The organism is Formosa sp. S-31 (assembly GCF_051172795.1).
Classification (GTDB): Bacteria; Bacteroidota; Bacteroidia; order Flavobacteriales; family Flavobacteriaceae; genus Formosa.
In genome coordinates this window covers 749,731-807,401 of record NZ_JAENDK010000002.1, presented here as the reverse complement: position 1 = coordinate 807,401, position 57,671 = coordinate 749,731, and the positions used below count along the sequence as shown (strand labels likewise).

The 57,671-nt window shown below is 36.5% G+C and carries 55 protein-coding genes and 3 tRNA genes (2 of these 58 only partly in view); 31 read left to right on the top strand and 27 right to left on the bottom strand.

Annotated features, from left to right (window positions below; all coding sequences use genetic code 11):
* Both guaB and I3217_RS03830 read left to right on the top strand, forming a co-directional pair.
* Positions 1-876 carry the 3' portion of an IMP dehydrogenase gene (guaB, locus tag I3217_RS03835; RefSeq protein ID WP_435048407.1) on the top strand. 597 nt of this gene lie to the left of the window's left edge, so 876 of the gene's 1,473 nt are visible here — the last part of the coding sequence; the start codon falls outside the window, past its left edge; its stop codon occupies positions 874-876.
* A gap of 174 nt (positions 877-1,050) precedes the next feature.
* Positions 1,051-1,686, top strand: coding sequence for a sterol desaturase family protein (locus I3217_RS03830; protein ID WP_435048406.1), 636 nt, complete (start codon positions 1,051-1,053; stop codon positions 1,684-1,686).
* Here I3217_RS03830 and I3217_RS03825 read toward each other — a convergent pair.
* Both I3217_RS03825 and I3217_RS03820 read right to left on the bottom strand, forming a co-directional pair.
* Positions 1,683-2,717 carry an AI-2E family transporter gene (locus I3217_RS03825; RefSeq protein ID WP_435048405.1) on the bottom strand — a complete coding sequence of 345 codons (1,035 nt, stop codon included), beginning with the start codon at positions 2,715-2,717 and terminating at the stop codon, positions 1,683-1,685. The genes I3217_RS03830 and I3217_RS03825 overlap by 4 nt on opposite strands.
* Positions 2,718-2,824: 107 nt before the next feature.
* Positions 2,825-3,061 carry a hypothetical protein gene (locus I3217_RS03820; protein WP_435048404.1) on the bottom strand — a complete coding sequence of 79 codons (237 nt, stop codon included), beginning with the start codon at positions 3,059-3,061 and terminating at the stop codon, positions 2,825-2,827.
* 220 nt (positions 3,062-3,281) lie between these two features.
* On the opposite strand from I3217_RS03820, the gene I3217_RS03815 reads away from it, so the two are divergent.
* The 7 genes from I3217_RS03815 to I3217_RS03785 all read left to right on the top strand — a co-directional run bounded on the left by I3217_RS03815 (position 3,282) and on the right by I3217_RS03785 (position 14,680).
* Positions 3,282-5,243 (top strand): peptidylprolyl isomerase, encoded by a 1,962-nt coding sequence (locus I3217_RS03815; RefSeq protein WP_435048403.1) that lies wholly within the window; start codon positions 3,282-3,284, stop codon positions 5,241-5,243.
* Positions 5,244-6,095, top strand: coding sequence for a peptidyl-prolyl cis-trans isomerase (locus I3217_RS03810; RefSeq protein ID WP_435048402.1), 852 nt, complete (start codon positions 5,244-5,246; stop codon positions 6,093-6,095). It begins immediately after the preceding gene.
* Complete coding sequence (locus I3217_RS03805) at positions 6,058-7,503, top strand: peptidylprolyl isomerase (RefSeq protein ID WP_435048401.1); 1,446 nt, start codon at positions 6,058-6,060, stop codon at positions 7,501-7,503. The genes I3217_RS03810 and I3217_RS03805 overlap by 38 nt, the downstream gene beginning before the upstream one ends.
* A gap of 2 nt (positions 7,504-7,505) precedes the next feature.
* Complete coding sequence (locus I3217_RS03800) at positions 7,506-8,459, top strand: AAA family ATPase (RefSeq protein ID WP_435048400.1); 954 nt, start codon at positions 7,506-7,508, stop codon at positions 8,457-8,459.
* Positions 8,460-8,791: 332 nt separating this feature from the next.
* Complete coding sequence (locus I3217_RS03795) at positions 8,792-11,569, top strand: bifunctional aconitate hydratase 2/2-methylisocitrate dehydratase (protein ID WP_435048399.1); 2,778 nt, start codon at positions 8,792-8,794, stop codon at positions 11,567-11,569.
* Positions 11,570-11,744: 175 nt separating this feature from the next.
* Positions 11,745-14,012, top strand: a complete 2,268-nt coding sequence (locus I3217_RS03790) for an aconitate hydratase (protein ID WP_435048398.1) — start codon at positions 11,745-11,747, stop codon at positions 14,010-14,012.
* A 104-nt stretch (positions 14,013-14,116) separates the two neighbouring features.
* Positions 14,117-14,680 (top strand): TlpA family protein disulfide reductase, encoded by a 564-nt coding sequence (locus I3217_RS03785; protein WP_435048397.1) that lies wholly within the window; start codon positions 14,117-14,119, stop codon positions 14,678-14,680.
* A gap of 60 nt (positions 14,681-14,740) precedes the next feature.
* Here I3217_RS03785 and I3217_RS03780 read toward each other — a convergent pair.
* Positions 14,741-14,813 (bottom strand) — tRNA-Lys (locus tag I3217_RS03780).
* Positions 14,814-15,117: 304 nt separating this feature from the next.
* Here I3217_RS03780 and I3217_RS03775 point away from each other — a divergent pair.
* Together I3217_RS03775 and I3217_RS03770 are read left to right on the top strand one after the other, a co-directional pair.
* Entirely contained in the window at positions 15,118-16,137 is a 1,020-nt protein-coding gene (locus tag I3217_RS03775; RefSeq protein WP_435048396.1) for an anion permease, read from the top strand.
* A complete protein-coding gene (locus tag I3217_RS03770) occupies positions 16,134-16,757 on the top strand; it encodes a DUF47 domain-containing protein (protein WP_435048395.1) in 624 nt (207 codons plus the stop codon). The genes I3217_RS03775 and I3217_RS03770 overlap by 4 nt, the downstream gene beginning before the upstream one ends.
* 82 nt (positions 16,758-16,839) lie before the next feature.
* Here I3217_RS03770 and I3217_RS03765 read toward each other — a convergent pair.
* Positions 16,840-16,924 (bottom strand) — tRNA-Leu (locus tag I3217_RS03765).
* Between the two features lie 59 nt (positions 16,925-16,983).
* Positions 16,984-17,056, bottom strand: a tRNA-Lys gene (locus tag I3217_RS03760).
* A gap of 134 nt (positions 17,057-17,190) precedes the next feature.
* On the opposite strand from I3217_RS03760, the gene I3217_RS03755 reads away from it, so the two are divergent.
* On the top strand, positions 17,191-17,712 hold the full coding sequence (locus tag I3217_RS03755) for a shikimate kinase (RefSeq protein WP_435048394.1): 522 nt from the start codon (positions 17,191-17,193) through the stop codon (positions 17,710-17,712).
* On the opposite strand, the gene I3217_RS03750 is transcribed toward I3217_RS03755, so the two are convergent.
* On the bottom strand, positions 17,704-18,207 hold the full coding sequence (locus I3217_RS03750; protein WP_435048393.1) for a phosphoribosyltransferase family protein: 504 nt from the start codon (positions 18,205-18,207) through the stop codon (positions 17,704-17,706). The genes I3217_RS03755 and I3217_RS03750 overlap by 9 nt on opposite strands.
* 87 nt (positions 18,208-18,294) lie before the next feature.
* Positions 18,295-18,678 (bottom strand): RNA-binding S4 domain-containing protein, encoded by a 384-nt coding sequence (locus I3217_RS03745; RefSeq protein ID WP_435048392.1) that lies wholly within the window; start codon positions 18,676-18,678, stop codon positions 18,295-18,297.
* Between the two features lie 83 nt (positions 18,679-18,761).
* Between I3217_RS03745 and I3217_RS03740 the strand changes: the two genes are divergently transcribed.
* Complete coding sequence (locus I3217_RS03740) at positions 18,762-19,706, top strand: FKBP-type peptidyl-prolyl cis-trans isomerase (RefSeq protein WP_435048391.1); 945 nt, start codon at positions 18,762-18,764, stop codon at positions 19,704-19,706.
* Positions 19,707-19,782: 76 nt separating this feature from the next.
* Here the strand turns inward: I3217_RS03740 and I3217_RS03735 are convergent, their stop codons facing one another.
* Genes I3217_RS03735 through I3217_RS03725 form a run of 3 tightly spaced genes read right to left on the bottom strand, consistent with a single transcriptional unit; the run spans position 19,783 to position 22,237 of the window.
* Positions 19,783-20,370, bottom strand: a complete 588-nt coding sequence (locus I3217_RS03735; protein WP_435048390.1) for an outer membrane beta-barrel protein — start codon at positions 20,368-20,370, stop codon at positions 19,783-19,785.
* A 51-nt stretch (positions 20,371-20,421) separates the two neighbouring features.
* Positions 20,422-21,375, bottom strand: coding sequence for a transketolase family protein (locus tag I3217_RS03730; protein ID WP_435048389.1), 954 nt, complete (start codon positions 21,373-21,375; stop codon positions 20,422-20,424).
* A 16-nt stretch (positions 21,376-21,391) separates the two neighbouring features.
* On the bottom strand, positions 21,392-22,237 hold the full coding sequence (locus I3217_RS03725; protein ID WP_435048388.1) for a transketolase: 846 nt from the start codon (positions 22,235-22,237) through the stop codon (positions 21,392-21,394).
* A gap of 175 nt (positions 22,238-22,412) precedes the next feature.
* Between I3217_RS03725 and tgt the strand changes: the two genes are divergently transcribed.
* The 7 genes from tgt to I3217_RS03690 all read left to right on the top strand — a co-directional run bounded on the left by tgt (position 22,413) and on the right by I3217_RS03690 (position 30,354).
* Positions 22,413-23,543 carry a tRNA guanosine(34) transglycosylase Tgt gene (gene tgt, locus I3217_RS03720; protein ID WP_435048387.1) on the top strand — a complete coding sequence of 377 codons (1,131 nt, stop codon included), beginning with the start codon at positions 22,413-22,415 and terminating at the stop codon, positions 23,541-23,543.
* Positions 23,544-23,545: 2 nt separating this feature from the next.
* A complete protein-coding gene (locus tag I3217_RS03715) occupies positions 23,546-24,622 on the top strand; it encodes an LptF/LptG family permease (RefSeq protein WP_435048386.1) in 1,077 nt (358 codons plus the stop codon).
* Complete coding sequence (locus tag I3217_RS03710) at positions 24,609-25,505, top strand: DMT family transporter (RefSeq protein WP_435048385.1); 897 nt, start codon at positions 24,609-24,611, stop codon at positions 25,503-25,505. Before I3217_RS03715 ends, I3217_RS03710 begins: the two co-directional genes overlap by 14 nt.
* A 62-nt stretch (positions 25,506-25,567) precedes the next feature.
* The gene (locus tag I3217_RS03705) at positions 25,568-26,521 is read left to right on the top strand and encodes an acetyl-CoA carboxylase carboxyltransferase subunit alpha (protein WP_435048384.1); all 954 of its coding nucleotides are present in this window, start codon (positions 25,568-25,570) and stop codon (positions 26,519-26,521) included.
* A 168-nt stretch (positions 26,522-26,689) separates the two neighbouring features.
* A complete protein-coding gene (gene dnaB, locus I3217_RS03700; protein WP_435048383.1) occupies positions 26,690-28,237 on the top strand; it encodes a replicative DNA helicase in 1,548 nt (515 codons plus the stop codon).
* Between the two features lie 215 nt (positions 28,238-28,452).
* The gene (locus I3217_RS03695; protein WP_435048559.1) at positions 28,453-29,637 is read left to right on the top strand and encodes an asparagine synthetase B; all 1,185 of its coding nucleotides are present in this window, start codon (positions 28,453-28,455) and stop codon (positions 29,635-29,637) included.
* Between the two features lie 294 nt (positions 29,638-29,931).
* Complete coding sequence (locus I3217_RS03690) at positions 29,932-30,354, top strand: secondary thiamine-phosphate synthase enzyme YjbQ (RefSeq protein ID WP_435048382.1); 423 nt, start codon at positions 29,932-29,934, stop codon at positions 30,352-30,354.
* Positions 30,355-30,683: 329 nt separating this feature from the next.
* Here the strand turns inward: I3217_RS03690 and lptB are convergent, their stop codons facing one another.
* From lptB to I3217_RS03670, 4 genes are all read right to left on the bottom strand, one after another.
* On the bottom strand, positions 30,684-31,424 hold the full coding sequence (lptB, locus tag I3217_RS03685; protein WP_435048381.1) for an LPS export ABC transporter ATP-binding protein: 741 nt from the start codon (positions 31,422-31,424) through the stop codon (positions 30,684-30,686).
* 84 nt (positions 31,425-31,508) lie between these two features.
* Positions 31,509-31,859, bottom strand: a complete 351-nt coding sequence (locus tag I3217_RS03680) for a carboxymuconolactone decarboxylase family protein (RefSeq protein ID WP_435048380.1) — start codon at positions 31,857-31,859, stop codon at positions 31,509-31,511.
* The gene (gene tatC / locus I3217_RS03675) at positions 31,852-32,682 is read right to left on the bottom strand and encodes a twin-arginine translocase subunit TatC (protein WP_435048379.1); all 831 of its coding nucleotides are present in this window, start codon (positions 32,680-32,682) and stop codon (positions 31,852-31,854) included. The genes I3217_RS03680 and tatC overlap by 8 nt, the downstream gene beginning before the upstream one ends.
* Entirely contained in the window at positions 32,682-33,602 is a 921-nt protein-coding gene (locus I3217_RS03670; protein WP_435048558.1) for a KpsF/GutQ family sugar-phosphate isomerase, read from the bottom strand. Before I3217_RS03670 ends, tatC begins: the two co-directional genes overlap by 1 nt.
* Before the next feature lie 252 nt (positions 33,603-33,854).
* Here I3217_RS03670 and recQ point away from each other — a divergent pair, with 252 nt between their 5' ends.
* A complete protein-coding gene (gene recQ, locus I3217_RS03665) occupies positions 33,855-36,056 on the top strand; it encodes a DNA helicase RecQ (RefSeq protein WP_435048378.1) in 2,202 nt (733 codons plus the stop codon).
* 82 nt (positions 36,057-36,138) lie between these two features.
* Here recQ and I3217_RS03660 read toward each other — a convergent pair whose 3' ends face one another.
* Together I3217_RS03660 and pta are read right to left on the bottom strand one after the other, a co-directional pair.
* A complete protein-coding gene (locus I3217_RS03660; protein ID WP_435048377.1) occupies positions 36,139-37,326 on the bottom strand; it encodes an acetate/propionate family kinase in 1,188 nt (395 codons plus the stop codon).
* Between the two features lie 29 nt (positions 37,327-37,355).
* The gene (gene pta / locus I3217_RS03655; protein WP_435048376.1) at positions 37,356-39,449 is read right to left on the bottom strand and encodes a phosphate acetyltransferase; all 2,094 of its coding nucleotides are present in this window, start codon (positions 39,447-39,449) and stop codon (positions 37,356-37,358) included.
* Between the two features lie 295 nt (positions 39,450-39,744).
* Between pta and I3217_RS03650 the strand changes: the two genes are divergently transcribed.
* Positions 39,745-40,680, top strand: coding sequence for a peptidylprolyl isomerase (locus I3217_RS03650; protein WP_435048375.1), 936 nt, complete (start codon positions 39,745-39,747; stop codon positions 40,678-40,680).
* A 93-nt stretch (positions 40,681-40,773) separates the two neighbouring features.
* Here the strand turns inward: I3217_RS03650 and I3217_RS03645 are convergent, their stop codons facing one another.
* Entirely contained in the window at positions 40,774-41,685 is a 912-nt protein-coding gene (locus I3217_RS03645; RefSeq protein ID WP_435048374.1) for a hypothetical protein, read from the bottom strand.
* Positions 41,686-41,847: 162 nt separating this feature from the next.
* The gene (locus I3217_RS03640) at positions 41,848-42,795 is read right to left on the bottom strand and encodes a LysR substrate-binding domain-containing protein (RefSeq protein ID WP_435048373.1); all 948 of its coding nucleotides are present in this window, start codon (positions 42,793-42,795) and stop codon (positions 41,848-41,850) included.
* Between the two features lie 108 nt (positions 42,796-42,903).
* Here I3217_RS03640 and I3217_RS03635 point away from each other — a divergent pair, with 108 nt between their 5' ends.
* Entirely contained in the window at positions 42,904-43,383 is a 480-nt protein-coding gene (locus I3217_RS03635; protein WP_435048372.1) for a Dps family protein, read from the top strand.
* A 100-nt stretch (positions 43,384-43,483) separates the two neighbouring features.
* Here the strand turns inward: I3217_RS03635 and I3217_RS03630 are convergent, their stop codons facing one another.
* A complete protein-coding gene (locus I3217_RS03630; RefSeq protein WP_435048371.1) occupies positions 43,484-43,918 on the bottom strand; it encodes a DUF2141 domain-containing protein in 435 nt (144 codons plus the stop codon).
* A 184-nt stretch (positions 43,919-44,102) separates the two neighbouring features.
* On the opposite strand from I3217_RS03630, the gene I3217_RS03625 reads away from it, so the two are divergent.
* Entirely contained in the window at positions 44,103-44,705 is a 603-nt protein-coding gene (locus I3217_RS03625; protein ID WP_435048370.1) for a trimeric intracellular cation channel family protein, read from the top strand.
* On the opposite strand, the gene I3217_RS03620 is transcribed toward I3217_RS03625, so the two are convergent.
* Positions 44,702-45,418, bottom strand: coding sequence for a peptidylprolyl isomerase (locus tag I3217_RS03620; protein ID WP_435048369.1), 717 nt, complete (start codon positions 45,416-45,418; stop codon positions 44,702-44,704). The genes I3217_RS03625 and I3217_RS03620 overlap by 4 nt on opposite strands.
* 2 nt (positions 45,419-45,420) lie before the next feature.
* Here I3217_RS03620 and I3217_RS03615 point away from each other — a divergent pair, with 2 nt between their 5' ends.
* Positions 45,421-46,068: an NUDIX hydrolase gene (locus tag I3217_RS03615; RefSeq protein ID WP_435048368.1), complete on the top strand. Its 648-nt coding sequence runs from the start codon at positions 45,421-45,423 to the stop codon at positions 46,066-46,068.
* Positions 46,069-46,110: 42 nt separating this feature from the next.
* Positions 46,111-46,908: a lysophospholipid acyltransferase family protein gene (locus tag I3217_RS03610; RefSeq protein ID WP_435048367.1), complete on the top strand. Its 798-nt coding sequence runs from the start codon at positions 46,111-46,113 to the stop codon at positions 46,906-46,908.
* 5 nt (positions 46,909-46,913) lie between these two features.
* Here I3217_RS03610 and I3217_RS03605 read toward each other — a convergent pair whose 3' ends face one another.
* Together I3217_RS03605 and I3217_RS03600 are read right to left on the bottom strand one after the other, a co-directional pair.
* The gene (locus I3217_RS03605; RefSeq protein ID WP_435048366.1) at positions 46,914-47,558 is read right to left on the bottom strand and encodes a hypothetical protein; all 645 of its coding nucleotides are present in this window, start codon (positions 47,556-47,558) and stop codon (positions 46,914-46,916) included.
* Between the two features lie 4 nt (positions 47,559-47,562).
* Positions 47,563-48,057: an RNA polymerase sigma factor gene (locus I3217_RS03600; RefSeq protein ID WP_435048365.1), complete on the bottom strand. Its 495-nt coding sequence runs from the start codon at positions 48,055-48,057 to the stop codon at positions 47,563-47,565.
* A 758-nt stretch (positions 48,058-48,815) separates the two neighbouring features.
* On the opposite strand from I3217_RS03600, the gene I3217_RS03595 reads away from it, so the two are divergent.
* The 5 genes from I3217_RS03595 to I3217_RS03575 all read left to right on the top strand — a co-directional run bounded on the left by I3217_RS03595 (position 48,816) and on the right by I3217_RS03575 (position 53,353).
* Entirely contained in the window at positions 48,816-49,091 is a 276-nt protein-coding gene (locus I3217_RS03595) for a hypothetical protein (RefSeq protein WP_435048364.1), read from the top strand.
* A 94-nt stretch (positions 49,092-49,185) separates the two neighbouring features.
* Positions 49,186-50,520: a 2TM domain-containing protein gene (locus I3217_RS03590; protein ID WP_435048363.1), complete on the top strand. Its 1,335-nt coding sequence runs from the start codon at positions 49,186-49,188 to the stop codon at positions 50,518-50,520.
* On the top strand, positions 50,520-50,834 hold the full coding sequence (locus tag I3217_RS03585) for a 2TM domain-containing protein (RefSeq protein WP_435048362.1): 315 nt from the start codon (positions 50,520-50,522) through the stop codon (positions 50,832-50,834). The genes I3217_RS03590 and I3217_RS03585 overlap by 1 nt, the downstream gene beginning before the upstream one ends.
* 44 nt (positions 50,835-50,878) lie before the next feature.
* On the top strand, positions 50,879-51,634 hold the full coding sequence (locus tag I3217_RS03580; RefSeq protein ID WP_435048361.1) for a LytR/AlgR family response regulator transcription factor: 756 nt from the start codon (positions 50,879-50,881) through the stop codon (positions 51,632-51,634).
* A 108-nt stretch (positions 51,635-51,742) separates the two neighbouring features.
* Positions 51,743-53,353 carry a lipocalin-like domain-containing protein gene (locus I3217_RS03575; protein ID WP_435048360.1) on the top strand — a complete coding sequence of 537 codons (1,611 nt, stop codon included), beginning with the start codon at positions 51,743-51,745 and terminating at the stop codon, positions 53,351-53,353.
* 12 nt (positions 53,354-53,365) lie between these two features.
* Here I3217_RS03575 and I3217_RS03570 read toward each other — a convergent pair whose 3' ends face one another.
* From I3217_RS03570 to ccoG, 5 genes are all read right to left on the bottom strand, one after another.
* Complete coding sequence (locus I3217_RS03570) at positions 53,366-54,538, bottom strand: LETM1-related biofilm-associated protein (protein ID WP_435048359.1); 1,173 nt, start codon at positions 54,536-54,538, stop codon at positions 53,366-53,368.
* A gap of 132 nt (positions 54,539-54,670) precedes the next feature.
* Positions 54,671-55,255: a superoxide dismutase family protein gene (locus I3217_RS03565; RefSeq protein ID WP_435048358.1), complete on the bottom strand. Its 585-nt coding sequence runs from the start codon at positions 55,253-55,255 to the stop codon at positions 54,671-54,673.
* Between the two features lie 366 nt (positions 55,256-55,621).
* Complete coding sequence (locus I3217_RS03560) at positions 55,622-56,326, bottom strand: sulfite exporter TauE/SafE family protein (protein ID WP_435048357.1); 705 nt, start codon at positions 56,324-56,326, stop codon at positions 55,622-55,624.
* Between the two features lies 1 nt (position 56,327).
* Entirely contained in the window at positions 56,328-56,774 is a 447-nt protein-coding gene (locus I3217_RS03555; RefSeq protein WP_435048356.1) for a FixH family protein, read from the bottom strand.
* A 13-nt stretch (positions 56,775-56,787) separates the two neighbouring features.
* Positions 56,788-57,671, bottom strand: partial view of a cytochrome c oxidase accessory protein CcoG gene (gene ccoG, locus I3217_RS03550; protein WP_435048355.1) — the 3' portion only. The gene runs 541 nt beyond the window's last position; only the last 884 of its 1,425 coding nucleotides appear in the window; its start codon lies off the right edge, out of view; the stop codon is at positions 56,788-56,790.

Here is a 57,671-nt window from a genome sequence, read left to right as displayed (position 1 = left end):
ACTTTTAGAGACATTACTAAGCTTACCCAAAAGCCAATTGCAAATAAAGATTCTTACGGACGTTTACGTGTTGCTGCCGCTATTGGTGTAACAGGAGATGCTGTAGATCGTGCGGAAGCTTTATACAATGCAGGAATTGATGCGATTATCATCGATACAGCTCACGGACATACCAAAGGAGTGGTTAATGTACTTAAAGAAGTTAAAAAGAAATTCCCGGATTTAGATGTTGTGGTAGGAAATATTGCAACTGCCGAAGCAGCGAAGTACTTAGTAGAAGCTGGTGCTGATGCTGTAAAAGTGGGTATTGGTCCTGGGTCTATTTGTACTACACGTGTTGTTGCCGGAGTTGGATTTCCTCAGTTCTCAGCAGTATTAGAAGTGGCAGCAGCTATAAAAGGGACAGGTGTTCCTGTAATAGCTGATGGAGGTATACGTTATACCGGAGATATTCCTAAAGCAATTGCTGCAGGAGCCGATACGGTGATGCTGGGGTCGCTTTTAGCCGGAACTAAAGAATCACCAGGAGAAACAATTATTTACGAAGGAAGAAAATATAAGTCTTATCGTGGAATGGGTTCTGTAGAGGCGATGAAACAAGGAAGTAAAGACCGTTATTTCCAGGATGTGGAAGATGATATTAAGAAATTGGTTCCAGAAGGGATTGTAGGTCGTGTAGACTATAAAGGTGATTTATTTGAAAGTATTCATCAGTTTATAGGAGGCTTGCGTGCAGGTATGGGCTATTGTGGAGCTAAGGATATAGAGACTTTAAAAGAAAACGGCCGTTTTGTTAAAATTACAGCCAGTGGTATTAACGAAAGTCACCCTCACGATGTTACGATTACTAAAGAATCGCCTAATTACTCAAGATAAGAAGTAATTATAGGTTTTTTAGTCTATATATTTTAAAACACTTTAAACGGATTTCTTCTGAATCGGTTTAAAGTGTTTTTTTTGTTTCAAACACTGTATATTGAGTTTTTTGAGGAATACCGGGTTTTGGTTGTTTGGGTAATTTTTGTATTTTTAAGTACCTAAATAAGACTTATGGCAGCTAAAGTAACTACTAAGTATTCACACGGTCAAGCTCAAATTTTTAAAAATCCTTTTTTAGAAAGTCTTACAAAAACAAATCCGGTTTCTAATATTATAGTGTATGGTTTAACCATCGCAGGGTTACTATACTGGGCAATTGCTGTACGAGGATTGAATCCTTTGGTGTGTTTGGGTTTATTTGTGTTTGGTGTTTTGTTCTGGACCTTTGCCGAATATATACTACATCGTTATGTGTTTCACTGGGTTACCGATGCCGAATGGTCTAAGCGGTTTCATTTTATAATGCATGGTTCTCATCATGAATATCCCAGGGATAAAGACCGTTTGTTAATGCCGCCGGTACCAGGTTTATTAATGGCCTCTGTTTTGTTTGGAGTGTTCTATTTAATCTTTTGGATACTTGGAATTAGTAATTTAGTGTATGGCTTTTTTCCTGGCTTTTTTAGTGGTTATCTCATGTATTCTTTTGTCCATCGCGCCACACATATTATGCGTCCGCCAAAGCGTTTTAAAAAGTTATGGCTGCATCATAGCTTACATCATTACAAATATCCGGATAAAGCGTTTGGTGTATCTAACCGATTCTGGGATCGGGTTTTTGGAACGATGCCGCCTTCAGAACACTAATTTTTAGACAGTAGGCTGGCTAATAATCGGGTGCTTTTAAATTGTTCCAGAATAATTTTAATAAATACTGTAATAGGAATAGCCATAATAAGACCGGGTACGCCCCAAATAAATCCCCAAAGCATAAGCATAACCAGAACGGTAATGATGTTTATAGAAAATGATTTCCCCATAAATACAGGCTCTAAAATGGCACCAAACAAGACCTGAACTCCGGTAATACTCAAAATAAAAAATATTAAGGTACTTGTGGCTTCAATTTCTACAAAAGCGAAAATAGAGAGTAGAATTACTGTAATAAAAGAGCCTACCATTTGTATGAAATTTATAATAAAAGCAAATAAGCCCCAGAATATCGGGAAACTTACATTAAAAGCATAACAGGCGAGTCCTGTGCCTATACCAGTTAAGAGGCTTACCAGAAACTTGACCTTTATAAAAGTGATAAGGTCTTTCTCTATCTTCATAAAGGTTTTAATAGAGGTATGCTTTTGTTTTAAAATGGTTTTATTTATCAGGTTGTGTACGTTTATAGATTCAGCGAGCCATAACACGACAAAAAACGCTGTCATTAACACGGTGGTTAATGACTTTTGAATATAATTAAGAGTGGGACCGAAGTTTTTTAATAAGGTTTCTTTATTGAAAATCTGAGTAGAAAGGCTGGTATTTTCCTGTAATATATCAGTACCGAAGAAAGCTTCAATATTCCCTATTAAAAGATTAATTTTAGAATGGGCTTTACTTAAAAAAGCATCGCTTGTCGATAAAATTTCTCTACTGGATAATTTAATTAATTCTCCTCCAATTTTAAAAAAACATACAATTAATAATACAATTAAGATAATACTAATCGTTCTTGGAATATTGCGTTTAGTTAACCATCGCATAATGGGTAAAAACAGGAGCGCAATAAACATGGAGAAAATAAGCGGAATAAAAATAAACGATAAGGTTTTTAATAAGTAAAACACTAATGGGATTACTATTATTAAGAGTAATAGGTTGGTCGTGCGTCTGTCGTTTAGCATGGATAAGTCAATTAAATAGCGAGATCAAAAATAAGCCGCAAAGGTAGTTTAAATTCCTATTTACACTTTAGGAATTCATTGTGTATTTTTAATTTTTAACACAATACTCAAGGGGTGTATACCTGTCCGCGATGTGGTTTTAGAGCATCCCGTAAGGGTTTCATTTCATCTTCTTTTACAACTAAAAAGGCAATAGCATGCATGTCGGTAACAGCTGTGCATCCCGTAATCGTTATGTGCAGATGATTCAGGGCGATATATTCCTTTAAATGGATTTCGTGGTGCTCTGCAGTTTTTAAGGCGTTTGGTCCTCTAAAGTCCCAGATGAGTTTTAAGTCGCGCATACTAAATGTTTTTGCAAAAATAAGAAACCCTTGCCCAGCATACTATTAAAACAGGTGATATATGCTGGAAAATGTGTGTTTAAAATCTTAAAATTTTAACAATTTAATCCCGTAATATCTCTCGAAAATGGACATACTAAAGTTATAATTAGGTCGTTTGTTAAAGCAGCTTGTATTATAGCTTTATATTGTTATTTTTGCTCATGTTAAATATTAAATAATGAAATTAAAATCTGTTTTCTTAGCGCTTTTTATGGTGTGTTCGGTAGCCGTTAAAGCGCAGATTTCTTCAGAAGATGTTCTTTTTACAGTAGACCAGACACCGGTTTACGCTTCAGAGTTTTTAAGAGTTTATAATAAGAATTTAGATTTGGTAAAAGACGAATCTCAAAAGAACGTCGATAACTACCTGGAGTTGTTTATTAATTACAAATTAAAAATTCAGGAAGCCAGGGCTTTAGGGCTGGATAATAAACAATCGTATAAGCGCGAGTTAAGCGCCTATAGAAAACAACTGGCTAAAAATTATTTAACAGATACCAAGGTAACCGATGAGCTTATTCAAGAAGCTTATAACAGATTAAAATACGATGTTAAAGCGCGACATATTTTAGTACGTGTTGACGAAAATGCAAGCCCGAAAGATACTTTGGCTGCTTATATTAAAATTGTAAAACTAAGAAAACAATTAATCGACGACGGTTTTGAGTCGGTACAAAAGAATCGTCATGATGGTAAAACCGTTTATGCTGAAAATCTGGGGTGGTTCTCGGCTTTCAGAATGGTATACCCGTTCGAAACCGCTGCATACAATACGACTGTTGGAGATGTGTCCCAGCCTTTTAGAACACAGTTCGGGTATCATGTGGTTCAGACACAGGATAAAAGAGCTTCCCGTGGTGAAGTAACGGTGGCACACATTATGGTGGCAAATGTTAAACCTGGTGATTCTTTATATAATCCGGAATCGCGAATTAATGATATTTATAAAAAACTGAATCAGGGAGAAGATTTCGAAATGCTGGCAAAACAGTTTTCTGATGATAAAAATACAGCCATTCGTGGTGGGCGCCTGGATCCGTTTAGCGGCGGACAGATTTCATCCGAGGAATTCGAAAACCAGGCTTTTGGGATATCAGAAATAGGAAGCTATTCCAAACCTTTTCAAACTAATTTTGGCTGGCATGTTGTTAAACTTTTAGATAAAAAACCGTTGCCTTTATTTTACGATTATAAACCAGAACTGGAAGATCGTGTTAAACAGGATAGTCGCTCTAAACTCATAGACGAGTCCAGATATCAAAATCTGGTTAAAAGGTATCATGTAGATGAAACTTTTGATGCTTTACCTTACTTTGCAGGACTTTTAAATAAATCGTATTACGAAAATACCTGGGAATTGCCGGCTTCATTTAAAGGAGATGCGACCTTGGTAAAGATTGATAGCAAGGTGTTAACTTATGGTGATTTTGGTGCATACCTGAAATTACATCAACAGCGTTTTAATTCCGATAAAGTAAAATACAAAGCTATAGTAGCTAAACAGTACAAGACGTTTTTAGAAACGGAGGTCTTAAACTATCAGGAAGAGAATTTAGAGCACGAGAGCGTGGATTTTGCAAATATTATGAGTGAATACCGAGACGGCCTTTTACTGTTTGATTTGATGGAAACACAAATCTGGAATGTAGCAAATACAGATACGACTGCGATTAAAAAGTATTACGAAGCTAACAAAAACAAATACGTGTGGAAAAAGCGTATAGATGCCATAGTAGCGTCATCGGCAGATAAAAAGGATATTAAAACTGTTTCCAAACTTTTAAAAAAGAACGTACCTTTAGAAGAGATAAAAAATCTGGTAAATGTTAATGACGAAGTGCATGTTATTTTTACCAGTGGTATTATGGAAGTAAATCATCCGGGGCTGCCAGAGCATTTTGAATTTAAAAAAGGACGCTCCAAGATTTACGATTATAACGAAGGCTATATTGTAGCCGAAGTAAAACAAGTGCTTCCGGAATCTCCCAAATCTTTCGAAGAAGCCAAAGGTAATGTCATTAGCGATTTTCAAACTGAAAAAGAAGATCAGTGGATTCAGGATTTACATGCTAAATACACTGTAAGCGTCAATCAGAGTGTATTAACGCAGGTGAGAAACGAAATTAATAACAATCAGTAATTGAAAGGGAGATTTTTAGTAGTACTTGTAGGCTTATGTTGTGTGTCCTGTACTTTCTTTAAAAGTGAAGACACCAGAATTCCGGTGGCCCGGGTAGGAGAGGTCTATTTATATCAGGAAGATTTAAAAGATATTATCACAGCCGGAACCAGCGAGGAAGATAGTGCCTTACTGGTCGATAACTATATTAACAGCTGGGCAACACAGCAATTATTAATTGCCGGAGCCAAACGTAATCTTAACGAATCAAAACTGGCAGATTTTCAAAAACTGGTAGATCAGTATAAAGGCGATTTGTATGCTAAGGCCTATCTCGAAGCCCTGGTAACCCGAAGTATCGATACCGCAGTAAGTAAAGAAGAAGCCGAATCGTATTATAATGCCAATATTGAAGCGTTTAAATTAAATGAAGATTTAATCAAATTCAGATATATTAATCTGGATGATAAACGTATGGACTACAAAGACATTCAGAAGCAATTTGAACGTTTTAATACAGAAGACAAACGGGAATTGGATTCTATTTCCATTCAGTTTAAATCCTATGCCTTAAACGATTCCATATGGATTAAAGTAAGTCAGGTTATTAGTAAGATTTCTGTGGTCTCTGCCGAAAATAAAGATCAATTGTTAAAAAAATCTAATTTTATACAACTCAAAGATTCATTAGGAGTATATTTGATGCATATTAATGATGTTTTGTTGCGTGGTAGTACTGCTCCGCTGGAATATGTTAAACCAACCATAGATCAAATCGTAATTAATAAAAGAAAATTAGAACTCATCCGAGATTTAGAAAAAGATATTACAAAAGATGCAATTAAGAACAAAGAATTTGAAATCTATAATTAACCTTAAACACGCGCTGGTATTAGGCCTTTTATTTAGTTTAACTTCAGTAATGGCCCAGGAAGTTATTCCCGATGAAATTAAAGAAGAAGTTGTAAAGGATTCCGTAACTCCGGGTGAATTAAAAAAAGTAGATGGTGTAGCTGCGGTAGTTGGAGAGTACATAATTTTAGATTCAGATGTAGATAAAACCTTTTTGCAGTTACAGGCTCAGGGAATCAACATTGCCGATTTTACACGTTGTGAGTTGTTTGGAAAATTGCTGGAAGATAAATTATATGCACATCACGCCGTTCAGGACAGTATCGTTGTGTCTGAAATAGAAATCCGTTCGTATGTCGATCAGCAGATTCAGGCCTTTTTAGAACAAACTAATGGTTCTATGGACGAATTATTAAAGATTTACAATAAAGACGACGAAAAGAGTTTCAGAGACGAAATGTACGAAATTAACAAGAGTCAGAAACTTGCAACTGAAATGCAGAATAAGATTATTGAAGAGGTTGAGGTGACTCCTGAAGAGGTTCGCGAATACTTTAACGCTATTCCAGAAAATGAAAGGCCAACTTTTGGAACCGAACTTAAAGTGGCTCAGATTGTAGTGGAACCAAAAATTACAGAAGAAGAAAAAACGAAAGTAATAAACCGATTAAAGGAAATTAAGGCAGACGTTCTGGAGCACGGTGCCAGTTTCCGTTCTAAAGTCGTTTTATATACAGACGATAAAGCATCGGTTAGAAATGGTGGTTTATATACCTTAAACCGCAAGCAACCAAGAATGGTTAAAGAGTTTAGAGAAGTGGCGTTTTCGTTACAGGAAGGTGAAATTTCAGAACCTTTCGAAACTGAATACGGTTATCACATTATCTATCTTGAAAAAATCAGAGGACAGGAGTACGACGTGCGTCATATTTTATTAATTCCGCAGGTGACTAATGAAGAGATTAAAATAGCCAAAGAAAAACTGGAGGGCGTAAGACAACATATTGTAGATGGCGATATTACTTTTGCCGAAGCAGCGAAGGAATCGAGTGATGAAAAAGAAACCAAATATGACGGTGGTCAGCTTATTAATCCGGCGACTCAGGATTATAACTTTGAACTAACTAAAATGGATCCTGAATTATATGGTCAAATTCAAAACCTTAAAGATAACGAGGTAAGTTTAGTATTGACAGATCAGGAGCGTAACGGTAAAATTAAGTTTAAGATTTTAACAGTTACCGGCCGTGTTGATGAACACGAAGCTAATTATGCTCAGGATTATTTAAAAATTAAAGAACTGGCGTTACACGAAAAGCAGTTAAAGGCGATAGAAAAATGGCAAGAGGAAAAAATAATGGATACTTATATAAAAATAAGTAAAGATTATAAAGATTGTGAGTTTTCTAGTAACTGGTTAAAAAAATAAGTATGTCAGACGTTGCCGCAGTAGAACAGTTTGTAAAAAAATATAAGACCCTAAAATCTGAAGTAGCCAAAGTTATTATTGGTCAGGATGAGGTTGTCGAGCAAATTTTAATTTCAATCTTTTCCGGCGGTCACGCCTTATTAATCGGGGTGCCGGGTTTGGCAAAAACCTTAATGGTAAATACCATTTCTAAAGCACTGGGACTTGAGTTTAAACGTATTCAGTTCACACCCGATTTAATGCCTAGTGATATTTTAGGAAGTGAAATATTAGATGAAACTAGGCATTTTAAATTTATAAAAGGTCCTGTTTTTTCCAATATCATTCTGGCGGATGAAATAAACAGAACGCCGCCTAAAACTCAGGCAGCTCTGTTGGAAGCTATGCAGGAACGCGCAGTAACGGTAGCCGGACAACATTATAAATTACAACAGCCTTATTTTGTTCTGGCAACTCAAAACCCGATAGAGCAGGAGGGAACTTATCCTTTACCGGAAGCTCAGCTGGACCGTTTTATGTTTGCTATTCATTTGGATTATCCGACATTCCAGGAAGAAGTAGATGTAGTAAAAGCTACAACTTCCGACCGTCAGGCTGAAGTAAATGCGCTTTTTACGGCAGAAGAAATTATTGGCTTCCAACACCTTATTCGTAGAATACCGGTTGCCGATAATGTCGTGGAATACGCTGTGAGATTAGTGGGTAAAACAAGACCAAATGCATCCGAAGCTGCTACTTTAGTGAAGCAATACATCGATTGGGGGGCAGGACCTCGCGCTTCACAAAATTTAATTCTGGCCGCTAAAACCCATGCTGTGCTTAAAGGTAAATTCTCTCCAGATATGGAAGATGTTCAGGCCGTGGCTACGGGAATTTTGAGACACAGAATCATTAAAAATTACAAAGCTGAAGCTGAAGGTATTTCTATAGAAGAAATTATTAAAAGCTTATTTTAGAATCATTCTAATTAATTTTTATTGAGAATCTTTCAATCTACGTGTCTCTATCTGTTAATTTATTGATGGTTTAGTAAAATCAGGAATTTTAATTTATTAAATTCTTTAAAAACTTAAATTTTCTTAAATATAAGTTATTAATACCTGCGTATCATTGAACATTTTTTAATTACTTTTTTAATTCGTATTTTGCGTCGCTTTTAAAATAACTTTAATTTAAAAAAACGTATTACAGAAGTTTAAAAATGACAAAGAAAGTCCGTTTTCAGTGCGCTGAATATACAGATACTATGTTTGTGTGATAAACGTGTAATAGCGATAAGACTTCAATTATGAAAATTTACAACGATTACATTAAGGAAATCGAAGAAAGAAAAGCTCAGGGACTTCATCCTAAACCTATCGATGGTGCTGAGCTGTTAAGTGAAATTATTGAGCTTATTAAAGCTACAGATAACGAAAACAGAGCAGATGCTCTAAACTTTTTTATTTATAATACATTACCTGGTACTACGAGTGCAGCAGGGGTAAAGGCAGAATTTTTAAAAGATATTATTCTGGGAGAAGCTATAGTAGCAGAAATTTCTCCGGCTTTTGCTTTTGAGCAATTGTCTCACATGAAAGGTGGACCATCTATTAAAGTGTTATTAGATTTAGCGCTTGGAGATGATGAAGCTATAGCGCAAGAAGCTGCTAAAGTATTAAAAACACAAGTATTCCTATATGAAGCCGATACAGAGCGTTTAGAAAATGCTTTTAAAGCAGGGAATGCTATTGCTAAGGAAATTATAGAGAGCTATGCCCAAGCAGAATTCTTTACAAAGCTTCCTGAAGTACAGGAAGAAATTCAGGTAGTTACTTTTATTGCTGGGGTAGGTGATATTTCAACTGACTTATTATCTCCTGGAGCCGATGCGCATTCACGTTCAGACCGTGAATTACATGGCCAGTCTATTTTTGAGCATAATAAAGATATGCAACAGGAATTAGCTGAGCTAAAAGCGCAACACCCAGATAAGCGTGTTATGCTTATTGCTGAAAAAGGAACTATGGGAGTTGGATCTTCAAGAATGTCAGGAGTAAATAATGTTGCTTTATGGACAGGGATTGAATCAAGTCCATATGTACCATTTATCAATATTGCTCCGGTAATTGCCGGGACTAACGGAATTTCCCCTATTTTCTTAACTACAGTTGGTGTAACCGGTGGTATCGGTATCGATCTTAAAAACTGGGTAAAGCAAAAAGATGCTGAAGGAAATACAGTGGTAGATGCAAATGGTGATGCTGTTTTAGAACAAGCTTATTCAGTAGAAACCGGAACTGTATTAACAATCAATACAAAAACTAAGAAATTATATAATGGTGATCAGGAGTTAATTGATATCAGTGCTTCTTTAACACCACAAAAAATGGAGTTTATCAAAGCCGGTGGTTCTTATGCTGTTGTATTTGGTAAAAAATTACAAACGTTTGCTGCGAAGGTTTTAGATATCGAAATCCCTCAGGTGTACGCAACTTCAAAAGAAATCTCTATTGAAGGACAAGGTTTAACAGCAGTTGAGAAAATCTTTAACAAAAATGCCGTTGGAACTACACCAGGCAAAACATTACACGCTGGTTCTGATGTTCGTGTTGAAGTAAACATTGTAGGATCTCAGGATACTACTGGATTAATGACGTCTCAGGAATTGGAAGCTATGGCGGCAACTACCATTTCTCCAATTGTTGATGGAGCTTACCAATCTGGATGTCACACGGCTTCTGTATGGGATGATAAGTCTAAAGCGAACATTCCTAAGTTGATGAAGTTTATGAATGACTTCGGATTAATTACCGGGCGTGATCCTAAAGGTGAATACCACGCGATGACCGATGTAATTCACAAAGTATTAAACGATATTACAGTAAGTGACTGGGACATTATTATTGGTGGAGATTCGCACACACGTATGTCTAAAGGAGTTGCTTTTGGTGCCGATTCTGGTACTGTTGCATTGGCTTTGGCAACAGGTGAGGCGACTATGCCAATACCACAATCTGTAAAAGTAACCTTCAAAGGAAACATGAGAAGCTTCATGGATTTCCGTGATGTAGTACACGCTACGCAACAACAAATGTTGAAGCAATTCGATGGTGAAAATGTATTCCAGGGTCGTGTAATTGAAGTACACATTGGAACACTGACATCAGATCAGGCCTTTACATTTACTGACTGGACAGCAGAAATGAAAGCGAAAGCTTCTATCTGTATTTCAGAAGATGAGACTTTAATTGAATCTTTAGAAATTGCCAGAGATCGTATCCAAATCATGATTGAAAAAGGTATGGATAACGAAGGAAAAGTGCTTCAAGGTTTAGTTGATAAGGCAAATGAAAGAATTCAGGAGGTTAAAACAGGTATCAAACCAGCATTAAGACCTGATGCCAATGCAAAATATTATGCTGAAGTAGTTATCGATTTAGATGAAATTGCTGAGCCAATGATTGCAGATCCTGATGTAAATAACGATGACGTTTCTAAACGTTATACACACGATACCATCCGTCCGTTGTCATACTACGGAGGAACTAAAAAAGTTGACTTAGGATTTGTAGGATCTTGTATGGTTCATAAAGGAGATATGAAGATTTTAGCACAAATGCTAAAGAATATCGAAGCGCAACAAGGTAAAGTAGAATTCCAGGCACCTTTAGTAGTAGCGCCTCCCACATACAATATTGTTGATGAGTTAAAAGCTGAAGGAGATTGGGAAGTCTTACAAAAATACTCAGGATTTGAGTTTGATGATAGTGCACCAAAAGGTTTAGCACGTACCAAGTACGAAAACATGTTGTATCTAGAGCGTCCTGGTTGTAACCTGTGTATGGGGAACCAGGAGAAAGCAGAACCGGGAGATACGGTTATGGCTACATCTACACGTTTATTCCAGGGAAGAGTGGTAAAAGATTCAGGAGAGAAGAAAGGGGAATCTTTATTGTCTTCAACTCCGGTAGTAGTATTATCTACTATTTTGGGTAGAACGCCAACCATGGAAGAATACGAAACTGCTGTAGACGGTATTGTATTAACTAAGTTTAAACCATCGCAAAAGCAATTGGTGCTTTAATTGGAACATTCTTATTGTAATTTATATAGAAGTCCGGGTTTTATACCCGGACTTTTTTTATGTCAATATTTTAGGTTTTCTTTAGGAAAAGCAGGTATGCTAATGTTTTTCAGTCGGATACTTATTTTGTATCTTGTAGACACTAAAAAAAAATAAATAAACAATACGAGAATTTATGGCATTTGATATTGATATGATACAGAAGGTTTACAGTCAAATCGCAGACCGTGTGGATAAGGCACGTGAGATTGAAGGTAAACCATTAACATTATCCGAAAAGATTTTATATTCCCATCTTTGGGATGGTACACCCACCAAACCTTTTGTTAGAGGCAAGGATTATGTAGACTTTGCACCCGATAGAATTGCGTGTCAGGATGCAACGGCGCAAATGGCTTTATTGCAGTTTATGCAGGCCGGGAAAGATAAGGTTGCTGTACCTACTACGGTACATTGCGATCACTTAATTCAGGCTAAAGACGGCGCGTCTAAAGATTTAAAACACGCAAACGATGTAAGTAGCGAAGTGTTTAATTTTTTAGAGTCGGTATCTAATAAATATGGAATCGGATTCTGGAAACCGGGAGCTGGTATTATTCATCAGGTTGTTCTTGAAAATTATGCATTTCCAGGTGGAATGATGATTGGTACCGATTCGCATACGGTTAATGCCGGAGGATTGGGGATGGTAGCCATTGGAGTAGGAGGTGCCGATGCTGTAGATGTTATGGCTGGTATGGCCTGGGAATTAAAATTCCCAAAACTTATAGGGGTGAAGTTAACCGGGAAATTATCGGGATGGACAGCGCCTAAAGATGTTATTTTAAAAGTAGCGGAGATTCTGACTGTAAAAGGAGGAACCGGTGCTATAGTTGAATATTTCGGACCTGGAGCAACGTCTATGTCCTGCACGGGAAAAGGAACCATTTGTAATATGGGAGCTGAAATTGGTGCGACCACGTCTACGTTTGGTTACGATGAATCGATGGAACGTTACCTGCGAGCAACCGAAAGAGCTGATGTGGCAGATGCCGCCAACGCAGTAAAATCATATTTAACCGCCGATCCGGAAGTGTATGTAAATCCTGAGAATTATTTTGATCAGGTGATCGAGATTAATTTATCCGAGTTGTCTCCGCTATTAAACGGACCATTTACGCCTGATTTATCAACACCGGCAGGTTCTGAGATGACAGAAAAAGCCAAGGCAAACGACTGGCCAATAAAAGTGGAATGGGGATTAATAGGTTCGTGTACAAACTCGTCTTACGAAGATTTATCCCGCGCCTCTTCCATAGCGCAACAGGCTTTGGATAAAGGTTTGGTTACGAAAGCTGATTTTGGTATAAATCCGGGATCTGAACAAGTACGATATACGGCAGAGCGTGACGGTATCCTTTCTATTTTCGAAAAACTGGACGCTAAAATATTTACTAATGCCTGTGGGCCGTGTATCGGGCAATGGGCGAGATATAGCGACCCTAAAAATGCTCCAAAAAACAGTATTATTCATTCGTTCAACAGAAACTTTGCGAAGCGTGCTGACGGAAACCCGAATACCCATGCCTTTGTGGCGTCTCCGGAAATGGTGGCAGCTATCGCTATAGCAGGTCGTCTTGATTTTAACCCGATGACAGATAAGCTAATTAACGAAAATGGAGATGAAGTGATGTTCGACGAACCAACAGGATGGGAATTGCCTCCTAAAGGATTCGAAGTGAAGGAAAACGGGTATCTGGCTCCAAAAGCTGATGGTAGTGATGTAGAAGTTGTGGTGTCTCCGGATTCCGAACGTTTGCAGTTACTAACGCCATTTGAACCTATTGGAGATAACGTTACAGGAGCAAAACTTTTAATTAAAGCTTTTGGTAAATGTACTACAGACCATATTTCTATGGCTGGTCCGTGGTTGCGTTTTCGTGGGCACTTAGATAATATTTCCAATAACTGTTTAATTGGTGCCGTAAATGCCTATAATCAGAAAACGAATTTCGTTAAAAATCAATTGACAGGGGATTATGGTGGAGTACCGGATACAGCTCGCGCTTATAAGGCTGCGGGAGTAAAATCTATAGTCGTTGGCGATCATAATTACGGAGAAGGGTCGTCTCGTGAACATGCTGCCATGGAGCCGCGTCATTTGGGAGTAGCAGCAGTTATTGTTAAGTCATTTGCACGGATTCATGAAACAAACCTTAAAAAACAAGGGATGCTGGGACTAACTTTCGCGAATGAAAATGATTATGATTTAATTCAGGAGGATGATACCTTTAACTTTTTAGATTTGGATGGGTTTGCTCCGGATAAGCAATTAACTTTAGAAGCTGTTCATGCTGATGGAAGTAAAGACCTTATTAAACTAAACCACTCTTATAACGATGCCCAAATTGAATGGTATAAAGAAGGCTCTGCCTTAAATTTAATTAAAAAACAAAATGCCTAAATAAATATCAGGTATTATACTATTAAAGCTCTTAAGTGACCTGAGTTACGTTAAGAGCTTTTTTTTGTGTTTATCTTGCTATCCAAAATAAAGGGAATACACAGATGAAATTAACAAAATCGCAACGCAGCAACTTATGGTTTTTGGCTGTTTTAATTATTTTAATCGTACCTCAGACGCGTAAACCTATTCAGGTGTTTTTACAGAAGGGACTGGCTAAGTTTAGTCCGTCGGTTATAGCCGAAGCCAAACAGGAACAGCTCAGAGACTACAATTGGAAACTGGTTGATTTAAGTGGTCAGGCTTATGATTTTAGCCAGTCGAAGGGTCATGTGGTACTTGTAAATTTTTGGGCCACCTGGTGTCCGCCCTGTATTGCAGAAATGGATGGTTTGGTCGCTTTGCATGACGCCTATAAGGAGCAAGTAGACTTTTTATTTATTTCAAACGAACCACCGGAGACTGTGCAATCATTTTTAAAACAAAAAGGCTATAAACTACAAGTGTATCGGTCTGCAACAGCGGTACCAGAGCTACTAGAGACTTCGAGTATCCCCAGAACACTAGTGATAGATAAAACAGGTCGTGTGGTAATAGATAAAACGGGAGCATCTAACTGGAACAGTAATCTTGTGCATGCTACACTGGAAGACTTACTGAAAAATTGATTAATATTTAGATTTAGGGTATAAAAAAAGTTAAGCAAAATGCTTAACTTTTTTTTCTTGTGACCGGGCTGGGGCTCGAACCCAGGACCCTCTCCTTAAAAGGGAGATGCTCTACCAACTGAGCTACCAGGTCATTGCAATTGTTTCCGTATTGCGGGTGCAAATATATGACCTTTATTTAGAAAAACAATGCTTTTTTTAATAAAAAAAATAAACGATTTAATTTCAGGTATTTACAGGTGAAATAAATTATTTGATAAGGCCTGCGTAGACTAAATAAAAGCAAAATGGGTGTATGTTAGCCCTGTTTTTTACCTGGAAAGATTAATATCTATGGGCTTTGCGTCTCGGGATTTAAAACTTCTGAATTTTCAGTTCGGAAAGTCTTTTTAAAATTGTTACCTTCAGTAAGACTTTAAATTATGTGAGGCCACATTATGCTCTTTTTAGGAATAGGATTGGTTATTTTTTATGATTTCACAAACGGTTTTCACGATGCCGCAGATATGGTTGCAACTGCCATAGCCTCCAGAACCATGTCTCCTGCAAGAGCTATTTTTATTGTTTGTGTATTTACGTTTATGGGCCCTTTATTAGGCGGATTAGCAGTAGCAAATACTATAGGTGAATTTATTTCCATTGAAGGAGTATCTCGTGAACTGGCTCAAAGTGTAATTTTGGCCGCTATGCTTGCAGCAATTTGTTACAATCTCATCACCTGGAAATTTGGCTTACCCAGTTCGTCTTCTAATTCATTAACCAGTGGTTTAATTGGAGCTGCTATTTTTGCTTTAGGCAGTCATGCTGTTAACTGGGGATTTTCAGCCCTATTACAGGGACAGCTGGAGGGATTTACTAAAATACTTATAGGACTGGCTTTTTCCCCTCTTGCTGGTTTTTTTATAGGTTTCCTTATCATGAAAGGACTATTACATGGACTAAGACGTTTTTCGGAAAAAGTAAAACCTGCATTAGTCTTAACTCAATATCTTACGGTGAGCTGGCTGGCATTCAGTCATGGTACCAATGATAGTCAAAAAGGGATGGGGATTATAGGCATGCTTCTGTTGGCTAATAATATGTACTCCGAGTTTACTGTGCCTTTCTGGGTAATTGTATTATGCGCCAGTTCCATTACACTGGGGACTTTATTTGGTGGTTGGAGTATTATTAAAACGGTTGGTTTTGGAATTTACAGGGTAAAATTAATTCATTCCATAGCAGATCAGGTAGGGGCTGCCATTGTAATATTAGGATCCTCTTTAATAGGAGCTCCTACATCTACCACACAGGTAGTAACTACTTCTTTAATGGGAGTTGGAGCGGCAGAACGACCAAAACATGTGCGGTGGACTGTTGCGGCTTCTATACTAAAAGGTTGGTTGTTTAATATCCCTGTGTCATTTCTTCTGGGATTCATCTATTGTTTTATAATTATGAAAATTCTTAAATTATGATTCGTAAATTAAAGTCCTGGATTCTGCCAAAGGAAATAGATTTTTTTAAATCTTTAAGAGAGCAAAGTCTTCAGACACTGTTTATAGTGGAAGCGCTTTCAGATTTTTATTCTGATGATTCTAATCAGGATGCGACACATATTCTCGATTTAATAACAGACTTAAAGCATAATCACGCAAAGGGCTTAAAAGATTTGTACGGAACATTTATAACGCCTGTAGATCGGGAATCCATAAGTAGGGGGTATTCTCATTTGTATTGGGTAGCCTTAAGTATTAAACATTTAATTACAGAACTGGAAGCTTATAAAATGTATCAGCTAAGCGAATATCAGGAAGTGTTTGGTATATTGAGACAGGAAATGTCTGGACTCACCGAAGGATTTAATTTACTAAGCAAAAAGGATTATGATACAGCACTAAAAACGGTGGGCGATATTATTCATCTGGATAATGAATTAATTCAAAGCTATGCTGTTCATTTGTCTGAACTTTTTAGCAAAAGTGAAATGAAGCACATATTAATGCATAGGGAAATTCTATCTCAAATTAAGGAGATTAGCAAACGTATTCACATTTGTGCCAATCTTATCGAAGATATGGTGTTTAAAATTAATTAAAATTATATTTTATCACGATGCAAAACACAAAATTCTCATGGAGTTCACCGGTGGTAAAGTAGACTTAGTAGCTGTTTTAAAGTGCGCACGAGAAGACTCGAACTTCCACGATCTAAGCGATCATTAGGCCCTCAACCTAACGCGTCTACCAATTCCGCCACGTGCGCTTTTTTAAGAAGGCTAAAAAATAAAAAAAAGTTAAGCGAAATGCTTAACTTTTTTCTTGTGACCGGGCTGGGGCTCGAACCCAGGACCCTCTCCTTAAAAGGGAGATGCTCTACCAACTGAGCTACCAGGTCATTGCAATTGTTTCCGTATTGCGGGTGCAAATATAGTACCTTTCTTTAGAATTACAAGCGTGTTTTTGAATTTTTTTTTGTTTTTTTGCTCTGCTCTTTTGTAGGGGTTTCATTATCAATTTAAAACAGTTTTTATGACGATTATTTTATTAGGTTATATGGGGTCGGGGAAGTCCACTTTAGGTCGGAAATTAGCAGAAAGCCTTAATATTCCCTTTATCGATTTGGACGATTATATTGAAGAGAAGGAAGGACTATCCATATCGGAACTGTTTGCCCAAAAAGGAGAAATTTATTTTAGAAAAAAGGAACACGAGCATTTAAAGGCGATTCTGGAAAACCAGTCGGATGTGGTTTTGGCTCTTGGTGGCGGCACCCCGTGTTATGCCAATAATATGGAACTTATTAAAACCTATCCTAAAACAAAGTCGGTTTATTTTAAAGCTTCTATTGGAGAACTGGTAAAGCGATTAAAACATGAACGAGCCAAACGCCCTATATTAAGCCGATTTGAATCTGAAGATGATTTAACCGAGTTTATAGGAAAACATTTGTTTGAACGTGTACCGTTTTACAGTCAGGCAGACGTCACGCTGGAAGTAAGTAATACCACAGAGCTGGCAATTTTAGATGCCCTTATGCAGGCTTTAGCCTAGATAAGCTTCAAAGGTCTCGCCATCCAGATTTACATTAACATGTTCATTTAACGACGTGGATAAAGAAATGCCTTTAAAATCGGCTTTTACCGGGTATTTTTTATGGTTTCTATTGACTAATACAGCCGTTTTAAATTGTTTTAGTGGTACATCTAAAAAGAATTTTACACCGTAAATTAAAGTTGTTCCCGAGCTTAGTACATCGTCTATTAACACTATGGATTTGTCTTTGTAATCTTCTACTTTTAAAGACGTATTTATAGGCGTTCTTGGATTTTTTTTATCTATGGTAACTTTGCATAATACCGGAGTAATCGGAGAAATTTCACTTAACGCGTCTTTTAGTTTCTCGGCAAGAATATATCCGTTGTTCGCTATTCCGGCCAAAATGACTTCTTTTTCGTAGACATTGGTTTCATAAATCTGATAGGCGATTCGCTTAATCTTATGATTGATTTCCTCGTGATTTAAAATAATATGTTTTGACGTTGTCATAGATGTTTTCAATATTTAATCAAAGATAAAAAACAGTTGCTTTATCTTGTTACTCTTTTTTAATTTATCTGTAAGAGGTCTGTGGTTTTAAGATTCGGTATCGTCGTGTTCCTCTCTATAGTCTTCAATATCACGACGATCTTTTTTCGTTGGGCGTCCGGTACCTTTTTTACGGTAGTGGTCTTTAGCAAATTTAAGGAGTTCCTGAGCTTCGAAGGCCGATTTTGGGGTGGTATCTACCCGGTAAATGTCTACCAGTTTTGCGCCTACACGATTGGGTGGCAGGTCGTTAATTTTTAAACTGTAATTTATCTGGTCTTTTCGTACTTCTATAGTATCCTGAGGATAAACTTCGCGACTCGGTTTTACCGTGGCGCCATTAACTTTTATATGTCCTTTTTTACATGCTGTGGTTGCTAAACTTCGGGTTTTAAAATACCTTACACACCATAAATACTTGTCTATTCGCATTGTTTTCTTATGAAAATCATCCGTTCAGTTTATGTGCAAAATTCTTTTTTATATCGTATCTTGCGCCCCAAAAATAAGCAATAATGAAATTAAGAACCGTTACTTTAACTATTTTATTACTGGGTGCTGTACTTTCTTGTAAAAAGGACGACGATAAAGATGTGGTAGAAGTAGAAGTGAGAGACAGAGCCGAAGTTTACGAAGAAAACATCGCAGAACTTGAGGCCTATCTGGATACCCATTTTTACAATTACGAGGAATTCGACTTCGAGAATCCGTATAGTGAAGCTAACGATAATTTTCAGATTGTTATTGATACCATTGCTGGAGAAAACAGCGATAAAATTCCGTTAATTGACCGTAGTGAGTTGAAATTAAAGTTGGTTAATAGCGATTCAGATACAGATGAAATCGAATATAAATTATACTATTTAGAGTTGAGAAAAGGTCTGGGCGATTCTATACACCCAACCGACAGAGCACATATACAATATAAAGGGATGCTGATAGATAATACCGTGTTCGATAGTGCAATTACTCCTGTAGGGCTAAGTATGTCTACTATTGGTAGCGATTATGGTGTGGTAAAAGGGTTTAAAGAAGGGACTATAGAATTCAGAACTTCTGTAGGGAATTCTGAGAATGGAGATGGTACAGTGACTTACCATAATCACGGTATCGGAGCCTTATTTATTCCGTCAGGTTTAGGGTATTTCTCTACAACGCAAACCAAGATTCCTGCCTATTCTAATTTAATTTTCTTAATTCACACTCCGGGAGTTACATTTTTAGATCACGATGGCGATTTAGTGCCGAGTTATATGGAAGATTTAAATGGTAACGGCGATATTTATGATGATGATACCGATGGTGATGAAATTCCGGATGCGCTTGATATAGACGATGATGGAGACGGGGTATTAACACCGTACGAAGATATAGATGGCGATGGCGATCCGACTAACGATATTGGTAAAAATGGAATACCAAAATATCTTGATGCCGAAGAAACAGAATCGAATGAGTAGTGCAATTGAAACGTATTAAAAAAGGCCGATAGCTATTAAACTATCGGCCTTTTTTTTGTTTTATATTTATATTTAACTACAGAATTATAGACGCACTTAAAATAAGCTGGCTTGGTCGGGCGTCTATGGTAGCGCCTAAATCCAGATTGTTTTTATCGATAAAGTCGGCTTCGTTTTTGCTGAATCCGCGTTCGTACCTTAAATCGATACCAAATTTATTCAGACTGAATCCAATACCGAAATTGAATCCTAAAGAAATGTCTTTATCAAAATCATCGACTTTAGTACCGTCGTAGTCCGAAGTTAGAATATATTGAAAGGACGGTCCGGCAAAGACATTGATCGGGCCAATAACGCGAATACCAACAAGGGCAGGCAGGTCTAATTTCTGAAGTTTAAATGTGTCACCGTCGTAATCACTATTGGTGTTCGTGTAAACCAGCTCGGGTTTAAAAAACAGACGGTCACCAAACTTAGCAAAAACACCCAGATGGAATCCAATATGTCCGTCCGGGTGTTTTACTGTATTTGAGATGGATTCAAAATAATCTCCGTTGGAGTTATAGTTTAATCCGCCTTTAATTCCAAAACCTGAATGTGATTGGGCCGAAACCACGCTTATGGTGGCTACCCAGAAACAGGCCATAAAAAATAATTTTTTCATACGTTTCGTTCTTATGATTGTTGTTTTCATAAGAACGAAAGTAGTCTAATATTATTTTCTTTTTATTACTTTTTCACTTGCTTTTACAATAGCTTCAGCGTTTAATCCGTACTTGTCCATTAACTGGGCAGGCGTTCCAGATTCACCAAAAGTGTCTTGTGTAGCTACAAATTCCTGAGGAGTAGGACGGTGCGTTGCTAATTCTCTGGCAACACTTTCTCCTAAACCACCAAGGTAGTTGTGCTCTTCAGCAGTTACGATACATCCTGTTTTTGCAACAGAATCTAAAATCGCTTTAGTATCTAAAGGTTTAATGGTGTGAATATTGATTACTTCTGCAGTAATTCCTTTTTCGTATAAGGCTTTAGAGGCTTCTAAAGCTTCCCAAACTAAATGTCCGGTAGCTACAATAGTTACATCTGTTCCTTCAGTTAACTGAATAGCTTTACCGATTTCGAATTTCTGATCTGCAGGTGTAAAGATTGGCACAGATGGACGACCGAAACGTAAGTAAACAGGACCGTGGTGCTCTGCAATAGCAATAGTAGCGGCTTTAGTCTGGTTGTAGTCACAAGGGTTAATTACTGTCATCCCTGGTAACATTTTCATCATCCCGATATCTTCAAGAATCTGGTGAGTCGCACCATCTTCACCTAAAGTTAAACCAGCGTGAGAAGCACAGATTTTTACGTTTTTATCAGAATATGCAATAGACTGACGAATCTGATCGTAAACACGACCTGTAGAAAAGTTTGCGAAAGTTCCTGTGAATGGAATTTTACCACCAATTGTTAATCCGGCAGCGATACCCATCATGTTAGCTTCTGCAATACCAATCTGGAAAAAACGCTCTGGGTTTTCTTTAATAAAATCACCCATTTTTAACGATGGTGTTAAGTCGGCACATAAGGCAACCACATTAGGATTAGTACGTCCTAACTCTGTTAAACCATCTCCAAATCCGCTTCGTGTATCTTTTTTCTCTGTATATGTGTATGTTTTCATCTTTGTGTTGTTGCTATTAATAATCTCCTAAAGTTTCTGGGTTTTGTGCTAAACCGTTTGCTAATTGCTCGTCGTTAGGAGCTTTTCCATGCCATTCGTGAGTGTGCATCATAAAATCTACACCATGACCCATAATGGTTTTTAAAAGGACACAAACAGGTTTTCCTTTACCAGTTTTACTTTTAGCTTCTGTCATACCTGCAATAATAGCTTCAAGATCGTTTCCTTTTTCAATTTCAACAACATCCCAGCCAAACGCTTCAAATTTAGCTCTTATACTACCCATTGGTAATACTTCGTCTGTAGCACCGTCAATTTGTTGTCCGTTTAAATCTACTGTAGAAATTAAGTTATCTACTTTTTTAGCCGATGCATACATAATAGCCTCCCAGTTCTGACCTTCCTGTAATTCACCGTCTCCGTGTAAGGTATATACTAATTTATCGTCTCCGTTTAATTTTTTAGCCTGAGCAGCACCTAAAGCCACAGACATCCCTTGTCCTAAAGATCCAGAGGCAATACGTACGCCTGGCAAACCTTCGTGAGTGGTTGGATGTCCTTGTAATCTTGAATCGATTAATCGGAAAGTTCCTAATTCTTCAACCGGAAAATATCCTGCGTGTGCCAATACACTGTAAAATACAGGAGAAATGTGCCCGTTTGATAAGAAGAATAAGTCTTCGTTAAGACCATCCATATCAAAACCTTCTTTTCTGTCCATGATTTCATTGTAAAGTGCTACCAGAAATTCTGCGCAGCCTAAAGAACCTCCTGGGTGTCCAGAATTTACTTTGTGTACCATACGTAGAATATCTCTACGAACCTGAGTCGTTAAATCTTGTAATTCTTGTGTGTTAGCCATGTTTATTATAACTTGATTTTTAAAGGTATAAAATTAAGGCTTTATAGCCGGTTCTCAAATTAATATTTGCCTAAATTAAGCAAACGTTATAGTAGTAGCGTTTACATATTTTTCAGAATAAGCAATCGTTATAAATAGGAGTTATTTATCTTTGCCACCTGATGATTTTTAGCGTATGAAATTTGAATTAAAAGCCCAAGACCCGCAAAGTAATGCCCGAGCTGGTAAAATTACTACCGATCACGGTGTTATAGAAACCCCGATATTTATGCCTGTAGGAACTGTAGGTTCTGTTAAAGGTGTGCACCAGCGCGAATTAAAAAATGATATTAATCCTGATATTATTCTGGGGAACACCTACCATTTATATTTACGTCCGCAAACCAAAATACTGGAGCAGGCCGGAGGCTTACATAAGTTTATAAACTGGGATAGAAATATCCTGACCGATTCCGGAGGATATCAGGTGTATTCACTGTCTTCCAATCGAAAAATTAAGGAAGAAGGCGTAAAGTTTAAATCGCATATCGACGGAAGTTATCACGTGTTTACGCCAGAGAATGTAATGGAAATTCAACGTAGTATCGGTGCCGATATTATTATGGCGTTTGATGAGTGTACACCGTATCCTTGCGATTATAATTATGCCAAGCGTTCCATGCATATGACGCATCGCTGGCTGGAGCGTTGTTTAACGCATTTAAAGAAAACACCATTTACTTACGATTACAGTCAGGCCTTTTTTCCAATTGTTCAGGGAAGTACTTATAAAGACTTGCGTCAGCAATCAGCCGAGTATATCGCCGGTGTAGGTGCCGAAGGGAATGCCATTGGTGGCTTGTCGGTAGGAGAGCCTGCAGAAGAAATGTACGCCATGACTGAAATTGTTACTGATATTTTACCGGAAGATAAACCACGCTATTTAATGGGAGTGGGTACACCTATTAATATTCTGGAAAATATTGCCTTAGGAGTCGATATGTTCGACTGTGTTATGCCAACTCGAAATGCCAGAAACGGGATGTTGTTTACGGCTCATGGTACTATAAACATTAAAAACAAAAAGTGGGAAGCCGATTTCTCTCCAATAGACGAGATGGGGATTACCTATGTTGATACCGAATATTCTAAAGCTTATTTAAGACACTTGTTTACTGTAAACGAACTGCTTGGAAAACAAATTGCCACTATACATAATCTTGGATTCTATTTGTGGTTGGTTCGTGAAGCAAGAAAACATATTTTAGCAGGAGATTTCAGAACCTGGAAAGATATGATGGTTAAACAAATGGATAAGCGTTTATAGTCTTGAAGATATTAGACTGGTACATATTAAAACGGTATTTGCTAACATTTTTAATGATGTTACTGCTGTTTATACCCATAGGTATTACCGTTAATTTAGCAGAAAAAATTGGTAAAATTCTGGAAAAGGAAGTGCCGTTTCCAGAGGTGGCCATGTTCTATCTGGACTTTACCATTTATTTTGCACACTTATTATTTCCGTTATTTTTATTTCTCTCAGTCATCTGGTTTACGTCCAAATTGGCCAATAATACAGAGGTAATCGCCTTTTTAAGTTCGGGAGTGTCATTCTCCAGATTTTTAAGACCTTATATGATAGGTGCAACCATCGTTGCCGGAGTGGCCTTACTCTTAGGGATGTATTTGGCTCCCGAAGCCAGTAAAGGGTTTAACGATTTCGACTATAAATACTTTAAAAACAACAAAAAAGCACAGGAAACCGGAACGGTATATCGCCAGATTAACGATCACGATTTTATATATGTAAGCAGTTTTGATGCCAAGAATAAAATGGGGCAGAACTTTACACTGGAACATATTGTTGATAACAAGCTGGAATATAAAATGAGTGCGCGTAATATCAGGTATGTAGAGCAGGATTCAACCTACAGGATGATTGATTACGTGAAGCGCAGTGTAGGGAAAGACGATGATATTATAGAATCCAGCAGGAGAAAAGACACGATTTTTAGTTTTGATCTGGAAGATTTAACGCCGCTGGAATATATCGCAGAGACCTTAACCTATGGAGATCTTAATAAATTTATAGAGAAGGAAAAGCTACGCGGATCGTCTAATATCGGGCGTTACGAACTGGTAAAATACCGCAAATGGAGTTTGCCGGTGTCGGTGTATATTTTAACCATTATCGCCGTGGCGGTTTCGTCTATGAAACGTCGTGGTGGTATGGGGGTGAATCTGGCATTTGGAATTTGTATTGTAATGGTATTTGTGTTTTTCGATAAAATATTCGGAGTAATGGCCGAGCAATCAGATTTTTCACCTTTGGTAGCCGTATGGTTTCCAAATGTTATTTTCGGAATTTTAGCTGCTTATATGTTGCACAATGCCAAACGCTAAACTCAATAATTATTTACACCTGCATCTGCTGGTGTTTATAGCAGGTTTTACAGCAATTTTAGGAGAATTAATTACCATAGAAGCCATTCCGCTGGTGTGGTATCGCATGCTTATGGCTATGGTTATTATGTATGGTTATATGCGCATTAAGCGCATACAAACTAAAATCCCTGCAAAAACTATTGCTGGTTTGTCTCTGGCAGGAATTATTATAGCATTGCACTGGATCACCTTTTTCGGAGCTATTAAAGTGTCTAATATTTCCATCACGCTGGCTATGTTTTCTTCAGGTGCTTTTTTTGCATCGCTTATAGAACCTTTAATTTATAAACGCCCCATAATCTGGTACGAAATTGGTTTTGGCATACTGGTAATATTCGGTGTGTTTTTAATTACGCGAAGTGGATTACATTATTTAGAAGGCATCGTGTTGGGTATTATTTCTGCATTCTTATCTGCTTTATTTGCTGTGCTTAACGGCAGGTTTGTAAAACAGTACCGTCCTTCTGTAATTTCGTTATATGAGTTTATTAGTGGAGTCTTTTTTATCACTTTGTATATTGCTGTTTTCGGGAAAGGTTTTAATGCAGATTTCTTTTCGGTTACAGCGTCCGATTTGTGGTATCTGTTCCTTTTGGCTTCAGTGTGTACGGCCTATGCTTTTATAGGCTCTGTAAAAGTAATGCAGTATATCAGTCCGTATACTGTTGTGCTTACCTATAATCTGGAGCCGGTATATGGCATAGTTTTAGCCCTGATTTTATTTCCGGAAACCGAAAAAATGTCTTCCAGTTTTTATCTGGGAGCAGCCATAATTTTAGCAGCCGTTTTATTAAATGGTGTACTAAAAAACTGGAAAGCTTTAAAAAGTAAAGCCTCTTAGCGGGATTACACGGTTAAAGTTTTTATATTTGTAGGCTAACAAAAAAACAATCCGTAATTGGTATGGAGTATTTAGATTTTGAACTTCCTATTAAAGAGCTTGAAGAGCAATTAGATAAATGCCAGATTATAGGCAAAGAGAGTGATGTTGATGTTTCTGAAACCTGTAAGCAGATCGAGAAAAAGCTTATGGAAACTAAATTAGACATTTATAAAAACTTAACGCCATGGCAGCGTGTACAAATGTCTCGTCATCCAAACAGACCGTATACTTTAGATTATATAAAAGCACTTTGTGGTGATTCTTTTTTAGAATTACACGGCGATCGTAATGTAAAAGACGATAAAGCCATGATTGGTGGTTTAGGTAAAATAGGCGACCAGAGTTTTATGTTTATCGGACAGCAAAAAGGATATAATACTAAAACCAGACAGCTTAGAAATTTCGGGATGTCTAATCCTGAAGGGTATCGTAAAGCGCTGCGCTTAATGAAATCTGCAGAGAAGTTCGGTATTCCTGTAGTAACCCTTGTCGATACTCCTGGTGCTTATCCGGGGCTTGAAGCGGAAGAACGCGGGCAAGGAGAGGCTATTGCAAGAAATATTCTGGAAATGACACGTTTAAAAGTGCCGATTATTACTGTTATTATTGGTGAAGGTGCTTCCGGTGGTGCTTTAGGTATTGGCGTTGGTGACCGCGTATTAATGTTGGAAAACACCTGGTATTCGGTGATTTCTCCAGAGTCTTGTTCATCAATCTTATGGCGTAGCTGGGAATATAAAGAACAGGCGGCTGAAGCGTTAAAATTAACAGCAGCCGATATGAAAAAACAAAAACTGGTAGATGAAATCGTGAAGGAACCTGTAGGGGGCGCACACAGCGATCGTACAGCTACTTTTGAAACGGTTAAAGATGCCATTTTAAAAGCTTTTGGTGAACTGAATAAGTTATCAGCAAAAGATCTTGTTAATAAACGTATGGATAAATACGCTCAAATGGGGGTGTTTAAAGACTAAGCCTTTTAAAAACAGGCGTTTTGTAAAATCTGAAGGGGTGTCCTTCAGATTTTTTTTTGGTTATTAACAAAAATTGTAAGTTATTAACAGTTAGAATGTTGAAGAAAGGTTAATAGGAACTAATAAAAATCATATAATTATAAAGTCAATTTAGTTACTTTCGCAGTTATGAAACAACCAAATCAGCTACAGGGCTTCAAAGTAGATAAAAGTACTTTAATACACTTAGAACGTGGTAAAATACCGCCTCAGGCACTTGATTTAGAGGAAGTTGTGCTTGGTGCAATGATGATTGATAAGAAGGGAGTCGATGAAGTTATCGATATCCTGAGTGCCGATGCTTTCTATAAAGAAGGGCATAAATTTATTTTTGAGGCGATTTTTCAGCTGTTTGAGAACAGTGAACCTATCGACTTATTAACTGTTTCCAGCCAATTAAAGAAAAGCGGAAAGCTGGAACTGGCAGGTGGCGATTTTTATTTGATTTCTTTGACTCAAAAGGTGTCATCTTCGGCACATATCGAGTTCCATGCCCGTATTATATTACAAAAATTCATTCAACGTAGTTTAATAAAAATTTCAAGTGAAATTATAGAAGAGGCTTACGATGAAACGCAGGATGTTTTTGATTTATTAGATAAAGCTGAATCAAAGTTATACGAGGTTACTCAGGGAAATATTAAGAAGTCGAGTGAAACGGCTCAGGAACTGGTAATTCAGGCGAAGAAGCAGATTGAAGAAATTTCGAAGAAAGAGGGACTTAGTGGTATACCAACCGGTTTCGACAAACTGGATAAATTAACTTCCGGGTGGCAACCTTCCGATTTAATTATCGTTGCGGCACGTCCGGGTATGGGTAAAACAGCCTTAACGCTGTCCATGGCACGAAATATTGCTGTAGATCAGAATATTCCGGTGGCCTTTTTCTCTCTGGAGATGGCTTCGGTACAGTTAATTACGCGTTTAATCTCGTCTGAAACGGGATTGTCTTCAGAAAAATTAAGAACGGGTAAATTGGAAAAGCACGAGTGGGAGCAGTTGAATGTGAAGGTGAAAGACCTTGAAAAAGCACCACTTTTTATTGATGATACACCCTCACTTTCCATATTCGATTTACGGGCGAAAGCCAGACGTCTGGCCTCGCAGCACGGTATAAAACTGATTATGATTGACTACCTGCAGTTAATGACAGGTGGACCGAGTCATGGTGGTAACCGTGAACAGGAAATCTCGATGATTTCGCGTAACCTTAAAGCCCTGGCAAAAGAATTGATGGTGCCGGTAATTGCCCTGTCACAGCTATCGCGTGCGGTTGAAACCCGTGGAGGAAGTAAGCGTCCTTTACTGTCTGACCTTCGTGAATCTGGTGCGATTGAGCAGGATGCCGATATTGTATCGTTCATCTATCGTCCGGAATATTATAAGATTGAAGAATGGGATGATGATGAACGCTCGCCGACAGAAGGACAGGCCGAATTTATCATTGCGAAACACAGGAATGGTGGATTGGAAAATATCCGTCTGAAATTCTTAGGACACTTAGGTAAATTCGATAATCTGGACGAATTCGATTCGCCGTTTGAGTTCCACAGTAAGATGAATGCCAATCAGACTGAAGAATCACCGTTTAGTTCCGGTGCCGGACATTTTCCATCACCAACAGATGCCTTTGGCAGTGCCATGAATGATGACGATGATAACGATGTACCATTTTAATATATAACATTAGTGTAGTTCTTAAATGCCCGGAATTTAAATATAAAGTTTCGGGCATTTTTTATGGGGAATATTTAAGGAACCGCTTTATCAGCCATTAAAAAATAAGTATCTTCAACCTTAGATTATTTCGTATGATGTTTAGAAGAATTTTAGTTACTGTCTTTTTTGTATTGTGTTCTTTACAGGCTATGGCGTCTTATATCCTGATTCCTATGGATGCAGACGGTCAGAAAAATCACTTGAAAGCCTATGGTTTAACGTATTGGACCTTATCTAAACAACTTAAAGTAAAGTGGTTGCTAAACTATCGAGGGGGGGCTTTTTTATTGCCGGACACCCCTGAAATTCAGAAGGAATGTCAGATTCGCGGTGTATCGTTTGAGATCTTGTCTAATGCCAAAACCGAAAGCATTTTAAAAGAGATTGAAAGTCCGAGTCAGAACATGGAAGCCGTTGTGTTGGAGAAGGCTCCAAAAATTGCCGTGTATACCCCTAAAGGAAAGTTACCCTGGGACGATGCTGTAACCATGGTGCTAACCTATGCCGAAATTCCTTACGATACGGTTTACGATGAAGAAGTGCTAAATGATAATTTGTTGCTTTACGATTGGTTGCATTTGCATCATGAAGATTTTACAGGGCAGTTTGGAAAATTTTATAACAGCTTCCGTATGGCGGCCTGGTATATTGAAGATAAGAAAGAGGCCGAAGCTCTGGCGGCAAAGCTGGGCTATGCAAAAGTGTCGGAAGAAAAGCTGGCAGTCGCTTTAAAAATCAGGGACTATGTAATAGGAGGAGGTTTTATGTTTGCCATGTGCAGTGCCACGGATTCGTTTGATATTGCACTGGCTGCTGAAGGTGTCGATATTTGTGAACCGATGTTCGATGGGGATGCCAGTACGCCAAATTATCAAAGTCTGATAGATTATACTAAAACTTTTGCTTTTACCAACTTTACTTTGGAACGCAGTCCGAAAATCTATGAATTCTCATCTATAGATATGACGCCCAAACGCCGTATTTTTATGGAGGCGGATTATTTTTCCTTAATGGATTTTTCTGCCAAATGGGATCCGGTGCCAACTATGTTATGTCAGAATCATACCGCTTTAATCAAAGGCTTTATGGGGCAAACCACGGCGTTTACCAGAGACGAAATTAAATCGAATGTTCTGGTAATGGGGGAAAATAAAAGCAATGGTGAGGCTAAATACATTCACGGTATTAAAGGGAAAGGTTTTTTTACTTTTTACGGGGGCCACGATCCGGAAGATTATACCCATAAAGTGGGCGATCCTAAAACCGAACTGGAACTACACCCTACTTCTCCGGGTTATCGCCTAATTTTAAATAATGTATTATTTCCGGCGGCTAAAAAGAAGAAACAGAAAACGTGATGGTTAGTTGTAAGTCTGTAGTTCGTAGTCTTTAGTCGATAGACGTGAAGCGTGAAGTGTGAATAATCTTGAGTCGTTAGTCATTAGTGGTTAGCGAGGAATAGTGTAGTGGCATAGTCGAGTAATAGTTGAGTATTTAGTATAGTGTATTGCGTAATGGATTGATTTAACAACCAGCAACCAGCAACCAGCAACCAGCAACCAGCAACCAGCAACCAACAACCAACAACCAACAACTAAAATGTTCCTTCCAAAAACCTTAATTTAGCCATTAGAATATCAGGAAAATCAATTATGACCTTTTACCAAAAAGAAATTACCTTAAAACCTTATAAACGCGGATTTCATATTATTACAGATACCATTGTTTATGAATTTCCGGAATTGAAAACCATTAAAACGGGGATGTTGCAGGTGTTTATTAAACATACCTCCGCCAGTTTAACTATAAATGAAAATGCAGATCCTTCTGTGCGTGTCGATTTTGAAAGTCATATCAATGTCATGGTTCCCGAAAATCAGCCGTATTATATCCATACCTATGAAGGGGCTGATGATATGCCGGCACATATTAAAGCGTCTTTAATGGGACCTTCGGTACAAATCCCGATTACCAATGGGCGACTTAATTTAGGTACCTGGCAAGGAATTTACCTGTGTGAACACCGTGATTATGGCGGCTCCAGACGTTTGGTGCTTACAGGGTTTGGGAGTTAGTTTTTCTAGTTGTTAGTCGGTAGTCTCTAGTCTTTAGTTTTTTGGTCGTTAGATGTGAGGCATGAAACGTGAAGCGTCAAGCGTGAAACGAGGAATAATGTAATCGTATAGTTGTGTAATGGTTAAATGAATGCTAAAAGTCTACGTTTAACAATTCACGCTTAACGATTCACGAAAATACAATTATTTTATTATATAAAATCAGAGTTGAATTTTATGTCTCAATACTAAAATCTTAAGCACTGAAGTTAAAGCTTTGTTATTTGGAAAATGAGATTTTAATATTGAAATTTGACTACCGACTACCGACTACCGACTACCGACTAAATCTAAAAATCCAGTTTCTTTTTACGCAGTTCGAAGTTTTGTCCTAAGTAGACTTTTCTAACCATTTCGTCACTGGCAAGGGCTTCAGGTTCTCCTGCTTTAAGAATACTTCCTTCAAACATTAAGTAGGTACGATCTGTAATGGCCAGAGTTTCCTGTACGTTGTGGTCGGTGATTAAAATACCGATATTCTTTTTAGTCAGCTGCGCTACAATACGCTGAATGTCTTCTACTGCCACCGGGTCTACACCGGCAAAGGGTTCGTCCAGTAGAATAAAACTAGGGTCGGTTGCCAGAGCGCGGGCAATTTCGGTACGACGGCGTTCACCACCTGATAACAGGTCGCCACGGTTTTTACGAATATGGCCTAAACTGAATTCTTCAATTAAAGACTCCATTTTCATGTGTTGTTCCTTCTTACTCATTTTGGTAAGCTGTAACACGCTTAAAATATTGTCTTCAATGCTTAATTTTCTAAACACCGATGCTTCCTGAGCCAGATAGCCAATACCATTCTGAGCGCGCTTATACATTGGGAATTTGGTGATTTCAGTACTGTCTAAATGTATGGTTCCGCCATTAGGCTTTACCAGTCCAACTATCATATAAAAGGAGGTGGTTTTTCCAGCACCATTTGGCCCTAAAAGTCCTACTATTTCACCCTGATTCACTTCCAGAGAAACATCTTTTACTACTTTACGTCCGTTGTAGGACTTCATTAAATGTTCTGCTTTTAACTTCACCTTTTATAGCTGTTAATTGAATTTATAATTGCTCCGCTAAAGTACTAAAAATAGTCTTGCTTTTTCTGTTTAAACATGGTATGATTAATTGTCCTGAGCTTCTAAAGCATCCCAGAATTCGTAAGCACGACGTAAATGCGGAATAACGATAGTACCGCCTACAAGAGTTGCAATGCTTAAAGCTTCCACCACTTCGGCCCGGTTTAAACCTGCTTTGTAAGCCGTTTCCAGATGGTATTTAATACAGTCGTCACATCGCAGTACAGCAGAAGCTACAAGCCCCAGTAACTCCTTGGTTTTTACATCGAGTGCACCGGCCTGATACGCATTGGTATCCAGATTAAAAATACGTTTAATTACTTTATTGTCATCACCAAGGATGCGCTCATTCATTTTTTCGCGATACGCGTTAAATTCGTTTACTAAATCAGACATTTTTTAAGGCTTTAGAGTTTTGACGTTTGGTAACGAAGCGGGCAATAAAAATACTTACTTCGTATAAAATTAATACCGGAATGGCAACAATAACCTGACTGGCAATATCCGGAGGTGTAATAATCGCTGAGACCACAAGAACGATGATAAGCGCAAATTTTCTGTATTTACGAAGAAATTCCGGTGTTATAACACCTACTTTAGCTAAAAAGTAGATGATTATTGGTAATTCGAAAATAAGACCGCAGGCAAGAACCGATGAGCGAATCAAACTGATATAACTGCTTAAGTCGAAATCGTTATGCACCTTGTCGCTGACCTGATACGTTCCAAGGAAGTTGATGGACAACGGACAGATAACATAATACCCGAATAATACACCTAGGAAAAACAAAATAGAGGAAATAATAATGAATCCTCTGGAGTGTTTGCGTTCGTTAGGGTGTAAGCCTGGACTTATAAACTTCCATAATTCGTATAACACATATGGAAAGGCGATAATAAAACCGGCTGTTATGGCAGTCCACATATGTGCCGAAAACTGACCGGCCATGGTTCTACTCTGAATTTCGAATGCCGCTTCGTTAAAACAAAAGCTATCGTCAAGGCCGAGTGACTGTGAAATGGAGCATAAAATGTCGTACGTAAAAAAAGTAGGTTTTGTAGGTCCAAATATTAAGGTGTCGAAAATAAAACCTTTAGCAATAAAAGCTGCTATGGCAGCAATAAATACAGCAATTACCGCACGAATAAGATGCCATCTTAACTCTTCGAGATGATCTAAAAACGACATCTCGTTTACATTCTTTTTTGTTTTAGCCATTATATAATGCCTTCTTTTATTAGATCGTGAATATGAACCACACCCACGTAGTTATTAGTCGTGTTGCTTACAAGAAGCTGCGAAATGTCGTGGGCTTCCATAAGTTCCAGAGCATCGACAGCCATAGCGTCTTCGTTTATGGTTTTTGGGTTAGCCCCCATAATATCTCTGGCACTTAGGGCCATAAAATTTTCGGTTTTGGTAAGCATACGCCTTAAATCTCCATCGGTAATAATTCCAACAATTTTATGATCTTCAATCACAGCTGTTACCCCCAGCATGTTTTTGGAAATTTCCATAATTACATCTTTAATATGAGTGTCAGGAGCTACGGCAGGTTTATGGTTGACAGACGAAATATCGGAAACTCTAAGATATAGTTTTTTACCTAAGGCGCCTCCCGGATGATACTTTGCAAAATCACGACTTGAAAAACCGCGTTGTTCCAGTAAACATACCGCTAAAGCATCTCCCATAACCAATTGAGCAGTTGTACTTGTGGTAGGTGCCAGGTTATTCGGGCAGGCTTCTTTTTCCACGTAGGTGTTTAAAACAAAATCGGCTTGCTGCCCTAAAAAAGATTCTGCATTTCCCGTTAAAGCAATAAGCGGATTTTTAGCACTTTTAATTAAAGGAATAAGGACTTTAATTTCGGGAGTATTTCCACTTTTGGAAATACAAATTACAACATCGTCCTCAAGAATAAGACCTAAATCGCCATGAATGGCATCGGCAGCATGCATAAAGACTGAGGGTGTTCCGGTAGAATTTAAAGTCGCCACGATTTTATTAGCAATAATGGCACTTTTGCCTATTCCGGTAATAATAACACGCCCCTTGGAATTATAAATTAATTCAACAACATTGACAAAGTCGTCATTTATAAAAGATTTTAAGTTTAAAATGGCCTGGCCTTCCATCTCAATAGCTTGAGTAGCAGTGCTTATGATGGCATGATTCTTGCTCAAAATTTAATGTTTTTTTGGGTTGATGCTTTTAAAGATTTTACTATCTTTAATCTAATACGAATGCTTAAATTTGTAATTCGTTTAGAATTGGCTACAAAACTAACGAAAAAATTTATGAGGGTTCTCTAAATACACTAGGAATTAACTAATAGCTCATGTAAATTTTGGTGTATGAATATGTGTAATTTAAAATAAAAACAATTCATGTCTAAAGTTGAAATAGACTTGCATTCGGCACTTAAAAAACATTTTGGTTTTAATGCCTTTAAAGGCTTGCAGGAAAATGTTATAGAAAGTATCCTTTCAGGAAAAAATACTTTCGTTATTATGCCGACTGGAGGAGGGAAGTCTTTATGCTACCAGCTTCCGGCGTTAATGCAAGACGGAACAGCGATTATTGTATCCCCATTAATCGCGCTAATGAAAAATCAGGTCGATGCCATTAGAGGGATCTCCAACGAAGAGGGTATTGCCCATGTATTAAATTCCTCTTTAAATAAAACTGAAATAAAACGCGTTAAAAAAGATATTACCGATGGTGTAACCAAGCTGTTATATGTGGCTCCGGAATCGTTAACCAAAGACGAAAATGTGGAGTTTTTAAGATCGGTAAAAATTTCTTTTATGGCGGTAGATGAAGCCCATTGTATTAGTGAGTGGGGACATGATTTCAGACCGGAATACAGAAATTTAAGACAAATTATAAAACGTATAGGCGACGATATTCCCATTATCGGGTTAACGGCTACAGCCACGCCTAAAGTGCAGGAAGATATATTAAAGAATCTGGGGATTAGCGATGCCGTTACATTTAAGGCGTCGTTTAATCGACCTAATTTATACTACGAAGTACGCCCGAAAACCAAGCAGGTGGATAGTGATATTATCCGCTTTATTAAGCAAAACGAAGGGAAGTCCGGAATTATTTACTGTTTAAGCCGTAAGCGAGTAGAGGAACTCGCGCAGGTGCTTCAGGTAAATGGTATTAAGGCGATACCTTATCATGCCGGTTTAGATGCTAAAACCAGAGTGAAACATCAGGACATGTTTTTAATGGAAGATGTGGATGTGGTTGTGGCGACTATAGCCTTTGGTATGGGGATTGATAAACCCGATGTGCGTTTTGTTATTCATCATGATATACCAAAAAGTATAGAAAGTTATTATCAGGAAACTGGTCGTGCAGGACGTGATGGAGGCGAAGGACACTGTTTAGCGTATTATGCTTATAAGGACATTGAAAAGTTAGAAAAATTCATGTCTGGAAAACCGGTTGCTGAACAGGAAATAGGGCATGCTTTATTACAGGAAGTTGTGGCTTTTGCCGAAACATCTATTTCCAGACGTAAATTCATATTACATTACTTTGGTGAAGAATTTGATAATGAAACCGGAGAAGGGGGAGATATGGATGATAATGTGCGTCACCCTAAAAAGCAGCACGAAGCCAAAGATGATGTGGTGATGTTACTACAAACCATAAAAAACACCAAAGAAAAATATAAGTCGAAAGATTTAGTGAATGTATTAATAGGTAAAGCCAATGCATTAATTAAATCGCATAAAACCGATGAGCAGCCGTTTTTTGGTCAGGGTAAAGGTCAGAGCGATAAATACTGGATGGCTTTAGTGCGTCAGGTATTGGTGGCAGGTTTTCTTAAAAAAGATATTGAAACCTACGGCGTATTAAAATTAAACGAGAACGGAAAAAAATATTTAAAAGCTCCGGAATCGTTTATGATGACAGAAGATCATGAATTTAGTGAATACGAAGATGACAATGTAATTACCATGTCTAAGGGTGGTGGCGCAAGTGCCGATACGGTATTAATGAACCTGCTTAAAGACCTTAGGAAAAAGAATGCAAAGAAACTTGGGGTTCCGCCATTTGTGATATTTCAGGATCCCTCTTTGGAAGACATGGCCTTAAAGTATCCCATAAGTGTAGAGGAATTATCTAATGTGCACGGTGTAGGTGAAGGTAAGGCTAAAAAATACGGTAAAGATTTTGTGGCGCTTATTGCGAAATATGTAGAGGATAATGATATAATAAGACCTGATGATATGGTAGTGAAGACTACCGGATCTAATTCGGCGTTAAAACTGTATATAATTCAGAGTATCGACCGGAAGTTACCGTTAGACGATATTGCCGCAGCTAAAGGTATGGAGATGGCTGATTTTATTAAGGAAATGGAAGCTATTGTGTATTCAGGAACCAAATTAAATATAGATTACTGGATTCACGATATACTGGATGAAGATCAGCAAGAAGAAATTCACGATTACTTTATGGAGTCGGAATCGGATAAAATTGATCTGGCTATAGAAGAGTTTGACGGTGATTATGACGATGAAGAGTTACGTTTATATCGCATAAAATTCATTAGTGAAGTGGCCAATTAAAACCTGATAGGTTTTTAGACTGGATATAAAAAAACGCACGATATTACATCGTGCGTTTTTTGTTTGTTAATTATGTATACTCTTAATTTTGGGCTAAATCAAAACACTGTTTTGCAATTTCCAGTTCTTCGTTGGTTGGAATGACTAAAATTTTAGTTTTAGCTTCCGGCTTGTTTATTGTTCTGATTTCTGAGCTTCTTACCGCATTCACTTCTTCATCCAATTCAATTCCGAAGCAATCCATGTCTTTACACACCAATTGTCTAATAGTAGAACTGTTTTCTCCGATACCTGCAGTAAATACTATAGCATCAACACCATTTAAGGCAGCGATATAACTACCAATGTATTTTTTAATACGGTAGGCATTCATCTCAAGAGCCAGGATACATTCTTTATTACCTGCTTCAGCTTTGGCTTCTATATCGCGCAAATCGCTGTGTCCGGTAAGACCTAACATACCACTTTTTTTCTGCAATACGTTGTTTACTTCTTCAAGGGTATATCCTAGGTTATCTACCATATGGAAAATTAAACTGTGGTCAATATCACCACTTCGGGTACCCATAATAAGGCCATTCATTGGTCCGAAACCTAAGGAGTGGTCTATACTTTTTCCGTTGTGAACAGCAGTCATACTACAGCCATTGCCAAGGTGAATGTTAATAATTTTAGAGGTTTCCAATCCTAAATATTCAATGGCTTTTTCAGAAACGTATTTGTGACTGGTACCATGGAATCCATACAAACGAATTTTGTGCTCGTTTAACAGTAAGTTAGGAATGGCATATTTATACGCTTTTTCCGGAATACTCTGGTGAAAAGCGGTATCGAAAACTGCGACCTGAGTCGCTTTTGGAAACATTTTTTCGGCTACAACGATACCTTCATAATTAGAAGGGTTGTGTAACGGTGCTAAGGAGAATAAACTTTTAATTTTATCTTTCACCTTATCGTCTATAACTGTCGTGTCACTGAAGGTACTTCCACCATGTACAACGCGATGACCGATAACTGATATTTCATCGGTAGACTTAATAACTCCTAATTTACCGTCCAGTAATAAATCTACTATTTTTTCTAAACCAGCGGTGTGGTTTTGAATTTCGGTTAAGGAGTCAATTTTATTATCGTTTGTTTTATAGTGTAATTCGGCGTTGTATAATCCTATTTTTTCGGCTAAACCCGAAGCGATTACAGTCTCGGAAGGCATATCGATAAGCTGAAATTTTATAGATGAGCTTCCTGAGTTGATAACAAGTATTTTCATGATATTTTTATGTGTTCGTAATGTTTTATTTAGATGCCCTGCGCCTGAATAGCGGTTAATACTACGGTGTTAAATACATCGTCTACGGTACAGCCACGACTTAAATCGTTAACTGGTTTGTTCAGTCCTTGTAACATAGGACCAATAGCCAGGGCACCGGTTTCGCGTTGCACTGCTTTGTAGGTGTTGTTACCCGTATTTAAATCCGGGAAAATCAGCACTGTGGCTTTCCCTGCAACTTCAGATCCAGGTAATTTGCTCTGACCTACATTTAGGTCGACAGCAGCATCGTATTGAATAGGACCTTCAATTTTTAGATCCGGACATTTTTGTTTTACAATTTCTGTGGCTTCACGTACTTTGTCCACATCGGCTCCCTGACCAGAAGTTCCAGAGGAGTACGATAACATGGCTACACGAGGTTCTATACCAAAGGCAGCCGCGCTATGCGCCGATGAGATGGCAATTTCTGCCAGTTGTGCTGCATTCGGGTTTGGATTAATGGCACAATCTCCGAATACCGATACACGGTCGTCCAGACACATAAAGAATACCGAGGATACAATAGAGCAACCTGGTTTGGTTTTTATAAACTGAAGTGCTGGTCTTATGGTATGTTGTGTGGTATGGATCGCTCCGGATACCATACCGTCCGCATCATTTTTGTAAATCATCATGGTTCCGAAATACGATACATCATTCATCATGTCTCGGGCCATATCCATATTTACATTTTTGTGTTTACGCAGTTCGTAAAACGTTTCTACATAATCTTCGAATTTTTCGTATTCCGAAGGGAAAATAATCTGGGTTTTGGTGAAATCGATCTGTAAGCCCAGTTCGTTTGCTTTTTCCTTTATAACCTTAGGATCTCCCAATAGAATAATATCTACTAAATCTAATACGGCTAAACGAGCGGCAGCAGTTAAAATTCTAGGATCTGAGGCTTCCGGTAGTACGATGCGTTTTTTTTCTGTTCTCGCTTTCTGAATCAGGTTATACTGAAACATTCTTGGTGTAGTTACTTTATTTTCGAAAGAAGTAAGGCGTTCTACAATGCCTTCTCCCGGAATGTGTTTTTGAAAGGTTTCTATAGAGGTTAAAATTTTATCTTCACTATCGGCATAAATATTAGTTTTTATGTTGCCAATACGGTGGGTGGTATTAAACGTTCCGTCGTTAACCGAAATTAGAGGTACTACAGTTGAAAGTCCGTCTATAAGTTTTAAAATGGTAGGTTCAGGTACCAATCCTCCGGTTAAAATAATCCCGGAAATACTAGGATAGTTACTTGAGATATGAGCTTGAAGCGAGCCTAAGATAATATCGGCACGATCGCCAGGAGTTATTACAACCGAACCTTCCTCAAGGTGCGTAAGGAAATTACGCAGATTCATCGCACCAACAGCAAATTTTCCTGAAAGATTACCGAGATATTCATGGCCGAAAAGCACTTCGCCATTCAGGTTTTCCTTAATCTCCTTCATTGTTGGAGACGCCAGAGATTTTACCATTGGAATAGTAAAGAATTCAACCGATTCCGGTAAGAATTCTGTAATAGTTTCATTTAAAATTGAAATGTTTTCAGACTGAATTTTATTGGCAACAAGCGCGATAACTTCTACATCTTCATTTTTAAAAGTTTTGTAAGCCATTTCCAGACCATTAGAGAATTGCTTTAAACTTTTTCCTTCTCCGGTGCTAATAATTAAAGTCGGTAAGCCTAAGTTTTTAGCGATATTGACGTTCCAGTCGAATTCGAAGGCGCTGCCTTCTCCAGTAAAATCGGAGCCTTCAACCAATACAAAATCGTAAACTTCTTCGAGAGCCTTATACTTTTTAATGATAAGGTCCAGCGATTCTCCTATTTTACCGGCATTGCGGTTTTGAATAATTTCGTCGCGTGTTAAAGCATAGGTTTCACTATAAGGAATATCTAAATTAAAAAAGGAAAGTACACTTTCTATATGGTTGTCGTTTTTACCTGCTTTGTCTAGGTTAATTACAGGTTTAAAATAAGCCACTTTAGCAGCCTTACCGAGTATGTTATGCATCAGGCCTAAAGAGAGGATGGATTTTCCGCTATTAGGCTCTAATGTAGCAATATAAAGTCCTTTGTTCATTACAGTGAATTTTAAAATTCTTATAAATTTAATTATTTTTCAGGGTTTTACAGGAATAGTAACCTATAAAATTTAACATTTTAAATATGATAATTGAATCGACAAAGTTCCGTTATTTCTCACAAATAAGAACTGACAAAAGTCATTTCTCAAGGCTTTAAAATGGAATTACAAAGGAAAACGTTTGAAATCATACCTTTGTAAACTTCACTTTTTATTAACTTAACTATAAGTTGGAGGCGTTTTAATTAGCCAATCATTTTCGTATCTTTGCGCCTCATAAAAAACGAAACTCATGCAAGACGGTTTATACGCAAAATTTAATACTACAAAAGGCGACATTTTAGTGGCTTTAGAATTTGAAAAAACACCGGGAACGGTTGGAAATTTTGTTGCTTTAGCAGAAGGAAACTTAGAAAATTCGGCTAAAAAACAAGGAAATCCATATTATGATGGATTGAAATTTCACCGTGTAATCTCAGATTTTATGATTCAGGGTGGGTGTCCATTAGGAACAGGGACAGGAAATCCGGGATACCAATTTGACGATGAATTTCACCCGGAATTAAAACATGACCGTCCGGGAATCTTATCTATGGCCAATGCAGGTCCAGGAACTAACGGAAGTCAGTTTTTTATAACGCATGTAGCGACGCCTTGGTTAGATAATAATCATACTGTATTCGGACATGTTATAGAAGGACAGGATGTTGTAGATGCTATTGCTCAAGGTGATGCTATTGACAGTTTAGAAATTGTAAGAGTAGGTGAGGCTGCAGAAGCTTTTAATGCAATTGAGGCTTTCAGAACTTTCGAAGGATCCCGTGAAAAACGTATTGCAGAAGCTAAAGCTGCTCAGGAAGCCGAATTAGATAAAATTGCAGCAGGATTTAATAAAACTGAAAGCGGATTACGTTATCAGATTTTACAGGCGGCTAAAAGCGGTAAAAAAGCAAGTCAGGGGCAAACTGTTTCTGTGCATTATAAAGGTCAGTTAACAGACGGAACCGTTTTTGATTCGTCTTATAAGCGCAAAGAACCAATTGAATTCCCTATAGGAGTTGGTCAGGTAATTCCGGGATGGGATGAAGGGATCCAGTTACTGGAAATAGGAGACAAGGCTCGTTTGGTTATTCCAAGTACTTTGGGTTATGGTTCTCGTGGTGCTGGAGGTGTAATTCCTCCGGATGCTACTTTAATTTTCGATGTAGAATTAATGGATATTAAATAGTAGATTTCCATAAGGAATACAACAAAAAGGTCACCATTTATGGTGACCTTTTTGTTGTTTAGCATATTTAATACCCTAATTATTTAGTTTTAGTTAATTGGTTACAAGTAATTTTGTTGATTTTTGACCTTCTGCAGATTTCACCGTTGCGAACCAAAGCCCTGGTTTAAACTCGAAAGACATATCTTTAGATGTGGTTAAGGTTTGTATTAGTGCTCCTGTTACAGCATAAATATTTACTTCGGTTTCTGATTTTACATTGGATAAAACAACACGGTTTCCTACAGCTTTTATGTCAGACCCTCCTTGAATAGAGAGATCTTCAAGACCTAATGTGGTATTTAAAGGGTTGCTAATATTGCCTCTGTACACACGGTAGTATCTAATTTTACTGGTGTCGTCGTAAAGCCTATATTCTCCAGCATCGGTCGCCTTAAACTGGAGGTAAAAACCCACTGTTTTATCGTCTTCATTACTTCTAGGGATTCCAAATTCCCAGGATGCCATTACATTTGGTTCATCGGCATTTGCATCTGTTATTTTGTAAGTAGCGTAGTCTGAACCGGAAGTGGAGTTTGAAGATACTATAAATGTAAATACTTCACCGGCTGCCGCTTGGAAAGCCAGATAACGTGTTTTTGAATCGCCTAAACCGTTAGCGTATAAACACCCTTGATAAGTTGGGGCTATAGAGTAAGCAGGTGCTGGCGATAAATTGTCGTCGAAACGGGTTAAATCCGGATTATCTGTCCGAATACGATCGTTTCCTTTTGTAACATAACTAATGGTTTCGTCGATAGTAAAATTGCCAACGGATAAATTTTCTGAAGCAGCAGGTGTGCCTTCAGGATAAAATTTTGTGTTCACAATGTCCACCGTAATTTTGTTGGTATAACCAAGTCTTGAAAGATCATTGGCTCCAAAATCCCAAACATCGGATTGGGCATGAATTGATGCAGAGCATAATAAAATGGGTAACCCCAGTTTAAGTAGTTGTTTTTTCATATGTAAAATGTTTAGTTTGTTAATATCGAATACAAAATTGTAATCGATTACACAAATTTAAACATTTAATTTGTAAATACCATAAAATACAATAGTTAATATTGTGTATTTATGTTTTTTGGTGTTAAAAACATAGGTTTTTCATAAAAATATAAGATTCTTTTAATCTTTTTTAGAAGGTATTGGACTTACTATTTTGACATTCTGAAACGCAATAGCTCCTCTTACGACACCAGAAATGACCTTGTGTAGAGCATCGATTATCTGCATTTTTAATTCACTTTTATGATAAATTAAACTGACTTCTCTGGCCGGACTCGGTGTGTTGAAAAATTTTAAATTAGTTTGCAGTTTGTCGTTAAGGTCTAGTGTATGTAAGTAAGGTAATAGCGTCATACCTAAACCTTCGTTAGATAATTTAATTAAGGTTTCTATACTGCCACTTTCTAATTGAAACGTGTCTTCTTCATGTTTTTTTAACGATTTACAAATATTTAAAATACCGTCTCTAAAACAATGCCCATCTTCAAGTAAAAGCATATCGTCAACATCAAGATCTTCAGCATCTATTTTATCCTGCTTGTGTAATCGATGGTTGTTAGGAATATATCCAACGAAGGGCTCGTAATATAAAGGACGTTCTTTAATGTTGTCAAACTCCAGAGGTGTAGCTGCGATTCCTGCATCTAAATGGCCTTCGTTTAAATTTTTAATAATATCTTCGGTAGTAAGTTCTTCAATTTTAAGTTTAACCTTCGGGTGTTTTTTTATAAAGGTGTTTAAAAACATAGGTAAAAGCGTTGGCATTACTGTAGAAATTATACCTAATTTAAATTCGCCACCTATAAATCCCTTTTGCTGGTCTACAATATCCTGAATTCTATAAGATTCATTAACGATGTTCTTAGCCTGATTTACAATTTTACGACCTACATCGGTAAGTTCAATAGGTTTTTTGCTCCGGTCAAAAATAAGTACGTCCAGTTCATCTTCCAGTTTTTGAATTTGCATACTTAAAGTAGGTTGGGTAACAAAACATTTTTCGGCTGCCTTTGTAAAATTCTGGTTTTCGGCAACAGCAAGAACATAGTATAATTGTGTAATTGTCATAGTATAATTTTAGACTATAAAATTATAAAATCAATCAATAAAACCTATTGTTATAAGAGTTAATTATAGGCTAAATTTGTATAAACTATTAAAAAATAAAATAACATTATGGGAATTAATATATTAGGATTAGACTCCAAAAAGACCAAAGAATTAGCGAAAGATCTGAATAGCTTATTAGCGAATTTTCAAACCTATTATCAGAACCTAAGAGGTATTCACTGGAATATTAAAGGGAAACGCTTTTTTGAACTTCATGTTAAGTTTGAAGAATTATACACAGATGCAAATGTGAAAGTAGATGAGATAGCTGAACGTGTGTTGACTTTAGGTGAAACACCATTGCATACATTCGAAGATTATACTGCTTTAGCAGAAGTGCCAGTTGGAAAGAATATTTCTGATGATGAGAAAGCGGTGCAGCTTATCGTAGATTCTTTGTCAGTTTTACTGAAAATTGAGCGTGAAATTCTAGAGAAATCTGATGACGCCGAAGACGAAGGTACTAACTCTATGATGAGTGATTTTATTACCGAACAGGAGAAAACCATCTGGATGATGAAAGCCTGGTTAGGAGAAAGTGTTTAATTGAAATACTTCGTCTATAACTTTGACTAGTTATTTATTATTATTGCGTAAAAATTAAAGCGATTATTAGAACAGAAGGTTCTGGTAATCGCTTTTTGCTTTAAAATGCTATTTTTAGTACAATATCCTGGTTACTTAATTCGAATGCAGCATTGTTAAATATTGGAGGACCAAAACTCATTTCGTTATTCGACGCTCCATAAGATTCTTTCGGAATTCCACTGGAATCGAAATCCATAGCATTGTTGTCATTAAGGTCGTGTAAAGCAAGTACAGCATAAGTTCCCGGTTTAATATTGTTGAAAGTAACATTTATTTTTCCGTTTACAATGCTGCTTTTTTTGCGTTGTATTCCCGGCCCTTTCATAAATGTGCCCCTGGTATGTAAACTAATTAAAACATGCCCTTCGTTACTTTTAATATTTTCTATGCTAACAGAAATACTATGTGTTTCTTGAGCTGATTGAGCGTTTAGTATTGTACTACTACCTATAAGAAGGATTAGAATTGCGATTTTTGTTAAAAGTGTTTTCATGGTGTTACGTGTTATTGTTTACTTTGCTAAGATCTATGGTTTTATTTGTGAATAAATATTTATTTGTCTCAATTGTAGTATTTAATAGCTGAACTGTAATTCCTGTTATTGAGTAGTCTGAAAAAACAACATGTTTTTCCAATGAAGAAATGTTATCTTAGCAGCCTAAATAAAACCTAACACAATGCTGTATTTTATAGATATTTTTGGTGTTGTAGCTTTTGCAATTTCTGGTGTTTTAGTAGCCCAGAGTAAACGTATGGATCCTTTTGGAATTTTAATAATTGCTTTTGTTACGGCAACAGGTGGTGGTATGTTACGAGATGTTTTAATTGGAGATACACCGGTAATCTGGATGAAAAACCCGGTTTATGTTTATTTAATTTTTGGAGCGACCGTTTTTGGTATACTATTTAGAAGTAAGATTGATTATTTGCGGACTTCGTTGTTTTTGTTTGATACTATTGGTATAGGTCTTTATACTGTGATTGGAGTGGAGAAGGGGTTAACAGCTGGTTTAGCGCCTCCCATTTGTATTTCACTCGGTATTATGTCTGCCTGTTTTGGTGGGGTAATACGAGATATTTTATGTAATGAAATTCCTGTTATTTTTAGCAGAGAGATTTATGCAACAGCTTGTTTTGTTGGGGCTTCCTGTTATTTGATTTTACTAAAACTTCACGTGCCTACTAATATTAATTTCGTAATATCGGTATTGGTAGTTATTATAATTCGTCTGGTTGCAGTGCGGTTTAAAATAGCCTTGCCAAGTGTGTATAAAGATTAATTAATAATTTCAACTTTTTTAATGTAGATATTGCTTAGTGGCCATTCAGCGCGATCGGTTTCTACGTTAGAAATTTTGTCTACAACATCCATGCCTCTGGTTACTTTTCCAAAGATTGTATAGCTTCCATCCAAATGATGGGCGCCTCTTTCGGGTACGACAATAAAAAATTCGTAAGGCGAAGCCAGTTTATGAGGGTTTTCTATTTCGCTGCTTGGCATGGAAACTACACCTCGTTCGTGTTTAAATCCGCGTTTGGCATCTGTAGGGAGTAAATATTCTCCAATGTAATTCCGCTTTTTAGCAATTTCAATATTATCGCTGTTTCCGGCCTGAATAATGAAATCTTTAACCACTCTGTAAAACTGTGTATCATCAAAATAGTGTTGTTTGGTTAAGTAGATAAAGTTTGCCCGATGAAATTTAGTTTCATTAAATAACTGGATTTCTATAATGCCAAAATCTGTAGTTAATCTTACCTTATTTTCTTTATGTTCTTTTTCGTATTGAAGGAAGAATTCCATAGCATTTGCATCTGTTAATTTTGGGAATTCCCGGGTTTCAGCAGGGGTGACTTCAGTTGTGTCTTTTTCTTTTTTTTCCGGTTCTTCTATTGTTACTGGCTTAATTGCTGCATTATTTTTTTTAGAATGCGTATCTTCACAGTTGGAAAAAAGCAAAAGGAATAAAACACTAAAAATTAGAAATCTCATAAATGAATTTTGATGATTTTTTAAAGTTAGGTTCAAAAATAAAAAATATACCGCTTCCAGCCGAAGCTTCTCAACTTAAAATGTCGCCACCATTTCGGAAGGAGTTGCAAGCATTACATCAGGCTAAGATGGAATTCGCAAGACAGGCAGGTGTAATGGCTTTGTTTTATCCAGATTTAAGTGGCCAGACACATTTGGTTTTAATTTTAAGAAAAACCTATAAAGGCGTGCATTCGGCACAGATTGGTTTTCCGGGAGGAAAACTGGAACCAGACGATGATTCTCTGCAAGCGGCTGCTGTAAGAGAAACTAACGAAGAAGTTGGTGTACCGGAACATATAATTCAGGTGTGGCGAGAATTAACACAGGTATATATTCCGCCAAGTAACTTTTTTGTAACACCATTTTTAGGCATAGTTAATGAAACGCCCCGTTTGAGCAAGCAGGATGAAGAAGTTGAAGCTATTATAGAAGTTCCGTTTTCAGAATTTATTAACGAAAGAAACGTAGTGAGTAAGGTGGTAACTACTTCGTATTCAGTTAAAACTGAGGTTCCTGCCTTTAGTTTACAAGGACATGTGGTTTGGGGAGCTACAGCTATGATGCTAAGTGAGGTAAAAGACCTTTTAAAAGCGGCGAGTTATCCTTGAGTTTTCCTACATTTGTACCCGTTAAAAAAATAATACAAAATCATGGGATTGTTTAAGCGAAATCCTTTCGGACATATTCTGTTTTTAAAAAAATGGCTCATTAGAATTCTTGGCGTGTTCTCACACCGTCGTTTCAGAGGTTTTAATGAATTGCAGATTGAAGGTTCTGAAATTATAAAAGATCTTCCGGATAGCAATGTTTTATTCATTTCTAATCACCAAACATATTTTGCAGATGTTGTAGCAATGTTTCATGTGTTTAACGCGAGTTTAAGTGGAAGACAGGATTCTATCAAGAACGTGGGGTATATCTGGAATCCGAAACTTAATATGTATTATGTTGCCGCTAAAGAAACTATGAAAGCAGGTTTGTTACCGAAGCTTTTTGCTTATGCAGGTTCTATTAGTATAGAACGTACTTGGCGATCTGAGGGAAAGGATGTTAACAGGCAGGTTAAAATGAGTGATATTTCCAGTATAGCCAGAGCTTTAGACGATGGTTGGGTGATTACTTTTCCACAAGGAACTACAACGCCTTTTAAGCCCATTAGAAAGGGAACGGCGCATATTATAAAACGCTATAAACCTATAGTTGTTCCGGTTGTAATTGATGGATTCAGACGTTCTTTTGATAAAAAAGGCTTGCGTATAAAAAAGAAAAATATACTGCAGAGCATGGAGATTAAGGCGCCCTTAGATATTGATTACGAGAATGAATCTATTGCCGATATCGTAGAGAAAATAGAATACGCCATAGAACAACACCCTTCATTTTTAAAAGTGTTAACTAAGCAGCAAATTCAGGAAATGGAAGAGCTGAATAAGCAGCGGGAGTTTTAGTGTTGCTATAATTCCATGCGTTTAAGTTCTTTGTAATTTCTGTCCAGTTTCTTAATTAGTAGACCATAAATAAGCCAGTAGAACCCTAGTAAAAGACCAATTACTATGGCTAATCCCAGTCCTGTAATTAAAATAACCTTAGCGTATAATAAAAGTGCATTTCCATTGGCTGCGGCATGATCTACTTTAGCAATTAACGCTTTATCCTGCTGGAATTCTATAAATAACAGTGAAACTGTTGAAAGCGCCAGGAAAATCAGGTTAAAGGCAACATAGTGTTTTACGGTTTGTCTGGTCCTAAGAATGTTTTCCATTAGCCTTTTAGCGTTATCTGTAACCGAAATCGTTTTGTAGTTTTTGTAAAAACGGTAAAAGAAATAAAACAGAACAATATAGCCTATTACAGACAATCCTATAAGAAGGTATTTAGCGTCTGTGGTTTTAAACTGGTCAAAAGCATCGTAGTCTTTGAAGCTAAACGAAATTAAAGTCCAGAACAGGAATTCCAGAATACTGATAATAAAAATCCACTTTACGATAGAAGATGACTTTTTTAAGAGCATCTTGTAAATATCGTTATAGGAAAGCTTTGGAAAATCGTTGTTTCCCTGCTTTTTCCAGTCTTTTTTTAATAATTCTAACTCATCCATAAGTTTACGGATTTAAAATAGTTTTAAGCTTGGTTTTAACGCGATTCATTTTCACCCGTGCATTAACTTCGCTAATCCCTAAAGTTTCACTTATTTCTTTATAGTTTTTGTCTTCCAGATACAAAAAAACCAATGCTTTTTCTATATCGTTTAATTGGTGAACAGCCCGATATAATAGTTTTAATTGTTCTTCCTCCGTACTATCATAATCTACAGCTTTAATTTTAAATTGAACCGAATCATAATCCTGAGTTTGAATACTGCGCTTTGATTTTCTGTACAAGGTAATTGCAGTATTTAATCCAACACGATACATCCAGGTACTGAATTTGGAATCACCTCGAAACTTTGGATAGGCTTTCCAGAGTTGAATGGTGATTTCCTGAAAGAGGTCGTTATGTGCATCGTAATTATTGGTGTATAACCTGCAAACTTTATGCACCATATTCTGATGTTCTTCCAGCAGCTGAATGAAATTATGTTCTAGTTCTTTATTCAAATTAAATGGTTAGATATTTCATTAGTAGACGTAAAGTTAATATTGTTACAATTCTAACAAAACAGATTGGCATATGAGAAGCTTAAAAAAACTGTGTTACTAAGATAATTGTCAAAACCCATAGGATTTAAATGGTTTCTGTTTTATTTTTTAATGTTATAATTTATCTTGAATTATCGATTTAAATAATTGATTTAAATATGTTGAAAATTAATTATTTATATTTTTAGTATAAATAAAATTTATTGTGGTGTTTTTTGATGTTTTAAGCGTGTTAAGTTGGACAAAACACTTTAAATTATCAGAAGGTTAAAATAGTAAAATAGGTGGTGTTATTTAAAATTCTTATCGAATAATTTGTGCTGCTTCGAGGTGAATACAGTAAGAAATAAATGTGTGAAATTGGATTATGCAGGTGCTTTGTGTTTATATATTTTACAATCTGATAATTCAAATAATGGAAATAAAAGTGTTCTAAAATTGCCGGGATTAAGAGAAAAAATACAAAACATATATTAAGAATTGTAAAGTGATTTTGAGTTTGAATTTCAATAGTAAACGAAATTTAAAATCTCTTTATTTTGCATATATAATTAGCTGTTTGTATTTATCAATTTCAGTTTAAAATGAAAAATGAGTTGGAGAATTTGATTGTTACATTACAATTCAGGCTTTAATTTTTACAGTTCAGTAGTATAATATTTCTTAAGAATGGGGTACAAAGGATATTTGTAGCATAATAATTAATCAATACTATTATGAAACATTTAATCGAATTAGGAATGTTGGTTGCGCATCTTGTTTTAAACGCCCAAACCGAGCGCAATACCAAACCAGAACATCAGGATGTTTTTATAGACTGTACAACTTCAGCCTGTCATTTAGATACGCAATCTTTGAAAGTGCCAGAAGTCTTTGAAACAATCGTCTTTATAGAGGATAATTTTAATTATGTAAGTCATCAGACGTTTTTTATATCAATCGAAAATAATGTGTGTTTAAGATTGAATCGAAAACAAACCATTCAGTTCTAAGAGAAGGAATGCAGTAGATCTTTTACTACATTTAAACAATAATTATTTTTAATGCTTTAAGAAAAGCAACAAGCAACTGGGTTAAAATTAAAAAATGACAAAATCAGTTAAAAATATTGTAATCACTTTTGGTATAGGTACAGTAATTTATTTGTTAGGAAACGTTTTGCTTAACGGATTTAATTACGAATCTGTAGATGATTTTGTTATAGATTTTTTGTTTTATCAGTTGTATGCTTTTGTGCTAGGGTTTGGTAACCTTATGTTTTTTAATTTTTTAGCGAAGCGCAACTGGAAAAAGAACGAAAGAGGCTTACGAATTATTTTAGGGTTTGTCGGGGCTTCAATACTAACTCTAATCGGGTTATTTATTTTACATGCTATTACAGCTATACTGTATCAAGGCCATAGTTTTAAGGAGTTCTTAAGTAATGAAAGCTGGTCTAATTATATTTTTGGGTTTTGGGTTACCCTGACTATTGTAATCATTTTTCATGTTATTTATTTCTATAATGCTTATCAGCAGAAAAAATTAAAGGAACAGAAGGTTATAGCAGGAACTGCAAGTGCCCAATTTGAAAGTCTTAAAAATCAGATAGATCCTCATTTTTTATTTAACAGTTTAAATGTATTAACTGCTTTAATTGAAGAAAATCCTGAAAATGCACAACGTTTTACCGTGTCTTTATCTAAAATTTATCGCTACGTGTTAGAGCAACGCGATAAAGAGTTGGTCACAGTAGAGGAAGAACTGAATTTTGCCAGGACCTATTTAAATTTGCTTAAAATGCGTTTTGAAAATAGTATAATATGTGTTTTACCTGAACAGTTTGAAAATCCTGAAGCAAAAGTAGTTCCGTTATCCTTGCAATTGTTGCTGGAAAATACGATAAAACATAATACTGTAAGCGAGAAAAAACCATTGGAAATAACTATTAGTATAGAAGATAATTATCTGGTAGTAAAGAATAACCTTCAAAAGAAAGAGGTAATAAAAACAAGGCAGGGTGTAGGCCTTCAAAATATAGTTAACCGCTACGCCATTTTAACCAAAAGACGGGTATTGGTGGAGGAAACCTCCAGTTATTTTAGTGTAAAAATACCTGTATTAACAAAACAATTAGGAATTATGGAAACAATTAAATACGAAAGTGACGAACAAAAGGCCTATTACAGAGCGAAAAAACGTGTAGAAGAATTAAAGGGGTTTTATGGAAATATAGTGTCTTACTGCGTTATTATCCCGTTTTTAATTTTTATAAACTATAAAACCTTCTGGGGGTTCCAGTGGTTCTGGTTCCCGATGTTAGGTTGGGGAATGGGTATAATTATTCATGCATTTACCGTATTTGGATATGGTAAGTCCTGGGAGGAACGTAAAATTCAGGAAATTTTAGAAAAGGAAAAACAACAAAAACACTGGAACTAATGGAAAATTCAATTTTTGAACAGGAACGTTACGAAAGAGCTAAAAGACGGGTGGCGAGAATTAGAAGGTTTTATATACATGCTATGGTTTATGTTGTGGTAAATGTTTTAATAGCGATATTAAACATGCAAAATTTGCAGATAGGAGAGACGTATTTTGTATGGGATAATTTGGGAACTCCAATATTCTGGGGGATTGGACTACTTGCTCATGGTTTATCGGTGTTTTTACCTTCCATAATTATTGGGAAGGATTGGGAGGAACGAAAAATTAAAGAGTTATTAGATGAAGATAAACCAAAGAAATGGGAATAGGAATCGATAAACCTGTTGAATTATTTAAAGTATAAAATAACGATATGCATGCTATAATTATTGAAGATGAAAAGCCATCGGCCAGACGGTTACAACGTATGTTGCTCCAGATTGGAGTAGAGGTAGAAGTGTTGCTACATTCGGTCGAAGAATCTATTGAATGGTTCCAAACTCATGACCATCCAGAACTTATTTTTCTGGATATTCAGCTGAGTGACGGCCTGTCTTTTGAAATTTTTGAAGCAATTGAAATAAAATCGGCTGTAATTTTTACAACAGCTTTCGATGAATATGCGCTTAAAGCTTTTAAATTGAATAGTATAGATTATTTGTTGAAACCTATAGATGAAGAGGATTTACACGACGCTGTTAAAAAATTCAAAATGCGAATTCCGCAGCGGCGGCAAGTGTTAGTGGATTTTAATGAGATTAAAAATCTTTTGATAAATCCGTTGGAGCGCAGTTATAAAAAGCGATTTTCAGTACAGGTGGGACAGCATTTAAAATTGATAAATAGCGATGACGTGGAGTGTTTTTACAGTGAGAATAAAGGAACTTATCTGTATACACAAAACGGTCGGAATTATTTGTTGAATTCCACTTTAGATCAATTGGAACAGGAAGTAGAACCAAACAAATTTTTTAGAGTTAGTAGAAAATTTATAGTTAATATTGAGGCTATTAAGGATATGCTTAGTTATACCAATTCGCGTTTAGAAATAAAATTGAATTCATTTAAAGGGGATGCCGTAATCGTGTCGCGCGAACGGGTAAAACAATTTAGGGCGTGGTTAGAGTAATTTTTAGCGTAACACCTTTACACTTAGGCTATAAAAAAGTGATTTTGAAGATTTTATTTTAAAGCTGAAAATAATTAATATACATTAGGTATATAAATAACTTTCGCTATGAAAATCAACTTAACCACCTTAATTTTAGCTTGTTTTGTATTTAATTTTACATTTGCTCAAGATTGGAAATCCTATCCATATACTCCGGAGGGTAGTGTCGTTTCTTTTCCTCAGGACGAAGGGCATCATGCCAATGAACCGGTAGAATGGTGGTATACCACCGGTGAAATAAAGGGAGAAACAAGCGGGAAAACCTTTACCTACATGCTAACTTATTTTTCGTATGCGTATCAGGGTTTCGATGGTTTTAGAATCTTGAATATTACAGATCAAAGTACAGGGACATTTTACAGAGACACCAAAGCTTTGAATTACGAAACATTGTCTACTTCAGATTTAAATATCGTTGCTAATGTGTTTACTGGATCTAAAGAATCCTGGACGACTAAAATCGACTCAGAGGACAATAAAATTCCATTTGAATATACAATAAGTGCTACAGCTCCGGCGTGTACTTTAAATTTAGATTATAAAACCACTAAGCGCCCTTTATTATTGGGTGATACCGGATATTTAAATCAGGGAAGTGAGAATTATTCATACTACTATTCTCAAACAGGAAATACGGTTTCTGGAAGCATAACGTTTAACGGAACAACTGAAAATATTACGGGAACGGCCTGGATAGACAGGCAATACGGTAGTTTTAATCCTTATATAGGAGAAAAATACGAGTGGTTTAGTATACAACTTTCTAACGGCATGGATATAAATGCTTATAATATTTTTACTCCGGAATTTGAGATACCGGATAATTTAAATTATAAAGTGTTTTCTGCTTATGTTGACGAGGCAACTCAATATACTACTGCCGATTTTATTTTAGAGCGACTGGAGTTTGATTGGACTAATGATAACGTGAATTGTTATTCCAGTAAATGGCGTTTAACTTCAGAAAAAAATAAAGTGGATCTTACTATCACAAGACGTAATAATACGACAGAAGTGATGTTACCATTTCGGTTTTATGAAGGAGCAACAACAATTGTAGGAACGGTAAATGGGGTAGAAGTAACAGGTCATGGATTTGCAGAGTTAGTACATACATACAGTCATCCGGAACTTAGTTTTAGTGAATTTGAAGCAAATGTTTTTAATGCTGCTAATCCAATTTCATGGACCTTAAATAATCCTGATGCCGGAAGTCCTATGTATTACGATCTATTATACAGTACAGATGGAACTACTTTTAACAGTTTGGTATCCGATGTATCAGATTTAAGTTATACCTGGAGCGCTCCTGAATTGGATAACGGTGATACTGCGTGGTTTAAAGTAATAGCGCATTCCATAGATGATGTTTTAATAAGTGAAACGATTACCGAAGCACTAACGTTTCAGACTTTAAGTGTTGAATCTTCGGTTTTAAATGATATTTCATTATTTCCTAACCCTGTGAAATCCAGTTTGTATTTAAAATTGCCTAAAGGTGTTTCACTTGTTAATTATAAAATAATAGATATTAGTGGCAGGTTAGTAAGTCATGTAAATGTATTAGGTTCAGAAACCTTGTTGACTATAAATACGAAAAATTTAAAATCTGGATTTTACTATTTGCTTTGTGAAAGTATATCTACTCAAAAAAGCTTTAAGTTTATAAAAGAGTAAGGAAGAGTACTCTTAATCTTCTAACCTATTATCATCGAATGCAGATGGTAATAACTTAGGAATAAATTTAATGACTATGGGGAGCAAAATAGCACCGCCTGGAAGTAAAAAAATGGCCAGACTCGGTATGGTTTTAAAAATATCGAGTAGTAAATGATTTAATTTTTTATGTTCTTCATCACTTAATTCCCGTATTGTCGACTGTGACAGTAAGATTAAAAGATCTCTACTGCCTTTAATTTCTACAATGAGTCTTTTTTTGTTTCTGGTAATCAATTTGGTTACTACCAGGCTGGAACGGTTGTAGAAGCTTTTTACCACATTTTTAGAACTTAAAAGAGGTATTTCATTTCTATGGGTGTTAAAAAAAGTATTTATAGCAGAAAATGACTCGTTTTGTTGGTCTTTTTCAATATTTAGCTGAGTACTTAATTCATTTAAAAAATGCGCTTCATTTGGCTCCAGAATACTGTCGCTCCAGGTTGCCATACAGGCAATATCATAATAGTATATGGGGTGATTAACATTATTTGCTATGACAATGGCTTCGGAGTACGTTAAATGTTCTTTTTTGCGATATCGCAGAGAAGATTCAAACAAATCTATTAAGCTGTTATCGTATTTGCTTTTATGAGATTTTAAACCTAAAGCTTCTAAAACTATGGTTATGATGGAAGCTTCAAGAGATTCTAAATACGAAGAGCCAATCGCTTTGTTTTTTAAATAGTATTTATAAGCTATAACATCTAAGTATAAAAGTACATTGGTAATGTAATGGTTAAAAGGTTTAGTTATGATATTATCGTCTATTTGAACACGCTTATGCATTATTTTCTCAACCAGAGGTTCAGATGCTTCCCGGCCAAGAACATCCTCTAAAAATGTAGATTTATATTGGTTAATCGCCGAATAAAAAGATACGATACTTTCAAATAAAGGAAGGTCGGTTTGGCTTATTCTGTGTGTGTGAATAAAAGCGATACAGAGGTTGATTTTACATAATTCTTCTTCTGTAAAATCGGGGTTTATAATGTAATTATTAACGACTTGTGTGTTGTATCCGTAAATAAAGCCCGATTCGCGAAAAGCGGTGTAAAATGCTTCGTCTGAAGGGTGATCTATTAATGCTTTTGAACTTAATTCCTTAAGTAGCTTTTTAATCCATCCACTGGCAGAAGGGTTCATTGGTTTTGGTTTAGGTCCTCACAAAGGTAAATTATATATTTAAAACTGAAATGCAAATTTTCTTTTTGGTGTTAACACAAAAAAAGCTGTAATTAAACAATTACAGCTTTTTTATAAGTCAATATGAATATGTTATTCTATAATTCCACCACAACTCACACGTCCTCCAGCATCTCCTGTAGGTTGTGTAATAAAGTCGTCAGTACCCTGATGTACTATTATGGCTTTTCCTAAGATGTTTTTATTCTCATCACCACAACTGATACACCATTCGTCAGTGGAAAATGTAATGGTTCCGTTTCCGTTTTCATCAGCAGTAAAGTTACCTATATCTCCTTTGTGGTATCCGGCAGCAGCTCCCCATTTTCCATGTGGTTGTCCTTGAGGATTCCAGTGTCCACCAGTCGATTTTCCATCTGGAGAAGAACAGTCTGCTTTTTCATGTAAATGTATGGCATGGATGCCTGGCTCTAATCCACCTAAAACAGCAACCATGGTCACAGTACCATTTTCTTCTGTAAATACAGCATTTCCGGAAACGCCACTTTCACTTTTTTGTTCCAGAACAACTTTTACTTTTTTAGGCGTAACTTCCATCTCCTTTTCTGGAGCTACCGGTGTAGCTACTTCTATATCTTTAGATTCTTTTTTATCAGATTTACATCCTGTGGCTAAAGCAAGAGCTAAAGCTGCTAAAACTAGAGTTCCTTTTTTCATTTTGATTGTTTTAAAATTACAATGAATTCGAAATTACAGATAATTTCTACAAATTCAAATTTAATAGGTAGCTAATTCAAATTGGAAAAGATGTGGATGTTATGTAAAGGTCTGAAAAATTGAGGTCTAAAGTAGTAGATTTTAAATTCCGTTTTTTGTTTTATTTAACAAATTCTGTTAAATAAAAACTAAAGTGCAGCTTTAGGAGTCAATAATTGATTTTATCCTGATAAATTTACGATAGAAATAAGAGGTTATTTCTGGTTAAGGTTCTATTATTAGTAAGAAATAATAGTTTTTATAAATTTGTTAGTTAATTTTTAGTTTGAAAAAGGAATTGATTGTAAATAAATCAATTCCTTTTTTTTATTTCATACATTCCATGTGGCTATTTGCAGTACCTGAATTTATTTCTGGAGATAAATAAGGAATTCCTAAGCCTAAACCGCGAATGATAAATAAAACACCAATTAAAATTACAAATACGGGTATTAGTTTTTGAATGCGTTTTTTAGCCAGAGCATTTAGCATATTACCAAGATAAACGGCACTCGTCATCAAAGGGATGGTACCTAAGCCGAACAGGAACATATATAAACTACCTGAATACGGATCGGCCGTTGCAATAGAGGATAAAACGGCCATATAGACTAAACCACAAGGTAAAAAGCCGTTAAGAAACCCAATAGTTAAAAAGGTGTCAGCTGTTTTTTTCTGTAAAGCTTTTCCTATGGATTGCTTCACTTTTGAAATGACTTTATAGAGTGGTTTTGAAAAATTATACTTGTTAAATGTATTGTAGGGCAGGAGTACAATAACAATTAAAGCTATTCCTATAATTATAGAAAGCTTTTGTTGTAAGCCAAAAATGTATAGCCCTTTACCTAAAAATCCGAAAATCAATCCTATAATACTATAGGATAGTAGTCTGCCAAAGTGATAAATAAAAATCTGCGATACTTTTTTAAAAGTATTATTTCTGTCTACAGGTAGCATAAAGGCTATAGGGCCACACATGCCTACGCAATGAAAGCTTCCAAGTAAACCGAATAATAAAGCAGAATAGAGCATATTAATACACAATAAGTTGTTTGTAAAGGTAGTTTGTGTTTTTATAATTCCAGTCTACCTTTAAATTCCATCGTCCTTCCACTAACCGTTCTTTAGGTATAAGAAAGCTATGGTCTTTAATTTGTAGCGGTAAATTAAAATCCAGGGCTTTGTTCGAAGGACGATACATAGAGATTGTTCCCGATACATCGTTATCTGACATCTGAGCAGGAAATTTTAATAAGACCCCATCTGAATTATGTACGTAAGTAATGTCTTCAACCAGGCTTCTTGAGTTTTTTTCTTTATTGATGTCGTTCTGAAAATTTAATTCCTGTTTATAATAATCTTCCACAACCAGATCGTGGTCGTATTTATCATCCGTAATCATAGTAATTACAAAATACATGATGAAAGTGATAAAGCAAGCAAATGCAATTACAATACCTGTTCCCCAATTAATTTTCATAAGAAATATGTGTTTAATTATAGCTTCTTGGACCTAAAAATCGTACAGAAGTCGTTTCTATTAGTTTATCCTGACTGTATACTTCTAGAGTCAGTTTGTTTTTGTCACCTTTTAAATCAGATTGCTTTATTTCTATAAATAAGGTGCCTTCTGCCAAACCTTGTCCCGGAACTAAAATAGTATTAGATGTGGATACCAGTTTAATTTCACCCGGATAATTTTTTAATTTAAAACTAACATCTTCTATGTCGTTGTTAGTTTTGTTTATCAGCTTATAGGTGAATACATTGCTGATGATGTTATTGTCTTTGTGCTCATATAACTGTCCGGGTAATCTTAAAACTGTTGCTTCAAGAGCGTTTCTGTTAAATAACATACCACCCCAGACGGCTATTAATATAACCAATACTGCAGTATAGGCTTTAAGACGTGTGTTAAACTGAAATTTTTCTTTTTTCTCTATTTCATTTTCACTGGCATATCGAATCAGACCTTTAGGAAGATTAACACTTTCCATTATAGAATCACAGGCATCGATACAGGCAGTGCAATTAACGCATTCCAATTGTGTGCCGTTTCTTATATCTATACCTGTAGGACAAACGTGAACACACTGTAAACAATCTATACAATCGCCATGACCTAATGCCTGACGGTCTTCATTTTTTCTGATTTTTTTTCTTCCGTTTTCACCTTCGCCTCTTTTGTGGTCGTAGGCTACTATAATGGATTTATTGTCCAGTAAAACACCTTGTAGTCTGCCGTAAGGACAGGCAATAATACAAACTTGCTCTCTAAACCAGGCAAAAATAAAGTAGAATACCGCAGTAAAAATTAAAAGCGGAATTAAAGTGCTTAAGTGCGCTAAAGGCCCTTCTTTTATTAATGTAAGTACCT

Coding starts and splice junctions, on each gene's coding strand:
- pta (WP_435048376.1), bottom strand. CDS start 39,449: ATGAACAAAGGACTTTATATTGCTACATTAGAGCCTAATAGCGGAAAA.
- I3217_RS03620 (WP_435048369.1), bottom strand. CDS start 45,418: ATGAGATTTCTAATTTTTAGTGTTTTATTCCTTTTGCTTTTTTCCAAC.
- I3217_RS03785 (WP_435048397.1), top strand. CDS start 14,117: ATGAAATTAACAAAATCGCAACGCAGCAACTTATGGTTTTTGGCTGTT.
- recQ (WP_435048378.1), top strand. CDS start 33,855: ATGTCTAAAGTTGAAATAGACTTGCATTCGGCACTTAAAAAACATTTT.
- I3217_RS03815 (WP_435048403.1), top strand. CDS start 3,282: ATGAAATTAAAATCTGTTTTCTTAGCGCTTTTTATGGTGTGTTCGGTA.
- I3217_RS03820 (WP_435048404.1), bottom strand. CDS start 3,061: ATGCGCGACTTAAAACTCATCTGGGACTTTAGAGGACCAAACGCCTTA.
- I3217_RS03730 (WP_435048389.1), bottom strand. CDS start 21,375: ATGAAAACATACACATATACAGAGAAAAAAGATACACGAAGCGGATTT.
- tgt (WP_435048387.1), top strand. CDS start 22,413: ATGAAATTTGAATTAAAAGCCCAAGACCCGCAAAGTAATGCCCGAGCT.
- I3217_RS03565 (WP_435048358.1), bottom strand. CDS start 55,255: ATGAAAAAAGGAACTCTAGTTTTAGCAGCTTTAGCTCTTGCTTTAGCC.
- I3217_RS03755 (WP_435048394.1), top strand. CDS start 17,191: ATGACGATTATTTTATTAGGTTATATGGGGTCGGGGAAGTCCACTTTA.
- I3217_RS03575 (WP_435048360.1), top strand. CDS start 51,743: ATGAAAATCAACTTAACCACCTTAATTTTAGCTTGTTTTGTATTTAAT.
- I3217_RS03555 (WP_435048356.1), bottom strand. CDS start 56,774: ATGAAAATTAATTGGGGAACAGGTATTGTAATTGCATTTGCTTGCTTT.
- I3217_RS03580 (WP_435048361.1), top strand. CDS start 50,879: ATGCATGCTATAATTATTGAAGATGAAAAGCCATCGGCCAGACGGTTA.
- I3217_RS03645 (WP_435048374.1), bottom strand. CDS start 41,685: ATGAAAAAACAACTACTTAAACTGGGGTTACCCATTTTATTATGCTCT.
- tatC (WP_435048379.1), bottom strand. CDS start 32,682: ATGGCTAAAACAAAAAAGAATGTAAACGAGATGTCGTTTTTAGATCAT.
- I3217_RS03745 (WP_435048392.1), bottom strand. CDS start 18,678: ATGCGAATAGACAAGTATTTATGGTGTGTAAGGTATTTTAAAACCCGA.
- I3217_RS03590 (WP_435048363.1), top strand. CDS start 49,186: ATGACAAAATCAGTTAAAAATATTGTAATCACTTTTGGTATAGGTACA.
- I3217_RS03750 (WP_435048393.1), bottom strand. CDS start 18,207: ATGACAACGTCAAAACATATTATTTTAAATCACGAGGAAATCAATCAT.
- I3217_RS03805 (WP_435048401.1), top strand. CDS start 6,058: ATGCAATTAAGAACAAAGAATTTGAAATCTATAATTAACCTTAAACAC.
- I3217_RS03650 (WP_435048375.1), top strand. CDS start 39,745: ATGCAAGACGGTTTATACGCAAAATTTAATACTACAAAAGGCGACATT.
- I3217_RS03615 (WP_435048368.1), top strand. CDS start 45,421: ATGAATTTTGATGATTTTTTAAAGTTAGGTTCAAAAATAAAAAATATA.
- I3217_RS03790 (WP_435048398.1), top strand. CDS start 11,745: ATGGCATTTGATATTGATATGATACAGAAGGTTTACAGTCAAATCGCA.
- I3217_RS03660 (WP_435048377.1), bottom strand. CDS start 37,326: ATGAAAATACTTGTTATCAACTCAGGAAGCTCATCTATAAAATTTCAG.
- I3217_RS03640 (WP_435048373.1), bottom strand. CDS start 42,795: ATGACAATTACACAATTATACTATGTTCTTGCTGTTGCCGAAAACCAG.
- I3217_RS03735 (WP_435048390.1), bottom strand. CDS start 20,370: ATGAAAAAATTATTTTTTATGGCCTGTTTCTGGGTAGCCACCATAAGC.
- I3217_RS03585 (WP_435048362.1), top strand. CDS start 50,520: ATGGAAAATTCAATTTTTGAACAGGAACGTTACGAAAGAGCTAAAAGA.
- I3217_RS03775 (WP_435048396.1), top strand. CDS start 15,118: ATGCTCTTTTTAGGAATAGGATTGGTTATTTTTTATGATTTCACAAAC.
- I3217_RS03800 (WP_435048400.1), top strand. CDS start 7,506: ATGTCAGACGTTGCCGCAGTAGAACAGTTTGTAAAAAAATATAAGACC.
- I3217_RS03560 (WP_435048357.1), bottom strand. CDS start 56,326: ATGCTCTATTCTGCTTTATTATTCGGTTTACTTGGAAGCTTTCATTGC.
- I3217_RS03605 (WP_435048366.1), bottom strand. CDS start 47,558: ATGGATGAGTTAGAATTATTAAAAAAAGACTGGAAAAAGCAGGGAAAC.
- I3217_RS03705 (WP_435048384.1), top strand. CDS start 25,568: ATGGAGTATTTAGATTTTGAACTTCCTATTAAAGAGCTTGAAGAGCAA.
- I3217_RS03740 (WP_435048391.1), top strand. CDS start 18,762: ATGAAATTAAGAACCGTTACTTTAACTATTTTATTACTGGGTGCTGTA.
- I3217_RS03670 (WP_435048558.1), bottom strand. CDS start 33,602: ATGGAAGGCCAGGCCATTTTAAACTTAAAATCTTTTATAAATGACGAC.
- I3217_RS03710 (WP_435048385.1), top strand. CDS start 24,609: ATGCCAAACGCTAAACTCAATAATTATTTACACCTGCATCTGCTGGTG.
- dnaB (WP_435048383.1), top strand. CDS start 26,690: ATGAAACAACCAAATCAGCTACAGGGCTTCAAAGTAGATAAAAGTACT.
- I3217_RS03830 (WP_435048406.1), top strand. CDS start 1,051: ATGGCAGCTAAAGTAACTACTAAGTATTCACACGGTCAAGCTCAAATT.
- I3217_RS03680 (WP_435048380.1), bottom strand. CDS start 31,859: ATGTCTGATTTAGTAAACGAATTTAACGCGTATCGCGAAAAAATGAAT.
- I3217_RS03595 (WP_435048364.1), top strand. CDS start 48,816: ATGAAACATTTAATCGAATTAGGAATGTTGGTTGCGCATCTTGTTTTA.
- I3217_RS03795 (WP_435048399.1), top strand. CDS start 8,792: ATGAAAATTTACAACGATTACATTAAGGAAATCGAAGAAAGAAAAGCT.
- I3217_RS03625 (WP_435048370.1), top strand. CDS start 44,103: ATGCTGTATTTTATAGATATTTTTGGTGTTGTAGCTTTTGCAATTTCT.
- I3217_RS03825 (WP_435048405.1), bottom strand. CDS start 2,717: ATGCTAAACGACAGACGCACGACCAACCTATTACTCTTAATAATAGTA.
- I3217_RS03770 (WP_435048395.1), top strand. CDS start 16,134: ATGATTCGTAAATTAAAGTCCTGGATTCTGCCAAAGGAAATAGATTTT.
- I3217_RS03635 (WP_435048372.1), top strand. CDS start 42,904: ATGGGAATTAATATATTAGGATTAGACTCCAAAAAGACCAAAGAATTA.
- I3217_RS03690 (WP_435048382.1), top strand. CDS start 29,932: ATGACCTTTTACCAAAAAGAAATTACCTTAAAACCTTATAAACGCGGA.
- I3217_RS03630 (WP_435048371.1), bottom strand. CDS start 43,918: ATGAAAACACTTTTAACAAAAATCGCAATTCTAATCCTTCTTATAGGT.
- I3217_RS03725 (WP_435048388.1), bottom strand. CDS start 22,237: ATGGCTAACACACAAGAATTACAAGATTTAACGACTCAGGTTCGTAGA.
- I3217_RS03610 (WP_435048367.1), top strand. CDS start 46,111: ATGGGATTGTTTAAGCGAAATCCTTTCGGACATATTCTGTTTTTAAAA.
- I3217_RS03695 (WP_435048559.1), top strand. CDS start 28,453: ATGGATGCAGACGGTCAGAAAAATCACTTGAAAGCCTATGGTTTAACG.
- I3217_RS03570 (WP_435048359.1), bottom strand. CDS start 54,538: ATGAACCCTTCTGCCAGTGGATGGATTAAAAAGCTACTTAAGGAATTA.